Origin of the sequence: Vibrio sp. 661, assembly GCF_033339315.1 — a bacterium.
Classification (GTDB): Bacteria; Pseudomonadota; Gammaproteobacteria; order Enterobacterales; family Vibrionaceae; genus Vibrio; species Vibrio alginolyticus.
The window spans coordinates 1-57,671 of record NZ_JAWOUJ010000020.1 but is presented as its reverse complement, the minus strand read 5'-3'; the positions used below and the strand labels follow the sequence as shown (position 1 = coordinate 57,671).

The window sequence follows — 57,671 nt, the reverse complement described above, 5'->3', positions numbered from 1 at the left end:
AGTGACGAATAGCCACAGTGCTGACGTCACCGAATCAAATAAAATGCACAGAGCGTCTACCATCCGATGCAATGTGCATTTTTTATTTCTGACAAAAGTTCCTAGTTCCTAATCGCCAGAAGGCGTAAAATTTGACGATTAGGAACTAGATTCTACTAGTAGCAAGACAATTAGGCGGTAGCATGACACAAGCAAATACAAACAATGCTTACGGTAAAGACATCGCAATGACTGTGATTGGCGCAGGCTCATACGGCACCTCTTTGGCAATCTCACTCGCTCGTAACGGCGCGAACGTTGTCCTTTGGGGACACGAGCCAGAGCACATGGCTCGCCTAGAAGCAGACCGAGCTAACCATGCCTTCTTACCAGGTGTTGATTTCCCTGAAAGCTTGATCATTGAATCGGATTTAGAAAAAGCCGTTCAAGCAAGCCGAGATTTGTTGGTTGTGGTTCCAAGCCATGTCTTTGGCATCGTGCTAAACAGCTGTAAACCATTCTTGCGCGAAGACTCTCGCATCTGTTGGGCAACCAAAGGGCTTGAACCTGAAACGGGGCGCCTACTGAAAGACGTTGCTTATGACATTATCGGTGAAAACTACTCACTAGCAGTATTGTCTGGCCCAACGTTTGCGAAAGAGCTCGCAATGGGTATGCCGACTGCAATCTCTGTTGCGTCTCCAGATTCTGAATTTGTTGCGGATCTACAAGAAAAAATCCACTGTAGCAAAACCTTCCGCGTATACGCCAATAGTGACTTTATTGGTATGCAATTGGGCGGCGCTGTGAAAAACGTTATTGCGATTGGTGCGGGTATGTCTGATGGTATCGGTTTTGGCGCCAATGCTCGTACCGCATTAATTACTCGTGGCTTGGCTGAAATGAGTCGCCTTGGTGCTGCGCTGGGTGCACAGCCAGAAACCTTTATGGGCATGGCGGGTTTAGGCGATCTTGTCCTGACATGTACCGATAACCAATCACGTAACCGACGCTTTGGCTTGGCATTAGGCCAAGGTAAAGACGTTGATACGGCTCAAGAAGAAATTGGTCAAGTGGTTGAAGGTTACCGCAATACAAAAGAAGTATGGCTACTTTCTCAACGTATGGGTGTTGAGATGCCGATAGTTGATCAAATTTATCAAGTATTGTATCAAGGAAAAGATGCGCGCTTAGCAGCGCAAGATTTACTTGCTCGTGACAAAAAAGCCGAAGGAAAGTAGCAATCTACCGCCCTTTGCAGCTCATCTGAGAAAAATTGAAGTTGTCGGGTCACGGAAGAACCACTCTGGATATTGAGAATGAAACACTGCGAAAAACAAAAAGTCTGGAACAAAATTGTCTCAGAAGCCCGTGAAATGTCAGAACAAGAGCCTATGCTGGCAAGCTTCTATCATGCCACCATTATCAAGCATGAAAGTTTGTGTGCCGCTCTGAGTTATATTCTGGCTAACAAATTGAACACCGCTTCCATGCCAGCGATGGCTGTGCGTGAAGTGGTTGAAGAAGCCTTTGCGGCTGATCCAACCATCACTGACGGCGCGGCTTGTGATATTTGTGCCACGGTCAATCGCGACCCTGCTGTTTCAATGTACTCAATGCCATTGCTGTACCTAAAAGGCTATCACGCACTGCAAGGCTACCGAGTAGCAAACTGGCTGTGGAAGCAAGGTCGTCACGCTCTTGCGACTTACCTACAAAATCAGATTTCGGTAGCATGTCAGGTCGATATCCACCCTGCAGCGCGCATTGGTAGTGGTATCATGCTCGACCATGCAACAGGCATCGTGATTGGTGAAACTGCCGTGGTCGAAAACGACGTGTCTATACTGCAAGATGTCACCCTTGGTGGTACTGGTAAAGAATGCGGTGATCGTCACCCGAAAATTCGCGAGGGTGTGATGATCGGAGCTGGTGCAAAGATTCTTGGTAATATCGAAGTCGGTGAAGGCGCGAAAATCGGATCTTGCTCTGTGGTATTGCAAGCCGTGCCTCCTCACACAACGGTGGCTGGCGTGCCTGCAAAAATCGTCGGACGTCCAAAAACGGACAAACCCTCTCTCGATATGGATCAAGGCTTTAACGGCAAGTCGCAAAGCTTTATCCATGGAGATGGTATTTAATCGTCAACAAACCTTTTTGACAACAACGTGGTAGGTAACTCTCAAGTGCGAAAACAAAATCACCCTGTTCTACGCTCGGCTATTTTATTAACTTGTGCTTTATCTGCCACTTATCCCATTACCTCCTCTGCTGTGAGTCAGCAAGAGCTCAAAGGCGTATCCAGTGAGATAAGCCGTCAGCGCAAATCGCTCTCTTCCCAAGAAAAGCAGCTCAATGAGTTACAGAAATCACTAAAAGATCAAGAGCTTGGTATTTCTAAGCTTGAGCGTGAAATACGACAAACCAAGTCTAACCTCGCACAAGCAGACAAAAACATAGAAAACCTGGAAGAGAAAATTGCCTTGCAAGAAGCACAGCGTCAAGAGCAAGAAGAAGAACTCAAACAGCTGCTGCAAACGTATTACGTAACCGAGCGAGCGAAGGCCAATGGTCACTTGTTAAATCAAGGTGTGGAAGAAGACCGCATGAGCCAATACTTCCAGCATTTAGCTAAAGCACGTGCTGAAGTGATTGATGCGATCACCAAAATAACCCAAGAATTAGCGCACAACAAAAACCAGCTCGAGCTAGAAAAAGAGCAAATCGAGACTCTGCTCAAGCAGCAATCCGAAAAACGTACAGCGCTAGCGAGTACACAATCCAAGCGTAAGCAAACCCTGAATAAAATTCAGAGCAGTATCAAGAATGACAAACGCTACTTAGCCGAGCTGCAACGCAACGAAACCCGTTTAAAAGCAGAGATCGCCAAAGCAGCGAAGCGTAATGCGGTGCCAATGGACGGACTCGGCAAACAGCGCGGTAAGTTGCCTTGGCCACTCAAAGGCAGTGTGTTACACAACTTTGGTACGCGACAAACTGGGCAGGTAAACTGGAAGGGTATGGTGTTGTCTGCCAACTATGGTCAACAAGTGAAAGCCGTTTATCCTGGTACTGTCGTATTTGCTGAGTATCTGCGCGGATACGGTTTAGTGGTACTGCTCGACCACGGCAAAGGTGACATGACCCTCTATGGTTACAACCAAGCCTTAACTAAAAAAGAAGGCGACCGAGTCACCGCCGGCGAAGTGATTGCTCTCGCGGGTGATACAGGTGGTCAAGACAGACCATCGCTGTACTTTGAAATTCGTCGTAATAGTGAAGCGCAGAATCCGAAATCTTGGTTAAAACGCTGATTATCTGACTCATAGACTTATAATAAAAAAGGAGCCACTCGGCTCCTTTTTTGTATTCATATTTTGGAAAATGCTATGCGTAGTAGGTTTCTACCGCATCAATAAAAGCATTCACATCATCTTTGCTTAACGCGTTGATTCCTGCCGCCGCCTCTCGCCCCCCACCTGTCGGGAACTGACCACACACGGCAACGGCACCTTGTTTATTGTTTAATGGGGCGCGGAGTGAAACCGTATAAGTACCATCTGCATTTTCAGTAAGTACCGCATGCGCAGAGTCAGGGGTTTGGTTTGCTAGCCAGTTGCCATAAACACCACTGATTCGGCGTGATGCCGCCGTGTTTGGTAACTCAAACAACTTCAGCTTACCACTCTCATGCATGGCAGGCACTGCGAGAGCCGCCTCCATGTCTTGTTGGTAAGCCGATTGCAATTGGTAGTATGGCGAGGCCGTATCTTCAATAGCTTCAAATGGTGACGTGTACTTCAGCAAAGCTCGGTACAGCTCCGCAGGGTGAAAGTGTAAATCTTCGACCTTCGATCCGTAGCCGTTGTAGTTAATTAAAGTACCCAGCTCTTTTAGCTGCTCTTTCTGTTGCTGCAACAAGCCCGCGTTATTCGCTAACTCATCGGCTTTAGCAATCATGTTATCGCCATAAGCCGCCGTAATCGCCCAGTCATGAAAACGCCCATCAAGCAACTTATCGACAATCAACGCCGTGCACATGTTGGCATCGAGATCGATGTGCGCATCCAAATTACCATGCTGAGGAATGTCGCCCGCTTTGTGATGATCGGCGTAAAAGACGTGCGCGCCTTGAGCCAAAGCTTGCTCTAGACCTGCCATGTTCTTTTCCATCGAAATGTCTAACACAGTCAGCTCATCACCCGCTTGCACGTCTACTTTTTCCACCAGCTTGATGTCGCGCTTTACACCGGTTATTAACTGGGCATCGACAGGATCAGCCAAACGCAATTGTAGAAGAGCAATGATGCCATCAGCATCACCATTAAAAATGTCGTAATTCATGGGGCGATAGTTCCTTTATCGAGAATCTTATCCCTGCAAGGGTTTTTAGCGTATGGGACTATTGTGCGTGGCATATTTAACAAGTCAACTCGAGCCACGACTCGAAAATGAGAGTGACTCTCGAAATATTAAGCAGTTTGACGTTTAACTGTGTAGATTGCTAACCGCATCTTCTAATAACAGTAGCTGCTCTAAGCCCTGCTCAGTTGCTAATGGCTTAACGACATTAAGCATCTGCAACATCCCTTGCTTCACCATTTGCTCGGTAATGTTGGTTTTTGAAGCCATCGCGGATTGATACGCCAACCAACTACACGCAATCAAGTGCAATGTACATACCAATGACTTCAACTGTTGTTGATCGACATTCAACAGCTTCATCGTTACGAACTCTTGCATAATAGCAATGAGGTTCGCTTGCAGCTTCTCTTGCACATCGATGTACTGTTCGTGTAGCTGTTCATCTCGTGACAAGATTTCTGGTAAGTTTGCGTAGAAAAAGCGGTATTTCCACATCAAGGTAAAAATAGAGTCTAGGTAGCTCTTCAGCATAGTCAGGCTCTCTTGCGAACCTTGAATAGGGGTAAATCTTTCTAAAAGTTCTGCTGAATAAAGCGCAAAGATCTCACGAACGATTTCTTGCTTATTGCGGAAGTGGTAATACAGATTACCAGGGCTAATTTCGATGTGATCGGCAATGTGATTGGTGGTGATGTTGCGCTCACCATGTTGGTTGAACAACTCCAGTGCCGCGTAGACGATTTTGTCGCGCGTTTTCATTGTTATCGTGTTCCCTCTTCATTAACGAATCGAGTATAGCGACTTCACCAACCTAGGTCGATAGAGGCTCCAAATACGGTAACATAACAGACCAGTTAAGATGCCAGTTGAGTTGGCGACAAGGTCTAACCAAGAAGTTTGTCGCCCTACATACCCTTGCAACCACTCAATAACGGCGCTGAATAGCAAAATACTAATCGCCACCGCCCAACGTTGACGCCAACGCCACACACAAAAACAACCTAAAAACGCAAAGCCGCTATACGCCATAGCGTGCTGCATTTTGTCGAGATACGCGATATTGCCCCAGTCTTGCAGTTCACCTGAACTCAGAGATAAAAAAGCGATCAATATGGCGTAGCTAAAGATGACGAAACGTGCAGCCGTCAGGTTCATTGGACGTCCTTATGCAATTGGAAATGGAAAGGCCGTCACTTGATCAATGTGGTCACAGCCTAGCGCCAGCATGATCAAACGATCGATACCCAACGCGACCCCTGCACAATCTGGCAACCCTGCTTCCAGTGCAGAGATCAGATGATAATCGATCGGCTGTGGTTTTAAACCCATTTCGATACGCTTTGCGTTATCTTGTTCAAAGCGCGCTAATTGCTCTTTCGGGTTATCCAGTTCATGAAATCCGTTCGCCAGCTCTATCCCCTTAAAGTACACTTCAAAACGATCCGCGACGCGATGATCTTGAGGATTGATTTTCGCAAGCGCCGCCTGTGATGCAGGGAAGTCGTACACAAAAGCCGGCACGTCCTGACCAATTTTGTTTTCTACTCCCACGCTAAATAGTAGTTGCAGCAGCGTATCGCGATCTTCTTCTGGCTCAGCAATGTCACTCAAACCCAGCTTGCTTGCCGCCGCTTTCAGCTCAGTCATTGAGCCTTCCAGTGGACACGCACCCAACACATCAATGAAGGCTTGCTGATACGTCATGCGCTGCGCTGCGCCACACTTCAATACCAGCTGCAACAGGTCATCCATTTCATCCATCAATTTATGATGGTCAAAGCCAACGCGATACCACTCCAACATCGTGAATTCAGGGTTGTGGTAGCGACCATTCTCTTCATTACGAAATGCTTTGTTGATTTGATAAATACAACCGCTGCCCGCAGCCAAAAGGCGCTTCATATGGAATTCTGGGCTGGTCATAAAAAACAGCTTACTGCCATCGGCATAGCCTGGGCCAACAAACTCGGTTTGGAAAGTATGCAAATGGATGTCAGTCACGGTTGCGTGACTCATGGCTGGCGTATCGACTTCCATCACCTGTCGGTCAGCGAAGAATTGTCGAATCGACGCGATTAACGTCGCACGTTGACGAAGTTGGTCAATGGAAGCAGTAGGTTGCCAGTTGGTTTGCATAACAAGTCTCTCAAACTTTAATTCAGCGAGGAAAGCCTCATTCTACATTCTTTTTACTCTTCAAGAAGAGAGGAATATCCCTTCTTCTTTTTACTAATGTGCTCGCCAATTTGAGGCAAGCATTACTCGTGCCGCAGAACAAAAAACACTCAGTTAAAATCCTATTATCCATGCGGTTAATGTCGCGCAACACAGGTTTAACATCCCTAATGTTAATGCTTGAGGTCCAAAACCTCGATGCCGTGATAGCAGTCACATAACCTATAAATTCTATGCCCTTAAGTGCATTACCGAAGCAAAAACCCAATTACATCAATTTTTCTGCCATGTGGCTCATCTACACTAACCCTACTACTTTTGGGGAGTTCTTTTTAAAGAGCGCCTCGTAATGACAATAACAAGCGGATTTCCGCAATCACACACTGGAGGATAACTGTGCAAATTATCACCACAGATATCGCAGTCATCGGCGCAGGCGGCGCTGGTCTTCGTACTGCTATTGCAGCGGCTGAAGCAAACCCAGACTTAGAAGTCGCTCTGATTTCTAAAGTTTATCCAATGCGCTCCCACACGGTCGCTGCAGAGGGTGGCTCAGCAGCAGTTATCAAGGATGAAGATAGCTTAGACAACCACTTCAACGACACTGTTGGCGGTGGTGACTGGCTATGTGAACAGGATGTTGTTGAATACTTTGTAGAGAACGCGACTCGCGAAATGATCCAAATGGAGCAATGGGGTTGCCCATGGAGTCGTAAAGAGAACGGTGAAGTCAACGTACGCCGCTTTGGTGGTATGAAGGTTGAACGTACTTGGTTCGCTGCAGACAAAACTGGCTTCCACATGCTTCATACGCTATTCCAGACATCAATGAAGTACAGCAACATCAAACGTTTTGATGAGTACTTTGTGGTGGATCTGCTTGTTGATGAAGGCGAAGTTCAAGGTCTGATTGCTATTCACATGTCTGAAGGCGAGCTTGTTACTATCAAAGCAAAATCTGTTGTTCTAGCAACAGGTGGCGCGGGCCGTGTTTACCACTGTAACACCAACGGCGGTATCGTAACGGGCGATGGTATGGCAATGGCTTACCGTCACGGCGTTCCTCTACGTGATATGGAATTCGTTCAATACCACCCAACAGGTCTTCCTGGTACAGGTATCCTGATGACGGAAGGTTGTCGTGGTGAAGGCGGTATCATCGTTAACAAGAATGGCTACCGTTACCTACAAGATTACGGTATGGGCCCTGAAACTCCAGTTGGCCAACCGAAGAACAAATACATGGAACTGGGTCCTCGTGACAAAGTTTCTCAAGCTTTCTGGCACGAACAACAGAAAGGCAACACCATCAAACACCCACTGGGTGACGTGGTGCACCTAGACCTTCGCCATCTTGGTGAGGAGTACCTACAAGAGCGTCTACCGTTCATCTGTGAACTAGCAAAAGCTTACGTAAACGTGGACCCTGCAAAAGAGCCAATTCCAATTCGTCCAACCGTTCACTACACCATGGGTGGTATTGAAACGGACGGCGGTTGTGAAACTCGCATTAAAGGCCTATTCGCGGTGGGTGAATGTGCGTCTGTTGGTCTTCACGGTGCAAACCGTCTAGGTTCAAACTCACTGGCTGAATTCGTAGTATTTGGGCGCGTAGCGGGTGAAAACGCAGTGAAACGCGCGGCAGAATTCAAAGGTTGGAACGACGCGGCAATTGACGCGCAAGTCAAAGCCGTTGAAGAGCGCATCGTGAAACTGATGAACCAAGAAGGCGACGAAAACTGGGCAGAAATACGCACAGAAATGGGCCACACCATGGAAGCGGGCTGTGGTATCTACCGCCAAGAAGATTTGATGCAAGCGACTATCGACAAAATCACTGAGTTGAAAGAACGCTACAAACGCATCAGCATCAAAGACAAAGGTAAAGTGTTCAACACAGACCTTCTATACGCAATCGAAGTGGGTTACGGCCTAGAAGTCGCAGAAGCGATGGTTCACTCTGCGATTCTACGTAAAGAGTCGCGCGGCGCGCACCAACGTCTAGACGACGGTTGTACAGAACGTGATGACGTGAATTTCCTAAAACACTCACTTGCTTTCTACAAGCCAGAGTCAGCACCAAGTATCGATTACAGCAATGTGACCATCACTAAGTCACAGCCAAAAGCTCGTCTATACGGTGAAGCAGCAGAAAAAGCAGCGGCTGAAGAGAAGAACGCAGAGGAGCAAGCATAATGTCAGCAAATCGCATTCAAAAAGTAGACATCCTGCGTTACGACCCAGAGAAAGATGCAGAACCATACAAGCAAACATTCGAAGTCCCATTCGATGAAACCATGTCTGTACTTGACGCACTTGGTTACATCAAAGACCACCTAGACAAAGATCTGTCTTACCGTTGGTCTTGCCGTATGGCGATCTGTGGTTCTTGCGGCATCATGGTGAACAACGTACCGAAACTTGCTTGTAAGAGCTTCCTACGTGACTACCCAGACGGTGTGACTATCGAGCCTCTAGCGAACTTCCCAATCGAGAAAGACTTGATTGTTGATATGACGCCATTCATCGAGCGCCTAGAAGCAATCAAACCATACATCATTGGTAACGATCGTAAACCAGAAGACGGTACGAACTTGCAAACGCCAGAACAGATGGCGAAATACAAGCAGTTCGCTGGCTGTATCAACTGTGGTCTGTGCTATGCCGCATGTCCTCAGTTTGGTCTTAACCCAGAGTTCATCGGTCCTGCTGCACTAACGCTAGCCCACCGCTACAACCTAGACAGCCGTGACAACGGTAAAGATGAGCGCATGAAGCTTATCAACGGTGAAAACGGTGCTTGGGGTTGTACGTTTGTTGGTTACTGTTCTGAAGTTTGTCCGAAGAACGTTGACCCAGCAGCGGCAGTAAACCAAGGCAAAGTGGAGTCTTCGATGGACTTCGTGATTGCTATGTTGAAACCTGATGGTTCACCAAAGAAAGTGGAGGCATAAGGATGAGCAATCGTAAACCTTACGTTCGTGAAGTAAAACGCACTTGGTGGAAGAACCATCCTTTCTACCGCTTCTACATGCTACGTGAAGCGACGGTGCTTCCGTTAATCCTATTCACTCTGTTCCTAACTTTCGGTTTAGGTTGCTTGGTGAAAGGTCCTGAAGCATGGCAAGGTTGGTTAGCGTTCATGGCGAACCCAATCGTCGTCGCAATCAACATCGTTGCACTACTCGGTAGCCTATTCCACGCTCAAACTTTCTTCAGCATGATGCCACAAGTAATGCCAATTCGTTTGAAGGGCAAACCAGTGGACAAGAAGATCATCGTATTGACTCAGTGGGCCGCTGTTGCGTTTATCTCACTGATCGTTCTCATCGTGGTGTAAGGAGCTGAGCAATGAAACCGAATTATAGTGTAAACACATCACCAAAACGTTCTGATGAGCCAATCTGGTGGGGTCTGTTTGGCGCAGGCGGTACTTGGTTCGCGATGATCACGCCAATCACTGTTCTTGTGCTAGGTATCTTGGTACCACTAGGCGTGATTGACGCAGAAGCGATGAGCTACGAGCGTGTCTCTGCATTCGCAACCAGCATCATCGGTGCGCTATTCATCATTGGCACGCTAGCATTGCCAATGTGGCATGCAATGCACCGTGTACACCACGGCATGCACGACCTTAAGTTCCACACTGGTGTGATTGGTAAAATTGCATGCTATGCATTTGCAGGCCTCATCACTGCACTAGCAGTTATCTTTATCTTCATGATTTAAGAGACTGACCAAAAAAAGAAAAAGCTGGCTAAATGCCAGCTTTTTATTGCTTTGGGTTACCTATGATCTTTTTGCTTTTTAAGCTTTTGACCACCCATGATCTTATTGCTGTGCGACCTTCTTTGTCTGGTCCATAAGACCCAGAGCACCAAAGCCAGTAATCACATCTAGGTTTGTTTTCAAGCCCGTTTCGTCACTTCCACCAATGTAATTTTGTGGCATCTGAACTTGGAAGTTTTGCAAATTGTTGTACAGCGAGTTCGCTACGTCTCGATTCAATTCTGCCAAGTAAACTTCACGGTTTGCTCCTAACGCCGCATACTTACCTTTTAGGACTTCAGATTCTGCGCGACCTTTCGCTAATATCGCTTTCGCTTCAAACTCAGCAGAAAGTGCGTTCGCTTTTTGAATCGCTAAGTTAGCCTCTGCGATAGCTAGCTCTTTCTCCTTCTCGACCTCAGCAAGTCGTTTGGTTTTTTCCACTTCAACGATTTCACGCTCTGCAATCTGACGCGCCACTTCCACTTCTTTTTGTTGAGCAATAATTGCGAGTTCTTTACCACGCTGGGCGTCTTGCACCTCACGTGTTCGTTGAATCTCTTTGCGTAACTGCTCGGTCTCTGCCTGTGCTTTCGACGTTTCTTGTTCCTGAATCGCGCGAATACGATCCGCCACTAAACGCTTTTTATCTGCCAATAGCTGATCTAATTGCTTTTCTGGCTGCGGGTCACCAATGGTCACCTGCGTCACTTGAATACCGTATTGTTGTAACGGATTGTCTTGACGAATTGGTTGCCCGGTTTTGTCTACGACTGGCACAGTTTTCCATACCAGTTGATTGGTGCGCTGTAATTGGTTCGGATTAGCTTGATTCACCCCAACAGGCGCAAGATCCAACTCTTCCACTTCAACCTGACGTCGCTCTGTTAGATAAATCCCCTCTCGTAACTGATCGCCAAGTTTCGATTTGAACTGGTTCAAACCACCTTGGAAAAACTCTTCACCCGTGTATTGGGTTGCGGTAATCACCGTTACGTTACGTGCGTTCTTTACAAGCAGCGCATCGATCAAGTTACTGTTGTTGCGGAACTCTTTATGCATCTTCTTCACCGCTTCAGGGTCATTACTGAGCTTAAAGCGGAATGTTACGGGGATCTGACCAATATAGGTGTCGGCAAATCGAACCTGAATCGCATCAAGGCGTTGATAAAAATCTTCGCCCTTGCTGTTACCGAATGACACGGTGATCACTTGGTCATACTTGGTGATTTTGGACAGAAATGGCATGCGAAAATGAATGCCAGGTTCAGTAAACACATCCAACTCACCAGTAATATTATTCTGATGCACGTAGCTGTAACCCGCATCGGTCATCAGCACCGAGCTATTAATCGTTAAGCCTATTGCCAACAGCGGTACGCCAAATACGGCTGCTTTTAATCCTTTATGTAGTAACTGACGTCTTTCTTCCACCTTTAAACCCCTTCCTAAACCTCTGCTTTCCATTTTGTTCTCCTTTTTGGATTGTTACTGAGTTAAATCGATAAAAATCAGATTGCTATGCAACTCAGCGACAAGTACTAATGTATCAAAATGTTACATTAAGGAATAATCGACAGATTCATGGAATAAATAAGATTTTTACGAATAATACAAAATCATCAAAAATTTGCGGAGGATATCGATGTTTTACGCAGAGGGATTAAAAGAGAAGAATCACAGGCAATAAAAAAGGCCGCCGAAGCGACCTTTCTAACAATCATATAAAGTGCTTACTTCACACGACCTACGTATTCAGCAGTACGAGTATCTACACGAATCACTTCACCAATTGAGATGAACAGAGGAACACGAACAACAGCGCCAGTTGATAGCGTCGCTGGTTTACCGCCAGTACCTTGAGTATCACCTTTCAGGCCTGGATCTGTGTCTACAACTTCTAGCTCAACGAAGTTTGGTGGAGTAACAGTAATTGGGTTACCGTTCCAAAGAGTGATCATACAAGTGTTGTTTTCTACCAACCACTTAGCGTTTTCACCTACCGCTTTTGCATCCGCTGCGATCTGTTCAAACGTTTCACTGTTCATAAAGTGGTAGAATTCGCCGTCTGAATATAGATAATCTAGGTCGATATCCATTACGTCTGCCACTTCACAAGTGTCACCAGACTTGAATGTTTTCTCTAGCACTTTACCAGAAAGAAGTTTACGAATTTTAACACGGTTGAACGCTTGGCCTTTACCTGGTTTAACGTATTCGTTTTCCAGAATTACACAAGGCTCGTTATCAAGCATTAACTTAAGACCGCCTTTAAATTCATTGGTGCTAACTGTAGCCATTTTTTCCTCTTACATTCTTAGAGCTAAATTCAATGCCGCACATAATAACCCGAAAAGTCGAATCTGTTGAGCAAAACTGGCTCAAACAGTTGGCGAATGGGATCTCTGATCCTGCAAAATTGCTCGAAATACTGGAAATTGATCCTTCACCGTGGCAAGACGGGTTTGCCGCGCGCAAGCTGTTTGCACAGCGTGTACCGCAAAGTTTTGTCGATAGGATGGAGAAAGGCAACCCTAAAGACCCTCTTTTACGTCAGGTTTTACCACTGAGCGACGAATTTGAGGTGCATCCGGGTTACTCCAATGATCCATTGGAAGAGCAAGACAATGAAGTCCCTGGCCTGCTACACAAGTATCGCAACCGCGCCCTGATGATTGTCAAAGGTGGCTGCGCGGTAAATTGCCGTTACTGTTTTCGTCGTCACTTCCCTTATCAAGAGAACAAAAGCGGGAAACAAGCCTGGACCAAGTGCTTAGAGTACATGGCACAACAACCAGAGTTGAACGAAGTCATCTTCTCAGGTGGTGATCCATTAATGGCAAAAGACGATGAGATTCATTGGCTTTTAGAGCACATTGCTCATATTCCTCACATCAAACGTCTGCGTATTCATAGCCGTTTACCTGTGGTGATTCCAGCTCGAGTCACTGATGAACTATGCCAACTTCTGCAAGCATCAAGGTTACAAATCATCCTCGTCACTCACATCAACCATGCCAACGAAATCAATGACGAATTTGCTGAACAGATGTTCAAGCTCAAAAGAGCGGGCGTTACGCTTCTAAACCAAGGCGTTCTGCTGAAAGGCGTGAATGATTCGGTAGAAGCTCAAGTGACGTTAAGTGAGGCCTTATTTGACGCGGGTATCTTGCCTTATTACCTCCACGTTCTTGATAAGGTGCAAGGCGCAGCGCACTATTTTATTTCGGACGAAGAAGCGAAAGCTATTATGCGCGGACTCATCACGCGTGTATCGGGTTATCTGGTACCAAAACTCACACGAGAAATTGGTGGCAGGCCAAGTAAAACGCCGTTGGATTTGCATTTAGAGTAAGCTCTGACGCTCAATTAAATTTGTCGTCTAGATTGATTATTTTTGTTCGCTTTGCACGGTAAGTCTATGCATACTCCGCACTTTTGGAGGTCAAGATGCATACAGCATTCGAACAAATTTTCGATCTTGGCCCATTCAGTTGGCCTGCCCTACTATGCTGCGCCATTAATGGGCTCATGATCGGTATAGAGCGCCAAACTCGTGGTAAACCGGTTGGCATTCGCACAGCAATATTAATTATTTCAGGCACCTACCTGTTTATGTCGATGGCAGTGTCGTTATCGCCAAATACACTTGATCAAGCACGAGTGCTTGGTCAGATCATTACTGGCGTCGGCTTCTTAGGCGCTGGCGTTATGATGACACTTGATGGAAAAATCCATGGCGTAACATCCGCGGCTGTAATATGGGTACTAGCAGGTTTAGGTTTGATGATAGGTTTGGGTTATTTAACGCAGTCGGTGGTTATTACTCTCCTGACATTAACCGTGTTGTTAGGTGTGGATAAAGCAGAAAACCACATCAAAGCATTACGCCGCGGTGTTCATCAAAGAATTCAACAACGCAAAACTTCATCACGATTAATTAAATAGTTAACGCTCCGAGAAACTCACTTCATCTCATCAGTAATTAAAGAGCCCTCGACGAACATCGAGGGCTTTCTGTATATAAAGATTCTGACTTTCTCAGGGATTACTTAGCAAAGTTGATGAGTGGGAAACACTTGAAGAAACCGTTATCCGCACAGTTCAAAAGACCAATTTGCACGCCATCGATTTGATCGGTCATGTTGAAGAAACCAAACTGGAAATTAGACTTCTTAGAGATACTCGCTAAGCCCACATCCGCCATGGTGTAGCCTTCAGAATAGTTCACCGCGCTCCAGTTCAAGCCTTTTACGTTGTTCGTAATGTTAACAGCACCCAAGTTAACACCCGTCGTCTGACCTTGGTTCCAGTTAACTAAGCCTAAAGACGCGCCTTTCATTTCTTGATTTACTTTTGCTGCGCCAAAAAACAGACCGAAGTTCACACCTGTCGTACGATCCGTTTCTGACATACCAAGCAGTGAAAAGTCGACACCTTTAACCTCATTTACCTGCCCATGCAACACAGCTAAACGAACGCCACCTACTGAAGAATTAGAGGGTGCGTTTGTGTTATCGATAGTAGAGAACATCACAGGTGTACTGTCGGCAAAAGCAACAGGTGATGCGATAGCGGCTGCAACCGCCAATGACGTCATAAGCTTTTTCATTTTCATCTCCATGATGGGAAGCAACAATTTACAACATAGTGTAATGTTCAGATTTTGCTCTGTCCCCGTTCAAAAAGTGTTAGCAATAGGTCAGATTTAACCATCTGACTCAAAAGAAAAAATATTTCTCTTCGATTTTTTGCTTCTGAAATGGCGCTTTTTACGCTCAAAAATTTCATGATAAGCCACACCAGAACGTCATGTTTCTCAGGTGACACGCATAAAAAAGTCGAGGCATCTGCCTCGACTTTTAAGGGTTTGGTCGGTTATCTTTCCGCTATAAGGTTTCCCTAGAGCGATGAGATAAGCTGGCTTACATCATGCCGCCCATACCGCCCATGCCACCCATGCCGCCCATGTCAGGCATCGCTGGCGCGTCTTTTTGCGGTAGGTCAGTAACCATCGCTTCAGTTGTGATCATCAGACCTGCAACCGATGCTGCGAATTGTAGTGCAGAACGAGTAACTTTAGTTGGATCTAGGATACCCATTTCTAGCATGTCGCCGTATTCGCCTGTTGCCGCGTTGTAACCGTAGCTACCTTCACCCGCTTTCACGTTGTTCGCAACAACTGAGTCTTCCTCACCTGCGTTCTTCGTGATTTGACGGATTGGCGCTTCCATTGCACGTAGTGCAACGCGGATACCAACGTTTTGTTCTTCGTTGTCACCCGTTAGGTGAGCAATCTTAGATGCCGCGCGGATAAGTGCAACACCACCACCAGCAACAACACCTTCTTCAACCGCTGCGCGAGTTGCGGCTAGCGCATCTTCTACACGGTCTTTCTTCTCTTTCATTTCAACTTCAGTCGCAGCACCAACTTTGATTACTGCAACACCGCCAGCCAGTTTAGCTACGCGCTCTTGTAGTTTCTCTTTGTCGTAGTCTGAAGTTGCGTCTTCGATTTGTTGACGAATCTGAGCAACACGGCCAGAGATCATCTCTTCTTCACCGATACCATCGATGATAGTCGTGTTTTCTTTCGTGATAGAAACACGCTTCGCTTGACCTAGATCTTCTAGTGCAACTTTTTCTAGCTCTAGACCGATCTCTTCAGAAATCACAGTACCGCCAGTTAGGATAGCGATGTCTTGTAGCATTGCTTTACGACGGTCACCGAAGCCAGGTGCTTTCACAGCTGCAACTTTTACGATGCCACGCATGTTGTTCACAACCAATGTTGCTAGCGCTTCGCCTTCTACATCTTCTGCAATGATAAGCAGTGGACGAGATGCTTTCGCGACAGCTTCTAGCGTTGGAAGAAGCTCACGAATGTTTGAGATCTTCTTATCAACAAGAAGAATGAATGGGTTTTCTAGATCAACACTGCCTGACTCTTGGTTGTTGATGAAGTAAGGAGACAGGTAACCGCGGTCGAACTGCATACCTTCTACTACGTCTAACTCGTCTTGTAGCGCCTGACCTTCTTCAACCGTGATAACGCCATCACGACCCACACGCTCCATTGCTTCTGCAATGATATTACCTACGCTTGCGTCTGAGTTTGCAGAGATAGTACCAACCTGCGCGATCGCTTTTGTGTCGTTACATTCAACAGAAAGCTCTTTTAGTTGCTCAACTGCCGCGGCAACAGCTTTGTCGATACCACGCTTAAGATCCATTGGGTTCATGCCCGCTGCGACTGCTTTTAGACCTTCGTTAACGATAGATTGCGCTAGTACCGTTGCTGTTGTTGTACCGTCACCCGCTGCGTCGTTTGCTTTAGACGCAACTTCTTTAACCATTTGTGCGCCCATGTTCTGGAATTTATCTTCCAGCTCGATTTCACGCGCTACTGATACACCATCTTTAGTGATAGTTGGTGCACCAAAAGATTTGTCTAGAACGACATTACGTCCTTTAGGACCCAGTGTTACTTTTACTGCGTCAGCCAGAACGTTTACACCTTCCAGCATTTTAACTCGTGCGTCATTACCAAATTTAACGTCTTTAGCAGCCATCTTTGATTTCCTTTCTAAAATTCTTTGTGTGTAATTTCGTAATTGAATCTGAGCAAAAAATTACTCAATGATTGCTATTATTCAACGATCGCCATGATGTCGTTTTCAGACATGACAAGCACTTCTTTACCGTCGATTTTTTCAGTTTTTGTACCGTAACCTTCAGCGAAGATAACGGTATCACCGACTTTAACGTCTAGTGGCAGTACGGTGCCGTTTTCTAGGATGCGGCCTTTACCCACAGCTAGAACAACACCGCGAGTCGATTTTTCTGCAGCAGAACCAGTCAGAACGATGCCACCAGCAGACTTAGATTCAACTTCTTTACGTTCAACGATAACTCGGTCATGTAATGGACGAATGTTCATCGGTCGTCTCTCCTGAAAATTTCCATGTTTATTTGATAATTGTCCTTAGGGACTGTAGCCCCAGACACGTGATCCCTATATAAGGGGTCGAAGCAGCGATCCCAAGGGGGTGGCACAAAATTTTTGTGACTTAGTTAAAATAACGAACAACTAGGCAACGGTTTGCGTTAGAAATGCTCACTCGCTCGGCATCTCGCTTTCTTGTATCCTTGCAGTTTGCTCACCAGATAGTTGTCACACATGCAGGAAAATAACAAGCTGGAACCCCAAGCGAACGATAAGCATGGTTTGTTGACCGCACCCATTCCTGAAACGCTGCGGAAAATGACCGTACCCATGACCATGGGCATGATCGCAATTTTGATGTTTAACTTGGTGGACACGTTTTTTATCTCGTTGCTTGGCACTCAAGCGCTAGCAGCTATCAGCTATACCTTCCCTGTAACCTTTGCGGTTAACTGCATTACGATGGGGATTGGGATGGGACTATCGACCAATATTGGTCGCTTGCTTGGGCAAGGTCATGCACCACAAGCTGCTCGGTTCACCACCCACGGTTTGTTGTTAGCCGTGTTACTTGTGGCTATCGCGTCTTCTATTGGCTTTACCACCATTGCGCCATTGTTTCGTTTTCTTGGTGCGTCTGATGATCTCATCCCTCTTATTGAGCAATATATGCAGGTCTGGTATCTCACCATTCCTCTGCTAGTGATCCCAATGGCGGGCAACAGTGCTATCCGAGCTACTGGCGACACAAAAACACCAGCAAAAGTCATGATGTTGGCTGGTTTGATTAATGGCATGCTCGACCCATTGTTGATTTTCGGTTATGGCCCTTTTCCGGAACTTGGCATTCAAGGCGCAGCCATAGCAAGTGCCTTTAGCTGGTTAGGTGCTTTGTGTGGCTCATTCTATGTGCTAATTAAACGGGAAAAATTGCTTGCTCAACCCCAATGGGCTTTGCTGAAACAAGACTGGCAACAGACACTAAAAATTGGTACCCCTGCTGCGCTATCAAACGCGATGAATCCGTTGTCCGGTGCCATTCTGATGATGCTGTTATCCAACCATGGTACAGCGGCGGTTGCTGCTTACGGCGCAGCGCAGCGTATTGAGTCTATATTGATTTTAGTATTGATGTCGCTGACCTCTGCCCTCACACCGTTTATGGCACAAAATTTAGGAGCCAAACAACCGCAACGAGCCTTTTCCGGTTTATTTATTAGCATGCGTTTTGCAGTGGTATTCCAAGGGTTTATCTTCTTGATGATGGTACCGCTGAGCATTCCTCTGGCTGCGCTATTTTCTCAGGAAGATGCGGTGAAAAACCTGCTTTGGCATTATTTACTGGTGGTGCCATTTAGTTATGGCTTCCAAGGCATCGTAATGATGTTAGTCAGTGGTTTGAATGCGATGCACAAGCCATTGCGTGCATTCCAGTGGAGCTTTATGCGGCTGTTCATTTTTACCTTGCCATCGGCGTGGATCGGGAGCCAAATCTACAGCATTGAAGGCTTGTTTATCGGTATCGCGGTTGGAAATACGTTGGGTGGGCTACTGGGCTACTTGTTTGCGCTGCGCGAGCGAAAATTAACGCTCATAGAGCAGAGCAGCGTGTCTTAACACTCGTCTATCACTAGTTTCTTTTTGTTGATTCTCAAATACAAAAAAACCGCGGAAAGCCGCGGTTTTGTTTATCTATTTCAAGCTTGCTTAGAACAACTCTTCAGCAACTTTGTATAGATCGTTGCGTACTGGACGCTTCATGTTTTCGATTGCGTCGATGATATCGTGGTGAACAAGTTGCTCTTTCACGATACCTACACAACGACCACCATGACCTTCGATCAATAGGTGAACAGCGTAGTTACCCATACGAGATGCTAGTACGCGGTCAAATGCAGTTGGACGACCACCACGTTGGATGTGACCAAGTACTGTTGCACGAGTTTCACGACCTGTCGCGGCTTCGATGTCACGTGCTAGTTCATTAGCATCCATCATTAGCTCAGTAAGCGCGATGATCGCGTGTTTCTTACCTTTAGCGATACCATCTTGGATGTTGCTGATCAGCTTGTCTTTGTCTAGACCAGTTTCCGGAGTGATGATGTATTCACAACCGCCCGCAATTGCAGACATCAGAGTCAAATCACCACAGTGACGGCCCATGATTTCTACAATTGAAATGCGTTGGTGAGATGAAGAAGTATCACGTAGACGGTCGATTGCATCGATAACGGTGTTTAGTGCACTTAGGTAGCCCACAGTGTAATCCGTACCTGCGATATCGTTGTCGATTGTGCCCGGAAGACCGATACATGGGTAACCCATTTCAGTCAGTTTCTTCGCACCCATGTACGAACCATCACCACCGATTACCACTAGTGCATCGATACCATGTTTTTTCAGGTTCTCAATCGCTTTTTCACGAACTTCCACTTGTTTAAATTCAGGGAAACGTGCAGAACCTAGGAACGTACCACCTTTGTTGATCACATCTGAAACGCTAGAACGATCTAGCTTCTCGATGCGGCCTTCGTATAGGCCTAGGTAGCCGTCGTACACACCGAATACTTCCAATCCTTCGGATAGTGCTGTACGTACTACGCCGCGTATCGCAGCGTTCATACCAGGTGCGTCACCGCCACTTGTTAAAACACCGATCTTCTTAATCATGCTCACCCTCGATCTTTGGCAATCAATTATTTAATTTTCTTTTAGGCCCCTTGTTACCAAGCAACCTGCATAATCCAGAACTGTGCGTTATGTTACATTTCCTCTACAGGATTACCAATGAAAACGCACTTTTTTATGTAACTTTTCTACTTATGTAAGAGTATTACAGTTTCTCTATGAAACTTTGTTGATTCATATCAGGATCACGAATCTTAATAAGTATTGATGGAAAGATAGTCAATAAGTACCTGTTTGTCGTCGGGCACTGATGGATTTTTCAAGCCTACCAATGTTGCGCTTTTTGCTCTTTCTCTGGTCCGAAAACGACAGACAATGGATCTTGATGGATCAATACGTCCGCATCAGGAAAAAGAGCCAATAAATTATCTTCCACTTTATCAGCGATGTAATGCGCCTCAATTAATCGTAAGTTATCGTCTAGCTCTAAATGCAACTGTATAAAGCGCGTCGGTCCGGACATTCGCGTGCGTAACTGATGCACACCCAATACCCCTTTTACGCTCAAACAAGCTTGGTTAATTTGCTCAAGTTCTTCATCGGGCAACTTTCTATCAAGTAAGGTTTGAATCGCTTCGCTGACCATTTTGAAAGCGCTATAAAGAATGAAGACACCAATACCAATCGCAAACACAGCATCCGCTTGAGTCACTCCAAAATAACTGAGCCCCAGAGCAACCATGATCGCAGCATTCATATACAAGTCAGTCTGATAATGCAGAGAATCCGCCGCTATTGCTTGGCTCCCCGTCACGCGAACCACATGTTTTTGGAACATCACCAAGCCAAGTGTGACCACAATCGCAAACAGCGATACATACACACCTAACTCCGGTGCGTGTAAAGCATGTGGGCGGAAAAATCGGTCAATCCCGTTAAGAATCAAAAATACTGCCGAGCCCGAAATAAACATTGCTTGGGCTAGGGCCGCTAAGGACTCAGCTTTACCATGTCCAAACGTATGTTCGCGGTCTGCCGGTTGTAAGGCGTAACGAACCACCACAAGATTCACAACCGAAGCCGCGATATCTAACATGGAGTCAATCAATGACGCCAATAAGCTCACTGAGCCGGTTACCCACCACGTGATGACTTTTACTATCAGAAGAAGCGTCGCCACAATGGTTGCAGTCCAAGCGGCGGTCGTAACTAAACGTGCGTATTGCTGTTTCATAATCAAAGAGTTAACTAAAACCATACGTTGAGTATATTGAATGACCATGAAATAACCAGATCAAAAAGAGGCAACCAATGGCTGCCTCTTTATATAACATCAATTCATGACTTAATTATTGCGCGACTTTTCCATGCGCTTGTGCATTCTGTCGCCACACTCTTGCATACGTTCATTTTGTAGCTCAACAAATTTCGCTTTCTGCTCAGGTGTTAATACGCTAAGCATTTGGTGCTTTCTTTCTAGCATTTGCACGCGACGTTCCGTTTGGCGCTCAACCATCTCTTTTGCTAATTCGCTAGCTTGAGCTTCATCAAAGTTATCCGCCAGCAAAAGCGATTGTACTTTTGCGTGATGCGCTTGACGCTCAGCCATACGTGCTTCTTTGCCATCAGCGAATTTTGCTTTCATTTCTGCTTTGTTTGCTTCACGCATTTCTTTTAGCTGATCTTTTTGTGCATCAGTCAGGTCTAGTTGACGCATGACACCTCGGTCCATACCCATGCCGCATTCGTCACGAGGACCTTTATGATGGTTTTTACCACCGTAAGCGAATGCGCTTGCGGCGCCAAGAGTAAGAGGTAGAACAACAGCAGCTAACACAAGTTTTTTTGCAGACTTCATAATACGATTCCTTACACAGGTGAGTGGTTCTTCTGAGCTGTTCTCACAGCGCTTGAGTATAGAATACGACCCGCTAGGTAAAGCGACGTATAGGGAGCGTAAAGAATCGTAAAGAGTGATTTTTCTCCTCTTCGTTGCGCATCATTCCAATGTAATATTAGGCTATCGGTAACTTACTATAGGTGCCCCCATGGCAAACATTCTTTTAATCGATGACGATATCGAGCTAACCAGCTTATTAAAAGAAGTACTCAGTTTCGAAGGGTTTGACGTCAGCGAAGCAAATGACGGTGAAGCCGGCTTAGCCGCGATCAATGATAAGATTGATTTGATTTTGTTGGATGTCATGATGCCAAAACTCAATGGCATGGAAACGCTGAAACGCTTACGTGAAAATTGGGAAACTCCCGTCTTGATGCTGACCGCTAAAGGGGAAGAAATTGATCGCGTGATCGGCTTGGAACTGGGCGCGGACGACTATTTACCAAAACCTTTTAGTGACCGAGAGCTGTTAGCGCGTATCCGCGCGATTTTACGCCGCACTAGCAGCACACAAAAAAATACCAAAAACAGCGATTGCATTGAGTATCAAGAAATCCGCCTCTATCCCGGTAAGCAAGAAGCGTATTGTGAGCAACAGTTACTCGATCTCACAGCAACCGAGTTTGCGCTACTCACCCACTTCGTACAAAACCCAGGACAAGTGCTGACCAAAGAGACACTGAGCTTAGATGTGCTTGGTAAACGACTCGCTGCTTTTGATCGCGCTATCGATATGCATGTCTCGAACTTACGTAAAAAATTACCAGATCAAAGCAATGGCAAGCCGCGAATCAAAACCCTGCGTGGTCGTGGCTACATGCTGCTTGAGGAGGATTAATGCGCCTATCACGCATCAAACTGCCAAACATCAATAGCCTGTATGGACGCATCTTTGCCATTTTTTGGTTCACCATGTTATTAGTATTGATAGCCGTGCTATCACTGCCACATTTGGACCCACGCAAAGCTCGCGATATTCCAGAAGAACACTACAAACGTATGGTAGAAACGCGTGACTCAATCCAACAAAAATACAGCCAGCAAACAGATTTAGGCCGCATACTTTTTCGTATCGAGGGCAACCGTCACGGCAAGCACGACCCTCGCCCACGAGTCTTTTTTTCTGACTACAGCGGTAATGTTCTTACGACAGAAAAACGCAGCAATTTTCAATTGCGTGCCATGCAAAACTTTGTCACCAGTATCGAAGATTACAATAATCCAAAGCAGAAGCTGTATGGTCGATACATGATTGCGGGCCCAATTCCTATTACTTTGGCAGGTTCCGATATCTTGATGTACGTGGGCTTCAAATGGAATGAGCCACCACCTCTACTCCTGCGTCTGTTTGATCACCCATTCCAGCTCTTGCTTGCGGTCATGTTGGTTAGTACACCATTGCTGTTATGGCTTGCTTGGGCTTTGAGTCAGCCTGCACGTCGTCTTGAAGCCGCTGCTCAACGTGTAGCGAAAGGTGAATTTGTCACAGACCCAAATTTAGAAAAAGGTACGGCGGAATTTCGTCAAGCAGGCAGCAGCTTCAACCAGATGGTCGAAGCGGTTAATCAAATGATTTCAGGACAACAACGTTTGCTATCCGATATCTCTCACGAGCTGCGCTCACCTTTAACTCGTCTGCGCATGGCAAGCGCATTAGCGACGCGTAAACAAGGCGAAAGCCCAGAACTGACTCGTATCGATACCGAAGCGCAGCGCTTGGAACAGATGATCAGCGAACTATTAGAGCTTTCTCGCATGCAGGCGAACAGTCATATGACTCGCGAAACACAGCCACTAGAAAGTTTATGGGAAGAAATCATTAAAGATGCGCAGTTTGAAGCAGAGCAAATGGGCAAACAGCTACACTATTCAGAATTACCTAAGCGCAATATTTCCGGTAACCCTAAACTGCTGATGAGTGCGGTGGAAAATATCGTTCGTAACGCCATTTACTACGGAAAAGATGAGGTACAAATCGACATCAAAGCCGATGACGATACGCTTCGTATCACGGTTGACGATAATGGAGAAGGTGTACCAGAAGAGGAACTGGCCGCGATTTTTCGCCCGTTCTATCGCGTTTCCACGGCACGCGATCGCCACTCTGGCGGCACAGGTCTCGGCCTAACCATTACCGAAAGTGCCATTCGCCAGCACAGTGGCACGATCGCAGCCAGCCGAAGTCCTTTAGGCGGATTGCGTATGAGTATCACCTTACCGATCAATTGTTAGTCTCAATTTGATGAACTAACAATAATTCGCACCATATTTCTAGAGTGAGTGATTAACAGCCCCACCCTCACTTTAGAAATTGGTGAGGCTTCTTAGAATACCCTTACAAAGATCAAAGTTGATAATAATTATCGTTAGCATTAAAGTGAATTTTCCAATTAAGGAGGATTTACTATGTCACATACATTTCCCGCTCTGCCTTACCCGTACGATTCACTAGAGCCGTACATCGACGCGAAAACCATGGAAGTGCATTACAGCAAACACCACAAGACGTACTTTGATAAGTTTGTAAATGCCGTTGAAGGGAGCGAGCTCGAAACTCAGTCATTAGACGAGATCTTTGACAATATCTCTAAGCTCAGTCCAGCAGTACGTAATAATGGTGGCGGCTATTACAACCACATCATTTATTGGAATTGCATGTCACCAAACGGTGGCGGAGAGCCTCAAGGCGCGCTTGCTCAAGCAATTAACGATAAATTTGGTAGCTTTGCGCAATTTAAAGAGGCGTTTGCCCAAGCTGCCATCAATACCTTTGGGTCTGGCTTTGCATGGCTGATCGTAAAAGATGGTGAGATTCACATTACGTCCACCAGTAATCAAGACAACCCTCTGATGGATGTAGTGGATGTGCGCGGTGAACCAATCCTCGCATTAGACGTGTGGGAGCACGCGTATTACATCAGTTACCAAAACCGTCGCCCAGAATATATTGATGCGTGGTGGAACGTCGTCAACTGGCGAGCAGTTGAAGAAAACTATGCTCACGCTCTCTTATAAAGAGCATCACTACTTACGGTATTAACATCCGCGCTAATGCCTGCTTTCATACCCAGGTCAATCTTGCTGAATCTCGCATATCTCGGTGACTTGGGTATATACTGCCCCTCTCTTTGACCAACTCTATTTCAATACCATGTTTGATATCGCTTTATACGAACCAGAAATCGCGCCGAACACCGGCAACATCATTCGACTATGCGCCAACTGCGGTGCAAACCTTCACTTAATTGAACCTCTGGGTTTCGATCTTGAAGAGAAAAAAGTCCGCCGTGCTGGTTTGGATTACCATGATTTAGCTCGCGTAACACGCCATAAAAACTATCAAGCGTTCTTAGAGTATTTAGAGACAGAGAGGCACGGTAACTACCGATTGTTTGCCTGCACCACCAAAACCACAGGTCACCACGTTGATGCACAATACCAAACGGGTGATGTTTTGATGTTTGGTCCAGAAACTCGTGGTTTGCCTGCTGAAATCATCGATAGCTTGCCAATGGAGCAGCGTATTCGCATTCCAATGATGCCGGACGCACGCAGCCTAAACCTTTCGAATGCCGTTGCGATCATTGCTTTTGAAGCATGGCGTCAAATGGGCTTTGAAGGCGCATTGTAAGCAGCACGAATTCCAAATACAGAAAAGGGCGCTTGGTGCGCCCTTTTGTTTTCTTTACTGACTAACTCAATCAGTTGAGCTTGTTGCGATCATCATCGTCTTTACGCTCGTATTCCCCTTCGAAGGTCTTGCCATTATCTGACTGGGAATCAAATGGGTCACGACGGAACGGGTCTTGCTCAAATGGCCCCTGGTTAGAGAAACCACCTTGGAAGCCACCGCCATGCATGGTTTTCACCACCATTTTGCTCATCAAGTATTTAGCTATCGCGGCGCGTGGCGCAGGAAGCAACACCAACATACCAAGGGCATCGGTCATAAAGCCCGGGGTTAACAGTAGCACGCCAGCCACCGCTAGCATTACGCCTTCAAAAATTTGCTGGGCTGGAATTTCACCTTGTTCAAGACGCCCCTGTACTGACATCAGTGTTTGTATACCTTGGCTACGAACCAACGATGCACCAACAAATGCCGTGATTAAGACTAGTGCAATGGTCGGCCATAAACCTAAAAAACCGCCCACCTGAATAAATAAGCCGATTTCAATGATCGGAACAAAAATAAACGCTAATAATAAGATAGGAAACACACGCCCTCCTTTGTTTAATTCAGTGTAATGGTAAAAGCAGACTAAGCTCAAACGAATCGTTGTAAAAAAGCGTGTTCATACTGGTCTCCTTCTTTTTTAGACAAAGTAGCGGGAGCGCGTTTCATTCAATTGCATACCGATTTTTTCGTGCTTTAAAGTGCTAATTTCGAACTCTAAAAACTCATGTTTGTCGAGGAAAATCGAGTACCCATAAAGGGTTATTAATAACCCGTTCATACTTTGCAAATTATTGACTCATGAAAAACGAAAAAGGTGATCTAGTTACTATTTTTATGCGCTAGGTGCAGTATCATGTGCCACATAAGTCAGGACGGATTTTCCAGCCAAAAATTCTGATGAATGGATTCTAGATTGCAGAAATGGCTAATAAATAACTTTATTCTCAGAATTATCATCTAAGGATCCTGCTATGGCTACCCTATCTGATGCTCCAAAAACAGCAAACCCAGCCACTCGTATTGAAGAAGATCTATTAGGTCAACGTCATGTCCCTGCAGATGCGTACTACGGTATTCATACGCTACGTGCGATCGAGAACTTCAACATCTCTAATATGACCATCTCTGACGTACCAGAATTTGTACGCGGCATGGTAATGACCAAAAAAGCAGCAGCGTTAGCAAACAAAGAACTTGGCGCTATTCCAAAAGACGTTGCAAACTACATCATCGAAGCGTGTGATTTGATCCTAGAAACTGGCAAGTGTATGGATCAGTTCCCATCAGACGTATTCCAAGGCGGTGCAGGCACTTCAGTTAACATGAACACGAACGAAGTGATCGCAAACGTTGCGCTTGAGTTGATGGGTAAAGAGAAAGGCCAATACGAATTTGTTAACCCAAATGACCATGTAAACAAGAGCCAATCAACCAACTGTGCGTACCCAACAGGTTTCCGTATTGCGGTATACAACAGCGTACACAAGCTAATGGAAGCAATTGAGTACCTAAAAGGCGCATTCGAACTTAAAGCCGTTGAGTTTAAAGATGTACTGAAAATGGGCCGTACTCAGCTTCAAGACGCAGTACCAATGACAGTAGGTCAAGAGTTCCATGCATGGGCGGTAACACTAAACGAAGAGATTCGTGCTCTAGATTACACATCTAAACTCCTCCTAGAAATCAACCTAGGCGCAACCGCAATCGGTACTGGTCTAAATACACCAACTGGCTACCAAGCGCTTGCAGTAAAACACCTAGCGGAAGTAACAGGCCTTGACGTTGTTGCAGCAGAAGACCTTATCGAAGCAACGTCTGACTGTGGTGCATACGTAATGACTCACGGCGCACTAAAACGTCTAGCAGTGAAACTATCGAAGATCTGTAACGACCTTCGTCTACTTTCTTCTGGTCCTCGTGCGGGTCTAAATGAATTGAACCTACCTGAAATGCAAGCAGGCTCTTCAATCATGCCAGCTAAAGTAAACCCAGTTATCCCAGAAGTAGTAAACCAAGTTTGCTTCAAAGTTCTCGGTAACGACAACACGGTTTCTTTCGCAGCAGAAGGCGGTCAGCTACAGCTAAACGTAATGGAACCTGTGATCGCACAAAGCGTGTTTGAGTCTATCTCTCTACTACACAACGCGTGTGTGAACTTACGTGATAAATGTATCGACGGCATCACTGTGAACAAAGAAGTTTGCGAAAACTACGTTTACAACTCTATCGGTATCGTCACTTACCTAAACCCATACATCGGCCACCACGAAGGTGACATCGTAGGTAAGATTTGTGCAGAAACTGGTAAAAGTGTTCGTGAAGTCGTGCTAGAGCGCGGTCTGCTTACAGCAGAGGAGCTTGATGAAATCTTGTCAGTAGAAAACTTCATGCATCCTACTTACAAAGCAAAACGTTACGAGTAATAACGAATCCGAAGGGGGCCACTCAGGCCCCTTTTTTAGGCTCTCATACGGTTAACCACATTTTTTATATGCTTTTATTGCCGCTAAACCACTAGGTTCTCATTCTCTGAGCATTTACTCCTGTTCCTGAGTGTTCAAAAAATCAGAATCAAATAAAAAACTAAAGAGGTATCAATATGGTCATGGTCGAACTCTTCGTGGTTCTGCTCTTCATCTATTTGGGGGCAAGAATCGGTGGTATCGGCATTGGTTTTGCCGGTGGTGCTGGGGTCATTGCGTTGTCTTTGATCTTGGGCGTACCAACAAGCCAAGCTTACATTCCCGTTGACGTAATTTTGATCATCATGTCTGTAATCACCGCTATCGCAGCAATGCAAGTAGCTGGTGGTTTAGACTGGATGGTGCAAGTTGCTGAAAACTTTTTGCGCAAGCATCCTGAGCGCATCACCTTTTATGCGCCTATCGTAACTTACCTAATGACATTAATGGCGGGTACTGGCCACACGGCATTCTCTACTTTGCCAGTGATTGCAGAAGTAGCGAAAGGCCAAGGCGTGCGCCCTTCTCGTCCACTGTCTATCGCGGTCGTAGCATCGCAAATCGCTATCACCGCATCACCAATCTCAGCGGCTGTTGTAGCGTTCGCGGCAATGCTGCACCCATTTGGCGTTGACTACCTAACACTACTAGCAATCTGTATCCCAACGACGTTCATCGCGTGCATGATCGGTGCGTTCGTGGCGAACTTCATGGGCTGTGAGCTAAAAGACGATGCTGAATACCAAGAGCGTCTAGAAAAAGGCTTAATCAAGCTAAATACAGAAGCAAAACGCGAAATCCTACCAACAGCGAAGAAAGCGACATTCATCTTCCTAGGCGCAATCGCATTTGTCGTGTGTTACGCAGCAGCAATTTCTGGCTCTGTTGGCCTTATCGAGAACCCTGCTCTAGGCCGTAACGAAGCTATCATGACGGTAATGCTAGCAGCTGCGGCAGCTATCGTAATGAGCTGTAAAATCGATGCTGGCAAAATCCCAGCAGCAGCAACATTCCGCTCTGGTATGACAGCGTGTGTGTGTGTTCTTGGTGTGGCATGGCTAGGTTCTACGTTCGTTAACGCGCACGTTGACGGCATCAAAGAAGTTGCGGGTGCGCTACTAGCAGACTACCCATGGATGCTAGCACTTGTTCTATTCTTCGCTTCAATGCTGCTTTACTCTCAAGGTGCAACCACGGTTGCGCTAATGCCAGCAGCACTTGCTATCGGTGTGGCACCACTTACCGCAGTTGCATCTTTCGCAGCAGTAAGTGCGCTATTCGTACTGCCAACTTACCCAACGCTACTTGCCGCGGTTGAGATGGACGACACGGGTTCAACTCGTATCGGTAAGTACGTATTCAACCACCCATTCTTTGTACCTGGTGTGGTAACCATCGCTTCTGCGGTAGCACTTGGCTTCGCATTCGGTGGTCTACTGATCTAGTAGAAACAGAGTCTTACTCGGGGAGCTTCGGCTCCCTTTTTTATTGCCTGTTGTCTTGATTTATGCTCAATAAATCTTCATTTTCATGAAACTTATTGACTCGCCTCCGGGTCTGATTGAGTTACACTAACGGCAATTATCTAAGATGAATTGACTCTTTTATGCGCGCATTACTTTCCGTTTTACTCTTAGGGCTCATTACCTTTTCCACTCCGTCTTTAGCTTTATTTGGCAAAGACCAGTTTAACAGTAGCCAGAACAACAGTTTTGGTAGCAGCAGCGACAGCTTTGTTCCGGTTGATCAGGCGTTTCCATTTAACTTCTACCAGCAAGATGACAAATTGATGCTCGATTGGCAGGTACGTGACGGGTACTACCTATATCAAGAGCGCTTGTCTGTAGCTGGTGAGAAAGTATCGCTAGGCGAACTGCAAATGGAAGACGGCACACCGCATAAAGATGAATTCTTTGGTGACGTGCATATCTATACTCAACCTCTCTTCGTTAATGTACCAATGCATGATTGGCAAGACGGTGCGCGCGTGGTGGTGCAATACCAAGGTTGTGCGAAAGCAGGCTTCTGTTACCCGCCAGAAACTCGCGTGATTCCTATCAACGCGTTTACTTCGTCGAACTCAGATTCAACAACGGCGACAACTGCATCAAAAGCAGAACAGGCACCAACAGCAACGCCACCAGCGGCGCAATCATCTACGTCTGGTGACACACCATCAGCGCCAGTAACACAGCAAGATAGCCTTGCAGCCAACCTTGCTGATAACTGGTGGACACCACTTCTGTTCTTGGCGCTTGGTGTGGGCTTGGCGTTTACACCTTGTGTGCTACCGATGTACCCAATTCTGACCAGCATAGTGCTTGGCAGTGGCAAACTAAGCCAACGCCGCGCGCTAGGCTTGTCATTCGTCTACGTGCAAGGCATGGCGCTGACTTACACCCTACTCGGCCTTGTGGTCGCGTCTGCTGGCATGCAGTTCCAAGCGGCAATGCAACACCCTTATGTGCTGATTGGTTTGAGCGTACTGTTCATCGCACTCGCTTTGTCTATGTTTGGTGTTTATAACCTGCAACTGCCAAGTGGCGTGCAAACGTGGTTAAACAACCTCAGCAACAAACAACAAGGCGGCAGCAGTGCAGGCGTATTCGCTATGGGGGCGATTTCTGGACTGGTGTGCTCACCATGTACCACAGCGCCTCTGTCTGGTGCGCTACTTTACGTTGCACAAAGCGGCGATTTGCTTACCGGTGGTATCGCGTTATACGCGCTGGCGATGGGCATGGGTATTCCGCTGATTCTTGTTGCGGTCTTCGGCAACAAACTGCTACCAAAAGCAGGTGGTTGGATGGACCGAGTGAAAACACTCTTCGGCTTTATTCTGCTTGCCGCACCTATCTTCTTACTAGAACGCATCATGCCAGAAATGTGGTCAACGATTCTGTGGTCAGCACTGGGTATTGCTGCTTTTGGTTGGCTATACCACATCAAAAACAGTCTAGAGTTTGGTGGCTGGAAACAAAGTGCCGTGGGCATAATCACCGTCTTAGGTTTGCTAGCCTCAGCACAACCTATCTTAAATTACTGGTTTGGCAACAGCACAACACAAACTCAGCAAGCCACTGTTAGCTTTACTCGCATTGCTAACGTGGCGGAGCTTGAAGAACAACTGGCACTTGCGAAAGCGGCAAGTAAACCCGTCATGCTCGATTTCTACGCCGATTGGTGTGTAGCATGTAAAGAGTTTGAAAAGTACACCTTCCATGACCCAAGCGTCGAAGCCAAACTGCAAGACTTCGTTCTTCTGCAAGCGGACGTGACCAAAAACCAAGTGCAAGACATCGAACTACTGAAGCACATGAGTGTGCTTGGTTTACCAACAATTGAGTTTTGGGATGCCAGTGGTGAACACGTTTCAAACGCTCGTTTGACGGGCTTTATGCAAGCCGAGCCTTTCTTAGAGCATATCAAGCAGTTCTGATAACCAGATATTCAAACGCCAGTGATGTCCACTGGCGTTTTTTATTGCTCAGATTTGAATAAGAACATTGCGTTTATATGCAATTTTCCTAATAAAAGTCGATTTGGTTCAGACTTTTAGCGAATAAATATTGTCCACTCTCTCAAAGCTGGACAATAATAAATTTAACGAAATAGTCAAAAGTGTTTAACGTCATGGATTCGACCTACACCATCATTATTGCAGATGATCACCCACTCTTCCGGAATGCCTTGTTTCAATCTATCCACATGGCTATTAGTGGTGCAAATTTGCTGGAAGCGGACTCACTCGACGCACTTCTGGCTTTGTTGGAGCGAGAGGAAGAGCCAGATTTAGTGCTATTGGATCTCAAAATGCCAGGAGCAAATGGTATGTCTGGCTTGATTCATTTGCGAGCAGAGCATCCAGATTTACCTATCGTCGTCGTTTCAGCGAGTGAAGAGCCGGCGATCGTGACGCAGGTGAAAAGCCATGGTGCATTTGGTTTTATTCCCAAGTCCAGCGACATGCGCGAATTAGTGAACGCGCTCAATCAAGTGCTGAATGGCGACCCATACTTCCCTGAAGGGTTGATCACCAATAACGCGGCATGTAATGACTTAGCGGAAAAGATTGCTGCGCTAACACCGCAGCAATATAAAGTGTTGGGAATGTTGTCCGATGGCTTGCTGAACAAGCAAATCGCTTACGAATTGAATGTTTCAGAAGCCACCATAAAAGCGCACATGACAGCTATTTTCCGTAAGCTCGGTGTAAAGAACCGCACGCAAGCCGTGATTATGCTGACGGAAATGAGCGACTAGATTGACGTCTTATCGTCAGACTTACTTTTTTCGTTTGGCAATCGGATACCGACTTTCGTGACCTGCTGATCAACAACATCAGCGACGATCCAATGCAAACCTTGCCACTCGAAATGGTCTCCCAATACTGGCGTGCTACCTAATTGCTCTTCGACAAGGTTTCTCAAACTTTTATCCAGCGGTTCATCCCCCAGATTCAAACCATACATCACGGCAATATCGGCAAGCTTCACTTCAATATCGAGGAAGAAGTCACCGAAGAATCGCGCTAGCGACGCTTTCTCTGGGGCTTCACTAAACAGTAAGCTCAGTGCATCTAAATCCTTTTCTTGTGCTAATACACACAAGGTATCATCTTCCTCAAGACGCGTACTGCCGGATGGGTGCAATAGCTCTTTACTGCGAAATACAGCGGCGATACGCGTTCCTTCCGGCATCGAAAGACTACGTAATGGCTCACCAATGCACCATTTATCTGCTTTAAGTCTATAGATAAACAGCTCCCACTCACTGGTCGGGTAAATCTCTACACCCGTACGCGAAATTGGCTCAGGCTTAGAAGGTAGCTCGACCTTTGCAAGAGACATCGCCTTGGTCAACGTCCCCCCTTGCACTATCAAAGACACCATTACAACAAAGAATGCCAAATTGAAGTACAGTTGAGCATCTGGCAATCCTGCCATCATTGGAAATACCGCGAGGATGATAGGTACAGCGCCACGCAATCCTACCCAAGAGACAAACCACTTTTCACGTGGCGTGAAACTCTTGAATGGCAGTAAACCAATCCAAACTGAGATTGGTCGGGCAAACAAAATCATCCCGAAGGCAAGCGCAAGACCTGGCAACGCAATAGAGAGTAAATTAGATGGTGTAACCAACAAGCCAAGCACCAAAAACATACCAATTTGAGCTAGCCACGTCATACCATCTAAAACATGAAGAATAGAGTGTCGGCTGCGTGTTGGACGGTTACCTAATAAAAGACCAACGAGGTAAATCGACAAAATACCACTGCCACCCAAAGTGTTAGATAAAGCAAAAATAAGCAAGCCACCACTGACCGTTAAAATAGAATACAGCCCATCTGGTAATTGATTGCGATTGATAACTTTCCATAAGATCCAGCCACCAGCGAAGCCAAGTAACGCGCCGATACCAAACTGCTTAAGAAAACTGAACGCCAAAAAGCCCGCACTTAAATCTGCGCCAGGGTTCGCTAAAATAGCAATCAGAGTTACGGTCAGAAACACCGCCATAGGGTCATTGGTGCCGGATTCAATTTCCAGCGTTGAACCAACACGTTCGTTCAGGCTACGACCTTTGAGTAGAGAGAAGACCGCGGCAGCATCGGTGGAACCAACAATCGCACCAACCAATATGCCTTGCAATAAATCTAAGTCGAATAACCACGTTGCCATCAGCCCGGTTAAAATGGTGGTGATCGCAACGCCAAATGTCGCCAAAGAGACCGAGGGCCATAACGCAACCCTAAAGCTGGCGACCCGCGTTCTCATCCCACCATCAAGCAAAATGATGGCTAATGCGAGGTTACTAACCAAATAAGCGATCGAAAAGTTATCGAATAAAATGCCGCCTAAGCCGTCTTCCCCCGCTAGCATTCCAACGGCTAAAAATACCAAAAGAATTGGGATTCCCAACTTAGAAGACACTGGGCTTAAAAGAACGCTAAGTGCGATTAACAACGCACCTATTAGAAAAAAACTGTTAATGGTGTCTGCGTCCATTCTCACCCTCCCTTAATGAAAAACGATAATAATTGTGATGAGCAAGGCTACTTCGTTAATGAGGTAATGCCCTAATCTGCCTCCCCTTTACACCGTCTCAAAATGCGAGGTTGTACGAGAATGACTCAGTTATATTACTTTATTGTGCGTTAAAACGGTGATTTGATGCGAAAACTTTATGTAAATAAATTACTTGTGAGCTTTCTTATCTACGCCTTCTCTCTTTAAGAGCCACAAGATCACCACCAATACTTACACAGCATCTCCAAGTTCAATGAAGAAAAGATTAATGGCCCGTCTTAATCATGCCTGTTTATCCAATCAACCTTTAGACCTTTGGCTAACTTAACAGTTTATTAACATAACGTTTTACCCCTTTGTTCGCTGCAAAAGCCCATAATATGGGGGTTCTTCATTTTTAACACCCCGACTAAAGTTGAAAAGAGTTATTGCCAACACCTTGCTAATGTACATATTGAAACATTTCATTAACAACAATACCAATCGTAAGGAGACGGCAATGGCATTTGAAAGCGAAGAAAGAGCCAAAGCCTATTGGGACAAAAACGTGAAGCTCATGATCGGCCTAATGGTCATCTGGTTCGTCGTGTCTTTCGGCTGCGGCATTTTATTTGTCGACGTACTAAATCAATTTCAACTAGGCGGTTACAAACTCGGTTTCTGGTTTGCTCAACAAGGCTCCATCTATGCGTTCCTAGGAATTATTTTCTATTACGCATGGAAGATGCGCCAAATTGACCGTGAATTCGGCGTGGACGAATAAGGAGTCACTCAGATGGATTTGAAAACTATTACCTACCTGGTCGTTGGCGCCACGTTCATCCTGTACATCGGGATTGCTATTTGGGCTCGCGCCGGCTCAACCAAAGAGTTTTATGTTGCTGGTGGCGGTGTAAACCCGATTGCAAACGGTATGGCAACCGCAGCCGATTGGATGTCCGCAGCGTCGTTTATCTCAATGGCAGGCTTAATTGCCTTCATGGGCTATGGCGGCTCAGTATTTCTAATGGGTTGGACTGGTGGCTACGTTCTGCTTGCGCTGTTGCTAGCACCTTACCTACGCAAATTTGGTAAGTTTACGGTGCCAGAGTTTGTTGGTGAACGCTTTTACTCCAACACAGCACGTATCGTAGCGGTTGTTTGTCTTATCATCGCATCAGTGACTTATGTTATCGGTCAGATGAAAGGCGTGGGCGTTGCGTTTGGTCGCTTCTTAGAAGTGGATTACTCCACTGGCCTATTAATTGGTATGTGTATCGTTTTCATGTACGCGGTTCTTGGCGGCATGAAAGGCATCACTTACACGCAGATTGCTCAATATTGCGTACTCATTCTTGCTTACACTATCCCTGCAATCTTTATCTCTCTGCAACTCACTGGTAACCCAATCCCACAAATTGGTCTAGGGAGTACCATGGCTGGTACCGATGTCTATCTACTCGATCGGCTTGACCAAGTGGTGACCGAACTCGGATTCAGTGAATACACGACCCAAGTACGTGGCGACACACTTAATATGTTTGTCTACACCATGTCACTGATGATTGGTACTGCCGGTCTACCACACGTAATTATCCGTTTCTTTACCGTGCCGAAGGTTCGCGACGCACGTACATCAGCAGGCTGGGCTCTGATCTTCATCGCAATCCTTTACACTACTGCACCAGCGGTATCAGCGATGGCTCGTCTCAACCTAATGAATACGGTAAATCCAGCTCCGGGTCAGCACCTAGCGTATGACGAGCGTCCTGCGTGGTTCAAAAACTGGGAAACAACTGGACTACTCGGTTTTGACGATAAAAATGGCGATGGCAATATCCAATACACTTCAGATGCGTCCACCAACGAACTGCGCGTTGATAACGACATCATGGTATTGGCTAACCCAGAGATCGCTAAACTACCAAACTGGGTGATCGCACTTGTGGCAGCAGGTGGTCTTGCAGCTGCACTATCTACCGCAGCAGGTTTACTACTCGCCATTTCTTCAGCTATTTCCCATGACTTAATCAAAGGGGTTATCAATCCGAACATATCCGAGAAAAAAGAGCTACTTGCTAGTCGAATATCAATGGCAGTAGCGATAGCAGCCGCAGGCTATCTCGGTTTAAATCCGCCTGGATTTGCCGCAGGTACGGTAGCACTCGCCTTTGGTCTTGCCGCTTCATCCATCTTCCCTGCATTGATGATGGGCATCTTCAGCAAGAGCATCAACAAAGAAGGCGCAATCGCCGGTATGATTGCGGGTATCAGTATTACGCTGTTCTACGTATTCCAACACAAAGGCATCCTTTTCGTTGCTGATTGGAAATATCTAGAAAGCTGGGGAACAAACTGGTTCCTGGGTATTGAGCCAAACGCGTTTGGTGCTATTGGCGCACTATTTAACTTCATCGTCGCATTCGCTGTCTCCAAAGTAACAGCAGAAACGCCACAAGAAGTAAAAGACCTAGTCGAACACGTTCGCGTGCCAGTAGGTGCTGGTAGTGCAGTGGATCACTAAAAACTAATCAAAACCACAAAAGCCCCGTTTGGAACCAGCCGTCCGGGGCTTTTTTATTCTCACTTTTCAGTTACCATATTCGCAGTATGTCGTTGCAAGGAAGCCAAGATGTTCAAAAACAAGCACTTTATTCTCGCTCTACTGATTGCGCCAGTTCTCTCTTTGATCGCTTACTTCGGTACCGATATGGCCCTCAGCGAGAAGCCCCACGCGGCGCAAGAAGGGGAAACTTACAAACTCGCGAGTAAGTCTAATTGTCGTTACACCAGTGGTCTGTGTGATATGGAAAATGGCGATTTTAAAGTGAAATTTCGCTCGGAAAAACTCACTAAAAATAACTTAGAATTGTCACTCAACGCCGCTTACCCACTCGAAGGTGTTAAAGTTTCTATTGTGAGTGACAAAGAGAAAAACGCTCAACCGATTGATATGAAGCCCGCCGATCAAGCAGGCCAAAGCTGGTACATCACCTTACCAAAGCCTGCATCTGCAGAAAGCTGGTTAAGAGTCGTCATTCAATCAGGCGGCACACTGTATTATGGTGAAACGCAAACCGCATTTGTGAAGTACGAAACCTTATTTACTGAATAACGGCGACAAGCTAATTCACCGGTATTCAAACGACAGCGACTTAGTTTCACTCAGCATAAATGAATTCCTACTCAGCCGACGCCTTTGCGTCGGCTTTTGTTTCCGTAAGTCTTTCTTCAACAACCTCTTACTCTAAAAAGGGTTGCCAACCCACAACTTAATTGATAATAATTATCATTACATTTAATGAGAGGTGGTTATGGACAACAAACGGGACATCTTTAACGCATTTTTTAAAGCCCAAGATAGATTCCTTCTCGCCGCACCACATGGCTTTGAGCCAGACGTGATTCATGACTATATTCATTGGGGAATGGTGTTGTCTTCTTGTTATGAACACGATGCCGATGAAGAAAATCTATTGTTGTGTGAGCTGTTTTTACGTCAGGTTTATTTCCATTTACTAGACGCAATTCAAGACTCAACTCGCAGTCGTATCTTCCGTCGTGTCTGTCTCGATTCTATCCATACGCCATTATTTTGCCTCAAACGCTATTACTACCAGTTTGAACAAGGCGACGTGAAATTTCTCGCACTACAACAACAATTACGCCTGATTCAAATCTCACTCGATTAACCAAAAGGATCCCTACCATGAGCACCGAATTCCGCATAGAAACTGACAGTATGGGCGAAGTAACGGTCCCTGCAGATGCTCTCTACCAAGCCCAGACTCAACGCGCCGTCGATAACTTCTCATTCAGTCAACATAAAATGCCATCTGGTTTTATCAAAGCGTTAGCACACATCAAGCAGACTGCGGCACTCACCAACGCACAGCTAGGGCTGCTTGAGGGAGATATTGCCAACGCGATTGCTGACGCAGCTCAAGCAATTATCGAAGGCAATCATATTGAGCAATTCCCAATTGACGTGTTCCAAACGGGATCTGGCACTAGCTCAAATATGAATGCGAATGAAGTAATTGCAACACTGGCCTCCCAGCATCTAGGCGGCACTGTCAGCCCTAATGATCACGTCAACATAGGACAAAGCAGCAACGATGTGGTACCGACGGCCATTCAAGTTAGCGCAGCATTAGCCATTGAAAAACAGCTCTTCCCGGCCCTGTCACACCTAAGCCAAACACTAGAGTCTAAGCAACAAGCATTGAAAGATGTTGTAAAAACCGGTCGCACCCACTTAATGGATGCGATGCCAATTACCTTTGCTCAAGAACTTGGCGGTTGGCAGTTCCAAATCGAGCATGCAAAACAAGCGATTGAACAAGCTCTTCCTGCTGTAAAAGCCTTAGCCCAAGGTGGTACGGCAGTTGGAACGGGGATCAATGCCGATCCACGCTTTGCAGACTTATTCGCTAGCAACCTAACCCAGTCAACTCGTATTCAGTTCACGGCCAGTGATAACTTCTTTTTCAATTTAAGCAGTCAAGATGCGATCGTCGCTCTGTCGGGACAGCTCAAAACAGCAGCAGTTGCGATCATGAAGATCGCAAATGATCTTCGTTGGATGAATTCAGGCCCATTGGCTGGTTTAGGTGAGATTGAATTACAAGGCTTGCAACCGGGTTCTTCCATCATGCCTGGCAAAGTAAATCCTGTGATCCCAGAAGCCGCAGCTATGGCATCAGCGCAAGTCATTGGTAATGACACCACCATTACCGTCGCAGGCCAAGCGGGCAACTTCCAGCTTAACGTCATGCTGCCAGTTATTGCTCATAACGTATTGGAGAGCATCGAGTTACTCTCTAACAGCGCAACCGCTTTAGCTGACAAAGCCATTGCGACGTTTGAAGTTCGCCAAGATAACTTGGATGTAGCACTCGCCAAAAACCCTATTTTGGTCACGGCTCTCAACCCGGTCATTGGTTACCTAAAAGCGGCAGAAGTCGCGAAAAAAGCCTACAAACAGGGACGCGCGATTATTGATGTCGCGGAAGAAGAAACTGATTTGGATAGAGCCACACTAGAGCGATTGCTTAATCCAGCCAAACTGACTCAAGGCGGCGTCGCAGAATAAGCGGCAAACTCAGCCTATCAACTAAGATTACAAACATCGAGACCTCCATTCGGAGGTCTCTTTTTATAGCGATTTTTCAAACACTCCAATCCTAAGCGACTCGATTGAGCACCGAACGCAGCTTAAGCGGCTTAACTGGCTTAGCAATAAAGCTGAACCCATTTGCTTTGATGCCATCAAGCATATCATCGGTACGATCTGCACTGATGATGACGCCTTCAAAGCTGTGGCCTAATCTCAGGCGGCATTGCTGTAGCACTTCTAAACCAGTACGACCATCATCAAGTCGGTAATCGGAGAAAATTACATCCGGAATCCAACCATCCTCAAGCGCTTGTAGACTTTCAACTAAATCAATCGCAACTCGTGTATCGCAGCCCCATCGGGAAAGTAAGTTTTCCATGCCGACTAGAATGTCAGGCTCATTATCGACACATAGGATTCTCAGATGACCAAGTTCAGATTGCTTACTCATTGCCACGTGAACTGGATGAGGCTGAACATGATCAGCTTTATCTAGGGTGATGGAAAAAACACTGCCTTTTCCAACCCAAGAGCGCATCGAAATTTCATGCCCAAGTACCTGAGCAATTCCTTTCGAAATCGCCAAACCAAGTCCGAGACCTTGGTCGGAACGAACTTGAGTTCCGCGATTAAACTCTTCAAAAATCTCTTGCTGCTTCTCTTCTTCAATCCCCACTCCATTATCCCATACATCAATACGCACTCGCCCTTTCACGCGGCGAACACCGAGTGCGACTTTGCCATTCGGGTTATAACGAAACGCATTGGTCAGGAAGTTTTGCACCACACGGCGCAGCAGTTTGGGATCCGACTTAACCATGAGTGAGGACGGAATCATGGTGAACTCTATACCTTGCTGTTTGGCTAACGCACTAAACTCAGCATTCAAATTCGATAACACATCATTTAACGCAAAGCCATGCACGTTGACTTCCAACTTGCCCGATTCCAAACGCGAGATATCCAGCAAATCTCCAATTAAGTCTTCGGCAGCCTCTAAAGCACTTTCAATGTGTGCTGACAGCTTTTTGGCTTCGCTGTCTTTGGCGACTTCCGATAGTGAAGATGCGAATAGACGCGCCGCGTTGAGCGGTTGCATCAAGTCATGGCTTACTGCCGCCAAGAACCGTGATTTGGACTTCGATTCCAAATCAGAGCGCTGCGTCGCTTCCACCAGCTGCTTGTTGAGTTGTTCTAATTCTCGAGTCCGCAGACGTACCCTTTCTTCCAATGTCTCGTTGGCGTCTTTCAGTGCTTGCTCTGCATCACGGAATACGGTGATGTCGGTAAAGCTCATCACAAAGCCACCACCTGGCATTGGGTTACCTTGCACCTCTATCACGCGACCATCGGGACGAACCCGAGAAGAGGTGTGCCGAGTCCCTTGCTCAAGGTGATAAACACGGCGACGGACGTGGTCATCAGGGTCACCAGGGCCACACAACCCCTGCTCTGCATTGTGCCGAATCACATCCGCAATCGGTCGACCTACTTGAATCAGGCCTGGCGGAAATTCAAAGAGTTCTAAATAGCGTTGGTTCCACGCTACCAAGCGTAGTTGCTTATCGACGACCGCAATACCTTGTCCAATATGCTCAATCGCGCCTTGGAGTAAACCCCGACTAAAATCGTACAGTTCAGAGGCTTCATCGACGATAGTCGCCACCTCTTCAAGCTGCATGTTTCTTCCTTGCAGAGCGGAAGTAAGCACTAACTTAGCAGAAGATGCACCAAATACCCCTGCCAGCACACGCTCCGTATGCCGAATCAGAGAAGATGGCGCTTGCTGATTCGGCATTAACTCTTCTCGTTGTTGGCTCCAGTAGGCTTGAAACGCCGCTTTAACTCGCGTTCGTCCTACAAATCTGGACGCTAGCATTTCCAGTTCTGCAACCGTAACGCGGCTCTGGTACAGACTCATATTTTCGCTTTCAGGCAACGGTGTACCAACGAATGATGCCGATTGTAAGCGCTCACTTAGGCTTGGTCGGGTAGCCATAGAAACCACAACAAAACACACTGCATTAGCGACCACGCTGAGGATCATCCCCCAATCTGAAATCGCGATATCAAAGCTAGCCAATACCTCTGGTGGCGTAATCAACCAGATCAGGAAGTTATTACTGGCGTCTCCGGCAAGCATGTCTGTTTGGCTCATTAACGTAATCAACCAGGTAGCAAAACCCACCGCGAGGCCAACATACACACCTTTCTTATTCCCTTGACGCCAATACATACCGCCAACCAGCGCAGGAGCGAATTGCGTGATAGCCGCGAACGAGAGAAAGCCGATAGCAGAAAGTGAATGAATAGTGTCCAACGCTTGATAGAAACACCACGCGCCAATCAACAAAACTAATATCAAACCACGGCGGATCCGCAGTAATAATTCAGAAAAATGGTGATGGTTACGCTGCGTCAGTCGCATGCGACGCAATAGCAATGGCATAACCAAGTCATTCGAGACCATGATCGCTAAGGCAATCGTCGATACGATAACCATGCCACTTGCCGCTGAAGTACCGCCTAAAAACGCAAGCAAGGCGATTTCACTCGCCCCTACCGACATCGGCACACTGATGACATAAGTATCAGGCGAAGCGCCACTCAAGAGACCTTGCCCTACCCACGCAATAGGTAAGACAAAAATCCCCATTAAGATCAGATAAATGGGGAACAACCAACGAGCCACATGCAAATCTTGAGCACGTTCATTTTCTACCACCATCGTATGGAATTGTCGCGGAAGGCAAACTATCGCCAGCATGGTCAGTACAGTATGAATCAATATAGTCGGGATATTTGGTGACTGATACGTCTGCGCGGCAACATCAATTAAGCTCAAATTCTCGGTGTTCATCGCCAACCAAACAATGAAAACACCAACCACTAAAAAAGCCAGCAGTTTGATAATGGATTCGAAGGCAATTGCCATCATCATCCCACGATGGTGTTCCGTGTTATCAATGTGGCGGGTACCGAATAGCATCGTAAAAATCGCCAATGCGACCACAACAAACCACGACACGCTATCGTTTTGATAACCAAAATCAGTAGCTAGCTCCGGAGCAATGATTTCAAGCCCCATAGTGATACCACGCAGCTGTAAAGCGATGTACGGCAAAATTCCCGCAACCGCTATGAGCGTAACAACCACGGCCAAACCTTGGGATTTACCGTAGCGTGCTCCGATAAAGTCAGCAATCGACGTGATGTGTTCCCGTTTAGCAATCAAAATAAGCCGAGCTAAAACGCGCCATCCGATGGTAAACACTAAAATGGGAGCAATATAAATGGGCAAGAAAGACCAAGGATTACTGCTGGCCTGCCCGACCGTGCCGTAGAAGGTCCACGATGTACAGTACACCGCAATGGAAAGGCTATAAATCCAAGGCCGCCAGCGCGCTAGCCACCTTTTCTGAATGTCGCCGTACCACGCGATGATAAATAAAGCTCCCAAATACGCTAAAGAAACGGGAACCACCAGCCATCCTTGCATCCGATATCCTTTCTTGCCTTTCTTGCTACTTTTAAAGCAAGAGAATAAAAAAACCTCTCCATGAGGGAGAGGTTTCATTTAACACTGCTTTGATAACGGAGACAAAGCTTAGTTTTTAACCTTTGTTACATAAGTCTAATTCTGAGTTTCAAGTGGCTTGTCTGATACATCAACCACCTGATGTGGGTCTTGCGAATCAAGCTTGATGAACAGAGCCAATAACCCCATCGCGGCCATGCCCCAGAACACAAGCGGTCCCCAGTGCTCATAACCCCAGCCACTCAATACGGTCATTAACGCGATAAATGCGCCCAACGGAATCGCGTTATACAACGCTTGCAACGCTACGATCTTATTTTCTTCGGAGTTTTGGATATATTGGATCGCGGCAATGTGTGCGGTAGCAAAAGTCACACCATGCAATAGTTGAACAACCACCAAAGCAATAATTGATGTTGTCGACGCCGTAATACCCCAACGCATCATTACACCAACGGCAGCAGCAATAAACAGCGCGCGTATTGACCAACCTACGAATAAGCGCTTACTCAATGCAAACACTGCCACTTCTGCGGCCACTCCTAAGCTCCACAAGTAGCCAATGACATCTTCCGAGTGACCAGCGGCCTTCCAGTGAATCGCACTAAAGCCGTAGTAAGCCGCATGACTGCCCTGAATTAGTGACACCAACACTAAGAATTTTAGTATCGGTTTGTCAGTCAAAAGAGCGGTCAGCTTTGGACGTTCTGCGCTTTGCCCACCATGCGTTACAGGCATTGGGTTAGTCGGTCGCATAGCAAACAGCAACGAGATAAACACGCCGAACATCGCAGTGTACAAGATCATATCGGAGCCAAATTCAGCCACCAGGTAGCCCACTGCCGTCGAGCCTGCGATAAAGGCGATCGAACCCCATAGCCGCGTGCGGCCATAATCGAGCATTTTCAGGCGAGCGTAGTAATTTGCCATCGCGTCCGACAACGGAATAATCGGTCCACAACAAAGATTGAACAACACTGTCGCTAGTGCCATTAACCAAAAGCTACCACCCGTAAAAAAGTGAAATCCAACAAAAAGGAGGGCAGCGAAACTCAACCAACGTAAAGCAGGCATAAGATGTTCGACTTTGTGTACTCGTGGGGTGATCACGATATTGGCAACACAACGTGTCGCAAGGCCTAACCCGACCAGCAAACCGATATCTGTCGAAGATACGCCCTGATCCTTAAACCAAAGTGACCAAAATGGCAGATACACGCCATACGCAAAGAAGAATCCGAGAAAGTACTGGGAAATCCAGCCATACGGAGAAGGTTTCAACATTACTAATATCCTAAAACGGGAACACCAACGTTCGAGCCGGGAATTATGGATCGCCATGCGTATTATAAAAAGGGAAGAATAAGAAACTTATCGTTTCCTCGATGGAATACTAACTTTGCGACATTTGGCATCTTCAAGCGAAAACATCGTAATTTAGACCAAAGTCGTCTGGCTTCCGGTAAGAAATTTGTCAGACTTAGAGAGTGTTCCTTCCATCATTATTGGGTGTTCTCATGCCTGACAAATTTAACATGCAATCTCCACCGTTCGATCGCTTAACTGAAGCACAACAAACGCGACTGCGATCGTCTCTGGACGTCGCCTACTATCGAGCTCGAGATGTTATTTTATCCTGCGGACAGAAGAACCCCCACTTACATATTCTGATCAAAGGCGCGGTAGAAGAGCGCTCCAACGATCAACAGGAAGTGTTCGCACATTATGCCAACGACGATATGTTCGATGTACGCTCGTTACTTGAAGACAAGGTACGTCATCACTACATCGCGCTTGAGGACACGCTCTCTTACCTACTGCCGAAAGAAATTTTCCTTGCCCTTTACAACGAAAATGGCCAGTTTGCAGCCTATTTCGATAACAATTTATCGAAACGGCAAGAGCTCATCGAAGCGGCCCATCAACAGCAAAACTTAGCGGAGTTTATTCTCACTAAAGTTGACCGCAGCATTTATCACCCACCGATGATCCTTGAACCAAATACACCAATTAACGAGGTAACACGTTCCTTAAAAGAAAATGGGATTGACGCTGCATTGGTTCAACTCCATGGCGATAATCCACGATTGGAAAAATGGCCATCAGCCCACCCGTACGCAATAGTGACTCGTACTAATATGCTGCATTCTGTGATGTTGGATGGTTGCGCGCTCGACACACCTGTGGGTGAGATCGCGAGCTTTCCTGTTTATCACGTTGATGATGGTGACTTTCTATTCAACGCCATGATCACAATGACCAGAAACAGAATGAAACGCCTCATGGTATGTGAAGGCAACAGAGCCGTCGGCATGCTGGATATGACCCAAATTCTTAGCGCGTTCTCAACCCACTCTCACGTGTTAACGCTCAGTATTGCTCGAGCAAGCAGCGTGGAAGAGCTCGCTTTGGCCTCAAACCGCCAACGTCAATTGGTCGAGAGCTTATTGAAAAACGGCATCCGCACTCGCTTCATCATGGAGCTGATCTCAGCCGTAAACGAGCAAATTATCGAGAAAGCGTTCGAGTTAGTAATACCACCAGCCTTGCACGACCATTGTTGCTTGATCGTACTCGGCTCTGAAGGCCGAGGAGAGCAAATTCTCAAAACCGATCAAGACAATGCCCTGATTATTCAAGATGGTCTGGAATGGCCTCATTGCGAACAAGTGATGCAATCCTTCACACACACCCTACAACAGCTCGGTTATCCACTTTGCCCTGGTAAAGTGATGGTTAACAACCCGAAATGGGTCAAAACACAGCAAGAATGGATAAGCACCCTAAACCACTGGATAGCTAAAGCCGAACCACAACAAATCATGGACTTAGCCATTTTCAGTGACGCCCATGCTGTTGCTGGGAATTGCGAGCTGCTGGCTCCAATTGCGGCGCATCTTCGTGACACAATGAAAGATCGCATGTTGATATTGTCTGACTTTACTCGCCCTGCCTTGCAGTTTTCTGTGCCCCTAACTCTGTTTGGCAACGTAAAAAGTGCTAAAGACGGATTGGACATTAAACGCGGCGGTATTTTCCCAATTGTACACGGCATTCGCACCTTGTCTTTGGAATATGCCATTGAAGAGAAGAACACGTTTGAGCGCATTGAAGCTCTGAGAAATAAGCGCATCTTAGAATCCGAAACGGCAGATAATCTCAACGAAGCACTGAAATTGTTTTTTAAACTTCGCCTTAATCAGCAACTCAAAAAGCAAGAAGCGTTGAATAACATTGATATTAAACAACTGGATAGAACTGAGCGTGATTTGCTTCGCCACAGCTTACATGTGGTGAAGAAATTTAAGCAATTTTTAGGCTTCCATTATCAAATTCGTGATTAACCCTGATTTTCATAAATCACAGAGGCGTAAGCAATGAACTGGTTACAACGCAAATACTGGTACTACAAATTGAAAGGCTCGCCTTATCAGTCGCTGTTTTGCACGCCAGATAAAACAGAATACGTCTCTCTTGACTGCGAAACCACCAGCCTTGACCCAAATCGTGCCGAGCTAGTGACTATTGCAGCCACCAAGATCATCGACAACCGCATCATCACCAGTCAACCATTTGAAGTCCGCTTACGCGCGCCACAATCGCTCGACTCTGGCTCGGTCAAGATCCATCGAATTCGCCACCAAGACTTAGTCGATGGCATCAGTGAAAAAGAGGCGCTGCTCGAGCTGCTCGACTTTATCGGCAACCGACCACTTGTGGGCTATCACATTCGTTACGATAAAAAGATCTTAGACCTTGCTTGTCTGCGGCAACTTGGCTTCCCACTTCCTAACCCACTTATCGAGGTCAGTCAGATTTATCACGATAAGTTGGAACGACATTTGCCGAATGCCTACTTCGACTTAAGTCTGGATGCCATTTGTAAACACCTCGAACTTCCTATCCAAGACAAACACGACGCCTTGCAAGACACGATTTCTGCCGCTTTGGTCTTTGTCCGCTTAACGAAAGGCGATTTACCCAACCTAACCGCACCGTATACATAAAAATCAGTTGACCTAGCTCCCAGAAATACTTTTGTTTCAGCGATTTCCCGGCGCTTCTATCACTCTCATCCTAAAGTCTAATTGTGGAAATACGCGCGGTGACTGACAGTTATAAGCACAACGTCGTCATTACCACGACCACGTTATTTAGAACCAAAAAACAGCCCTACAAAAATATATTCAAAATCTTATCTAGATTGGTGTAAGGCCGAGAAATAAGGCACAAGGAGAGAAGCCATGAGCGAAGCCCACGTTTATCCGGTAAAAGAAAATATTAAAACTCATACACACGCGGATAATGATACTTACTTAGCCATGTATCAGCAGTCGGTAACCGATCCAGAGGGCTTCTGGAACGAACACGGCAAAATCGTTGATTGGATCAAACCTTTCACCAAAGTAAAAAGCACTTCTTTCGACACTGGCCATGTTGATATTCGCTGGTTTGAAGATGGCACACTGAACGTCTCGGCTAACTGTATTGACCGTCATCTTGCAGAACACGGGGATAACGTCGCCATCATTTGGGAAGGCGATGATCCAGCCGACGACAAAACACTCACTTTCAACGAACTGCACAAAGAAGTGTGTAAATTCTCCAACGCATTGAAAGAGCAAGGCGTACGCAAGGGCGACGTGGTGTGTCTATACATGCCAATGGTGCCAGAAGCTGCAGTGGCTATGCTCGCTTGTACCCGTATTGGTGCGGTTCACACCGTAGTATTTGGCGGTTTCTCACCAGAAGCGCTATCCGGCCGTATCATCGACTCTGACGCTAAAGTCGTGATCACCGCAGACGAAGGCGTACGTGGCGGACGCGCTGTTCCACTGAAAAAGAACGTGGATGAAGCACTAACCAACCCAGACGTAAAAACCATCAATAAAGTCGTCGTGCTTAAACGTACAGGTGGTGATGTTGAATGGCATGAACACCGTGATGTTTGGTGGCACGAAGCAACAGCCAACGTTTCTGACGTTTGCCCACCAGAAGAGATGAAAGCCGAAGACCCGCTGTTCATCCTCTACACATCTGGCTCGACAGGTAAACCTAAAGGCGTACTACATACTACAGGCGGTTACCTCGTCTACGCGGCAATGACCTTTAAATATGTCTTCGATTATCAACCAGGTGAAACCTTCTGGTGTACCGCGGATGTGGGCTGGATTACAGGCCATACTTACCTAATTTATGGTCCACTAGCGAACGGGGCCAAAACCATTCTGTTTGAAGGTGTTCCAAACTACCCAAGCACGGCTCGTATGAGTGAAGTGGTTGATAAGCACCAAGTGAACATTCTCTACACTGCGCCAACCGCTATTCGTGCACTAATGGCAAAAGGTAACGAAGCGGTAGCAGGGACATCTCGTTCAAGCTTACGTGTGATGGGTTCAGTAGGTGAGCCTATCAACCCTGAAGCGTGGGAGTGGTACTACAAAACGATTGGTAACGAGAGCTCGCCTATCGTTGATACTTGGTGGCAAACAGAGACCGGCGGTATCTTAATTGCACCACTACCAGGCGCAACAGACTTAAAACCAGGTTCAGCAACTCGACCATTCTTCGGAGTCCAACCTGCACTGGTTGATAACATGGGCAACATCATTGAAGAAACCGCAGCAGAAGGTAACTTGGTGATCCTTGATTCATGGCCAGGTCAGATGCGTACTGTTTATGGCGACCACGAGCGCTTTGAACAGACCTACTTCTCAACCTTCAAGGGAATGTACTTTACTAGTGATGGTGCTCGTCGTGACGAAGACGGTTACTACTGGATCACAGGCCGTGTTGATGACGTACTAAACGTGTCGGGTCACCGCATGGGTACCGCTGAAATAGAATCGGCTCTTGTCGCACATCATAAAATTGCTGAGGCCGCTATTGTGGGCATTCCGCATGATATCAAAGGCCAAGCTATCTACGCTTACATTACCTTGAACGATGGTGAATTCCCGTCAGCAGAGCTACACAAAGAAGTGAAAGATTGGGTGCGTAAAGAAATTGGTCCAATTGCAACACCAGATGTACTGCACTGGACGGATTCCTTACCGAAGACTCGTTCTGGTAAGATCATGCGTCGAATCCTGCGTAAAATTGCAACGGGTGATACCAGCAACCTCGGAGACACATCAACGCTTGCCGATCCGAGCGTTGTAGATAAACTTATCGCAGAGAAAGCAGAATTGGCATAAATTCAACCAACTGTTTTAAAAGCACTTTAAAAACCGCCATCACTCATGGCGGTTTTTTGCTTTAGTGCACAAATTGGCCACACAAAAAATATGGCAATTATGTTGTTTTTGTTAACTTGGTTACAGAAACGAGAGTGGCTATTAGGAGATTAGACCAGTAAATTGCTGCTAATTGCTATGAATTAGCTATAATCTTGGTCGATTTTTTAAAATTTGCTCGGTTTTAACAAAAAAATCGTGCTGAACTATCGTATATTTGGGAATATAAACGTTCCACTCACGATAAGGGAAGATAGCAACACAATGTCTGCAAAGTCACGGATTCTTGTTCTAAACGGACCAAATCTTAATCTATTGGGTCTGCGCGAACCGACACACTATGGTCACAGTACCTTAGCTCAAGTTGTGGATACTCTTACAGAGCAAGCCCATAACGCTGGGGTAGAACTGGAACACCTACAATCAAATCGTGAGTACGAACTGATTGAAGCCATTCACGCTGCCTATGGCAAGATTGACTTCATCATCATCAATCCAGCGGCTTTCACTCATACTAGTGTGGCGCTGCGAGATGCATTACTTGGCGTCGCCATCCCATTTATTGAGGTGCACTTATCAAATGTGCACGCACGTGAACCATTCCGTCATCACTCTTATCTGTCAGATAAAGCAGAGGGTGTGATTTGCGGTTTAGGCGCACAAGGTTATGAATTTGCTCTGTCTGCAGCGATCAATAAGCTACAGGCAAAGTAACCCTAACACTCTGCAACCCTACGAGGGTTGTCTTAATCACAAGATAAAAGAGAAAGAAAAGATGGATATTCGTAAAATCAAGAAGCTAATTGAGTTAGTTGAAGAGTCTGGCATTGCTGAGCTAGAGATCTCTGAAGGTGAAGAGTCAGTGCGCATCAGCCGTCATGGCACTGCAGCCCCTCAAGCACCAATTCACTACGCAGCAGCTCCAGCGGCGGCACCTGCTCCAGTAGCAGCGGCACCAGTAGCGGAAGCGCCAGCAGCAGAAGCTCCAGCAGCAACACCTGCAGGTCACCAAGTTCTTTCTCCAATGGTTGGTACTTTCTACCGCTCTCCAAGCCCAGACTCTAAAGCATTCGTAGAAGTGGGTCAGAAAGTAAATGCTGGCGATACTCTATGTATTGTTGAAGCAATGAAAATGATGAACCAAATCGAAGCGGACAAATCTGGCGTTGTTACAGCAATCCTAGCTGAAGACGGCCAACCAGTTGAATTCGACCAACCTCTTGTTGTAATCGAATAAGCGGGGCTTGCCTTATGCTAGACAAAGTAGTCATCGCGAACCGAGGTGAAATTGCACTTCGTATTCTTCGCGCTTGTAAAGAATTAGGTATTAAGACCGTCGCTGTTCACTCAACAGCGGACCGCGATCTTAAGCACGTACTACTCGCAGACGAAACCGTATGTATCGGCCCTGCTCGTGGTATCGACAGCTACCTAAACATTCCACGCATCATTTCTGCAGCAGAAGTGACTGGTGCTGTGGCTATCCACCCAGGTTACGGCTTCCTGTCTGAGAACGCAGACTTCGCAGAGCAAGTTGAGCGCAGTGGTTTCATCTTCGTTGGTCCAAAGGCAGACACTATCCGCCTAATGGGCGATAAAGTATCTGCTATCAATGCAATGAAGAAAGCAGGCGTTCCTTGTGTACCGGGTTCTGACGGCCCTCTAGACAATGACGAAGAGAAAAACAAAGCATTTGCTAAGCGCATTGGTTACCCAGTAATCATCAAAGCATCTGGCGGCGGCGGCGGTCGTGGTATGCGTGTTGTTCGCGCAGAGAAAGACCTTATCCAAGCCATTGCAATGACACGTGCTGAAGCAAAAGCGGCGTTCAACAATGACATGGTTTACATGGAGAAATTCCTAGAAAACCCTCGTCACGTTGAAGTTCAGGTTATTGCTGACGGTCAAGGCGGCGCAATCCACCTTGGTGAGCGTGACTGTTCAATGCAACGTCGTCACCAAAAAGTAGTGGAAGAAGCTCCAGCACCTGGTATCACCGAAGAAATGCGTAAGTACATCGGTGAACGCTGTACTCGTGCATGTATCGAGATCGGTTACCGCGGCGCAGGTACGTTTGAATTCCTATACGAGAACGGTGAGTTCTACTTCATCGAAATGAACACTCGTATTCAGGTAGAGCACCCAGTAACAGAGATGGTTACTGGCATCGACCTAATCAAAGAACAGCTTCGTGTTGCAGCGGGTCAGCCTCTGTCATTCACTCAAGATGATATTAAGATCCGTGGCCATGCGATTGAGTGTCGTATCAACGCAGAAGACCCTGAGCGCTTCCTACCATCTCCGGGTAAGATCGAGCGTTTCCACGCTCCTGGCGGTATGGGTGTACGTTGGGAATCTCATATCTACACAGGCTACACAGTACCACCTCATTACGATTCAATGATTGGTAAACTGATCACTTACGGTGAGAACCGTGATGTAGCGATTGCACGTATGAAAAACGCACTGGGTGAGATGATCATCGAAGGCATCAAAACTAACGTGCCACTGCAATTCTCCATTATGAATGACGAAAACTTCCAACACGGTGGTGCAAACATCCACTACCTAGAGAAGAAGCTTGGCTTACAATAAACCTAAGCAAACGTCTTAAAAAATGCCCACTCCCGTGGGCATTTTTGTTTTATATGTACGCGAAGGGCTCAACATATAAATAGGCTTATTTGGGTATATACTCAAACAAATCGTAGAGTTCTGGTAAACTCTGCGCCACTTCATTCACTTTAAGAGCAAAAACCAATGCCTTGGATTCAAATCAAACTCAACGCGACCAATGAAAACGCTGAGCAAATCGGCGATATGCTAATGGAAGAGACTGGCGCGCTGTCTGTTACATTCTTAGACGCGCAGGATACACCTGTATTCGAACCTCTACCTGGCGAAACTCGCTTATGGGGCGATACTGATATTCTGGCACTGTATGATGCAGAAGCAGACACTAACTTCATCATCGACCAAATTAAAGCGAGCAATATGCTGGCTGACAATTTTGCTTACAAAGTAGAACAGCTTGAAGATAAAGACTGGGAACGCGAATGGATGGAAAACTTCCACCCAATGAAATTTGGTGAACGCCTATGGATTTGTCCAAGCTGGCGCGACATTCCAGATCCTGACGCTGTTAATGTTATGTTGGATCCAGGCCTTGCATTCGGTACGGGTACTCACCCTACAACAGCACTTTGTCTTGAGTGGCTAGAAAGCATGGACTTAAGCGGTAAGACCGTTATCGACTTCGGTTGTGGCTCAGGTATTCTTGCGATCGCAGCGATCAAACTGGGCGCTGAAAAAGTGATAGGGATCGACATTGATCCTCAAGCCCTGCTTGCTTCAAAAGACAATGCTGAGCGTAATGGCGTTGCAGACAAACTAGAAGTTTACTTACCGCAAAATCAACCAGAAGGTCTCGTCGCTGACGTCGTTGTGGCCAACATCCTTGCGGGACCTTTACGTGAACTTGCACCTATCATCAAAGGGCTAGTTAAGCCAAATGGCGACCTCGCTATGTCCGGCGTATTAGACACTCAAGCTGAAGATGTTGCGAACTATTACCGTGACGAGCTTCACATTGACCCAATTGTTGAGCAAAGTGAATGGTGTCGCATCTCTGGTCGTAAGCAAGGCTAGACAAGGTTTTCAGAGCTAATTGTTTGAAATTCATACAATTTACAAAAACAATTTGTAAATGCTCAAATATTAGTCTTTTCACGCAGTGAAAAAATGCGTAAAATGCGCGCCCTTGCTGGTACAGAACTGTGATGACGTTTTGAAAATCGGAAACTATCAACTTAAGAACAATCTAATCGTAGCCCCTATGGCTGGTGTAACGGATAGACCGTTTCGCGAGTTGTGTCTTCGCTATGGTGCGGGAATGGCCGTCAGTGAAATGATGTCTGCTAACCCAAAACTATGGGGAACGTCAAAGTCGAAACAGCGCATGGTACACGAGGGCGAATCGGGCATTCGCTCTGTACAGATTGCGGGTTCCGATCCACAGCTTATGGCGGACGCAGCTCAATTCAGTGTTGAGAACGGTGCACAAATCATCGACATCAACATGGGCTGCCCGGCAAAAAAAGTGAATAAGAAGCTAGCGGGCTCTGCTCTGCTTCAATACCCAAACATTATCGAAGAGATTTTGAAAGCGGTCGTGAATGCAGTGGACGTTCCTATAACGTTAAAGACTCGAACTGGCTGGGATACAGACAACAAGAACTGTGTCCAGATCGCTAAATTAGCCGAAAACTGCGGCATACAAGCTCTTGCTCTGCATGGCAGAACGAAAGCATGTATGTACAAAGGTGAGGCCGAATATGACAGCATTAAAGCGGTAAAAGAGGCGATTTCAATTCCGGTTATCGCGAACGGTGATATCGATAGCCCGGAGAAAGCCAAATTTGTACTGGAGTACACCGGTGCGGACGCTTTAATGATTGGACGCCCTGCCCAGGGTCGTCCTTGGATTTTCCAGGAAATCCATCACTATTTGGAAAACGGCACCACAATGGAGGAACTTCCAACTGAGGAAGTGAAAACCATTATGCTTGGTCATGTAAATGCTCTGCATGAGTTTTATGGGGAGTTCTTAGGTCCACGTATCGCGCGCAAGCACGTTGGGTGGTACCTGAAAGAGCATGAACAGGCAAGTGAGTTTCGCCGTACCTTCAACGCTATCGACGCAGCTCCGCTGCAAATTGAGGCGTTAGAAGGTTATTTTGATAACGTTGCATCATAATTAAGAGAAGAGCTAGACCGAATATGTTCGAACAAAATCTGACTTCAGAAGCATTAACAGTAACTACAGTAACGTCACAAGACCAGATTACTCAGAAGCCTTTACGTGACTCTGTTAAAGCGTCTCTTAAAAACTACCTTGCTCAACTAAACGGCCAGGAAGTAACAGAACTATACGAATTAGTTCTAGCTGAAGTTGAACAGCCACTATTAGATACTATCATGCAGTACACTCGCGGTAACCAAACTCGCGCAGCAACTATGATGGGTATCAACCGCGGTACTCTTCGCAAGAAACTTAAGAAATACGGCATGAACTAAGACCGGCTTTCAAAAAGTATTTGGAACAAGCCGTTACCTTTTTAGATAACGGCTTTTCTTTATCTACTAAAACACTACGAATAACGCTCACTTTGTTCAGCATTACCAACTGGCTTTAATATAACTACCGCTGAGTCAAACAATAACAAAGCCACGACAGCGACCCATTCACTACCTACAGAATAAGCAAAGCCCGCCAAGGCAGACCAAATCGCGACACCAAAGTGCATCATACTCATTCCAGAAGACATCAGCACACCTCGATGTTCATCAGATAAGCTTGCTATATGTGCTTGTAACGCCGGAGAGCCTACCCCTCCAGCAAGAGACCAGAGCACTAGAGCTGGAAGATAAGCGGTTACCGTACTCATCTCATTTGAGAACACCCATGCACTGCAAGGTATGCACACCATTAAAGCCACTCGCATAACGGCTCGAGAGCTACCAAGCCAGCGAGAAGCTCTCGCCACGCACATATTTCCAACCACACTCACGATCCCTAGAGCTGCATAAATAGCGCCCACCCAACCGAGCGCCAAATCACTGGTATCTCGAATATGAAGGCCTATCAGGTTAAATACACCAATACCTCCCCCTAGGCCTAAACACATCGCTAGAATCGCCCTCAACGCGCCTGGAAGATGAATGACGTCTGTGATAGGTGGCAGAGTATCTGACTTCTTGGACTCATTATGCTTGTTGTTCATGGACACTACGCTCATGGCACCGACAAAAAGAGCCGCAACGCCCAAAATAATAAAAGCGGCACGCCATGATAAAAGCTGGGTCAACAATGCTCCGATCGCCGGGCTAGTTATCATACCTAGCGTTAATCCCGCCTGAACCATCACAATTTGACGCATCGCTCTATTACCCTTCGCGTCTCCCGCTAACGCGAATGCAATTGGTAACATGCCTGCACTTGCAATACCAGTGATCACTCGAGTTGCAATAGCAAGTTCAAAATCATGAACTATGCCCGTCGTAATAGACGCAACCCCAAATACAAAGCAAGCAGGCACCATGATACGAATACGCCCAACTCGGTCTGATAAACGGCCCAAGTAAGGAGCGCAAATTGCTATGGCTAAACTATATGCTGTAATAAATAAGGTCACCTGACTCGGTTGAACACTTAAATCATTTCCGATAGGTTCAAGAATAGATCCAAGCATCAACTCATCAGCACCAACAAGAAAAGCAACGAGAAATAGGATCATGGACTGCATCATAGCTCCACCTCCTGTTCTGTTTCCGATTCAGCACAAGTGAGCAACGAAATATCTAAAACTCTATCAGGCCAAGATTGCAAAAATGCCTTCTCATGAGATACTACAATCACGCTACCGGAAAAGCGCTGGAGAGCCTCTTTAAGCGCATTTTTACTGCTGCTATCCAAATGTGTTGTTGGTTCGTCCAACAGCAAAACATTGCATTTCTGAACCGATAAACAACACAGTTTCACCCGAGTTTGCTCACCACCGCTCAATGTATCTAAGTGGCGCTGCGTCTTATCCCCCGTGATCCCAAAGCGAGCTAATAGCTTGCGTGACTCTTTGCTTGAGATTGTTGGCGCACAAGAGCACAGCTCCTGTTCAGGCGTGTTCTGAGGATGGCGCCAAGACAAATCTTGAGAAAAATAACCAATCATTGCACCTTTTGCCAATACCACCTCACCAGAGAGTGGCTCGATCTTCCCCATCAGGGTTTTAAGTAAGGTCGACTTACCCACGCCGTTAAAGCCAGCAACAACCAACTTTTCCCCGCGCGCTAACGTGATATCAAATACTGGAAGCAGAGGCTGCTGATAACCGATCATCAACGCTTTTGCCTCAACCACATTCGGTTGCTCAATGGGCTGGTAAGCAAAGTCAAACGTCGATACTTTCTCTACATGATTCAGTTGAATACGTTCGATTTTATCCAGTCTCTTCTTACGCCCTTTAGCAAGACTGGCGTTAACTCCTGCACCATTTTGGGCAATAAATTTCTCTAACTTTCGAATTTCACTTTGCTGAGCCTTATATTGCTTTTCTAATAAAGCACCGTCGTGCTGCTTTTGCTGCATTGCTTTGACATAAGTACCGCTGTATTTTCGAACCGTTTGATAATCAATATCACAAATACTGGTCGCTACTTGATTAAGAAAATCAACATCATGAGAAACCAGTAAAACGGTACCAATGTAATCATTGAGAAACGTGACTAGCCATTCAATGTGCGGAGCATCAAGATAGTTTGTCGGCTCATCAAGAATTAACACATCGGGGTTGCGAAGTAACAACCTGCCTAAAAGGACTTTGTGCCTTTGACCGCCACTTAGCGAGATAAGCGGTGTATCTAAGCCAAATTGATAAATACCAAGACCTACAGCAACTCGTTCAATTTTGGTATTAATTGCATAGAAGTCTTCATCTTCTAAATATGCCTGTAGCCGAGCGACTTGGCTTAAAAAAGATGTAGAGTGAGACTCGGTCATCGCATGATACAAAGTCCAAAGCTTTTGCTCTGCAGCGTATAAACTCTCAAAAGAGCCCTTTAAACACTCATGAACTGTCAGCACATTATCGATCTTAAAATGTTGTTCTAAATACCCCACCTCAAGGTTTGGTAACCATTCAATGCAGCCCTTATCTGCAGATAATTCACCGAAAAGCAGTTTCAATAAGGTGCTTTTTCCAACACCATTCGCTCCGGTGATACCTATTTTCTCTCCCACGTTAATACGAAAGGTCACGTTGTTGTATAACGTCTTATCAGCTATCTGATAAGACAAATTTTTAACTTGTAAAATACTCATGTTTTCAACCAAATAAAAAAGGGCCGGCGATCAATACCGGCCCTTATTTCAATACTGGGTAATGCTTTGTAGCTGCTTAACAGATACAAAAAGGCCGATGATGAAATATCACCGGCCATCTCTTCTCTTTTATCAGGTGTACAAGCTCCTGCGTATAACTTCAGCGAAGCTACCCACACATAAAACACCTGATGAAGATTAATTTAAGACTCCGAGCAACACTTCATCGCGTTTTTTGCATGGAGTTCAGCCTTCTTACAAAGCTTTTAAACAAGAGATATAACATGATTTACTGTCGAAAAAATATTCGATGTGAAGCGTACACCTTTAGAATAAAAAGTACCAGATAATTATTAAAACTATCGTGACTTACACGAAGGTCCACAGAAAGAAGACTTTTCCTCAGTCAATGTGCCAGGTGAACTGCTTACTCAGCAAACACAGCTATGAAAGCACCTATACCGCTCACGTTATACGTACGTAGTGGTGGCTTTGAAGGTTGGAGAGGGTTAGAGGGAAGAAGTAGCGAATATACTTTAAGACACTGGCTTAAATAGGTCGACAAAACAAAATCCATGTTTGGAAAGTTTTAAATGCGCTGAGTTTATATTAATAAGCGCCTATGGCTAAATCAAAACATCTAAAGCAGAGAAATCTCCCCCGAAAATAACATAACCTAGTGAATAAATTTTCCAGGTAATAATAAAGGAAGCTTTGGTAAGTAAGCACAAGGGCTGAGAACTAGCGCTCGATACTAGGACCCGGTTCAGTAGAAACCACACAAAACTGCGTTCCACTTCACTCATAACAGGGCTTAGAAAGCATAGCCAGAGGGAAGCCTGCCTCTCGATGCAAGGTTTCAATATGAAAGTGGATTTAAGGTAAGTCGGTTAACCAAAACAAAAAAAGCCTCAGTCTTTCGACTGAGGCTTAATATAAGTGGCGGAGTGGACGGGACTCGAACCCGCGACCCCCGGCGTGACAGGCCG

50 protein-coding genes are annotated in these 57,671 nt (G+C 46.2%); 32 read left to right on the top strand and 18 right to left on the bottom strand.

Annotated features, from left to right (window positions below):
- The first annotated feature begins 182 nt into the window (after window positions 1-182).
- The 3 genes from gpsA (at window position 183) to R7P69_RS21860 (ending at window position 3,293) form a co-directional block, all read left to right on the top strand.
- A complete protein-coding gene (gpsA, locus tag R7P69_RS21870) occupies window positions 183-1,220 on the top strand; it encodes an NAD(P)H-dependent glycerol-3-phosphate dehydrogenase (protein WP_005381474.1) in 1,038 nt (345 codons plus the stop codon).
- Window positions 1,221-1,298: 78 nt separating this feature from the next.
- Window positions 1,299-2,120 carry a serine O-acetyltransferase gene (gene cysE / locus R7P69_RS21865; protein ID WP_005381475.1) on the top strand — a complete coding sequence of 274 codons (822 nt, stop codon included), beginning with the start codon at window positions 1,299-1,301 and terminating at the stop codon, window positions 2,118-2,120.
- A 27-nt stretch (window positions 2,121-2,147) separates the two neighbouring features.
- Window positions 2,148-3,293: a murein hydrolase activator EnvC family protein gene (locus R7P69_RS21860; RefSeq protein ID WP_005381476.1), complete on the top strand. Its 1,146-nt coding sequence runs from the start codon at window positions 2,148-2,150 to the stop codon at window positions 3,291-3,293.
- A 73-nt stretch (window positions 3,294-3,366) separates the two neighbouring features.
- Here the strand turns inward: R7P69_RS21860 and R7P69_RS21855 are convergent, their stop codons facing one another.
- The 4 genes from R7P69_RS21855 to epmA all read right to left on the bottom strand — a co-directional run bounded on the left by R7P69_RS21855 (window position 3,367) and on the right by epmA (window position 6,480).
- On the bottom strand, window positions 3,367-4,323 hold the full coding sequence (locus tag R7P69_RS21855; RefSeq protein ID WP_017821834.1) for an acetyltransferase: 957 nt from the start codon (window positions 4,321-4,323) through the stop codon (window positions 3,367-3,369).
- Window positions 4,324-4,467: 144 nt separating this feature from the next.
- Window positions 4,468-5,103, bottom strand: coding sequence for a TetR/AcrR family transcriptional regulator (locus R7P69_RS21850; protein WP_005381480.1), 636 nt, complete (start codon window positions 5,101-5,103; stop codon window positions 4,468-4,470).
- Window positions 5,104-5,124: 21 nt separating this feature from the next.
- Entirely contained in the window at window positions 5,125-5,499 is a 375-nt protein-coding gene (locus R7P69_RS21845) for a VanZ family protein (protein WP_017635567.1), read from the bottom strand.
- Window positions 5,500-5,508: 9 nt separating this feature from the next.
- Window positions 5,509-6,480, bottom strand: a complete 972-nt coding sequence (epmA, locus tag R7P69_RS21840) for an elongation factor P--(R)-beta-lysine ligase (protein ID WP_132937287.1) — start codon at window positions 6,478-6,480, stop codon at window positions 5,509-5,511.
- A 435-nt stretch (window positions 6,481-6,915) separates the two neighbouring features.
- Here epmA and frdA point away from each other — a divergent pair, with 435 nt between their 5' ends.
- Genes frdA through frdD form a run of 4 tightly spaced genes read left to right on the top strand, consistent with a single transcriptional unit; the run spans window position 6,916 to window position 10,248 of the window.
- A complete protein-coding gene (frdA, locus tag R7P69_RS21835; protein ID WP_238952139.1) occupies window positions 6,916-8,715 on the top strand; it encodes a fumarate reductase (quinol) flavoprotein subunit in 1,800 nt (599 codons plus the stop codon).
- Window positions 8,715-9,473, top strand: coding sequence for a succinate dehydrogenase/fumarate reductase iron-sulfur subunit (locus R7P69_RS21830; RefSeq protein WP_005381489.1), 759 nt, complete (start codon window positions 8,715-8,717; stop codon window positions 9,471-9,473). The genes frdA and R7P69_RS21830 overlap by 1 nt, the downstream gene beginning before the upstream one ends.
- A gap of 2 nt (window positions 9,474-9,475) precedes the next feature.
- Entirely contained in the window at window positions 9,476-9,859 is a 384-nt protein-coding gene (gene frdC, locus R7P69_RS21825; RefSeq protein WP_005381491.1) for a fumarate reductase subunit FrdC, read from the top strand.
- An 11-nt stretch (window positions 9,860-9,870) separates the two neighbouring features.
- Window positions 9,871-10,248: a fumarate reductase subunit FrdD gene (gene frdD / locus R7P69_RS21820; protein ID WP_005381493.1), complete on the top strand. Its 378-nt coding sequence runs from the start codon at window positions 9,871-9,873 to the stop codon at window positions 10,246-10,248.
- A 102-nt stretch (window positions 10,249-10,350) separates the two neighbouring features.
- Here the strand turns inward: frdD and R7P69_RS21815 are convergent, their stop codons facing one another.
- The gene (locus R7P69_RS21815; RefSeq protein WP_042523712.1) at window positions 10,351-11,754 is read right to left on the bottom strand and encodes an SPFH domain-containing protein; all 1,404 of its coding nucleotides are present in this window, start codon (window positions 11,752-11,754) and stop codon (window positions 10,351-10,353) included.
- Window positions 11,755-12,020: 266 nt separating this feature from the next.
- Window positions 12,021-12,587, bottom strand: a complete 567-nt coding sequence (gene efp, locus R7P69_RS21810) for an elongation factor P (RefSeq protein ID WP_005381500.1) — start codon at window positions 12,585-12,587, stop codon at window positions 12,021-12,023.
- A 32-nt stretch (window positions 12,588-12,619) separates the two neighbouring features.
- Here efp and epmB point away from each other — a divergent pair, with 32 nt between their 5' ends.
- Both epmB and R7P69_RS21800 read left to right on the top strand, forming a co-directional pair.
- Entirely contained in the window at window positions 12,620-13,642 is a 1,023-nt protein-coding gene (gene epmB, locus R7P69_RS21805; RefSeq protein ID WP_033907283.1) for an EF-P beta-lysylation protein EpmB, read from the top strand.
- Window positions 13,643-13,737: 95 nt separating this feature from the next.
- A complete protein-coding gene (locus tag R7P69_RS21800; RefSeq protein ID WP_005381504.1) occupies window positions 13,738-14,235 on the top strand; it encodes an MgtC/SapB family protein in 498 nt (165 codons plus the stop codon).
- A 100-nt stretch (window positions 14,236-14,335) separates the two neighbouring features.
- Here R7P69_RS21800 and R7P69_RS21795 read toward each other — a convergent pair whose 3' ends face one another.
- The 3 genes from R7P69_RS21795 to R7P69_RS21785 all read right to left on the bottom strand — a co-directional run bounded on the left by R7P69_RS21795 (window position 14,336) and on the right by R7P69_RS21785 (window position 17,227).
- Entirely contained in the window at window positions 14,336-14,899 is a 564-nt protein-coding gene (locus R7P69_RS21795; protein WP_005381507.1) for a VC2662 family protein, read from the bottom strand.
- A gap of 313 nt (window positions 14,900-15,212) precedes the next feature.
- Window positions 15,213-16,859: a chaperonin GroEL gene (gene groL / locus R7P69_RS21790; protein WP_005381509.1), complete on the bottom strand. Its 1,647-nt coding sequence runs from the start codon at window positions 16,857-16,859 to the stop codon at window positions 15,213-15,215.
- A gap of 77 nt (window positions 16,860-16,936) precedes the next feature.
- Window positions 16,937-17,227, bottom strand: coding sequence for a co-chaperone GroES (locus R7P69_RS21785; protein ID WP_005381516.1), 291 nt, complete (start codon window positions 17,225-17,227; stop codon window positions 16,937-16,939).
- Window positions 17,228-17,467: 240 nt separating this feature from the next.
- Here R7P69_RS21785 and R7P69_RS21780 point away from each other — a divergent pair, with 240 nt between their 5' ends.
- On the top strand, window positions 17,468-18,850 hold the full coding sequence (locus R7P69_RS21780; protein ID WP_213968949.1) for an MATE family efflux transporter: 1,383 nt from the start codon (window positions 17,468-17,470) through the stop codon (window positions 18,848-18,850).
- Window positions 18,851-18,940: 90 nt separating this feature from the next.
- Here the strand turns inward: R7P69_RS21780 and pfkA are convergent, their stop codons facing one another.
- The 3 genes from pfkA to R7P69_RS21765 all read right to left on the bottom strand — a co-directional run bounded on the left by pfkA (window position 18,941) and on the right by R7P69_RS21765 (window position 21,719).
- The gene (gene pfkA / locus R7P69_RS21775) at window positions 18,941-19,903 is read right to left on the bottom strand and encodes a 6-phosphofructokinase (protein WP_005381521.1); all 963 of its coding nucleotides are present in this window, start codon (window positions 19,901-19,903) and stop codon (window positions 18,941-18,943) included.
- Between the two features lie 283 nt (window positions 19,904-20,186).
- Window positions 20,187-21,095, bottom strand: coding sequence for a CDF family cation-efflux transporter FieF (gene fieF, locus R7P69_RS21770; RefSeq protein WP_031781038.1), 909 nt, complete (start codon window positions 21,093-21,095; stop codon window positions 20,187-20,189).
- A gap of 111 nt (window positions 21,096-21,206) precedes the next feature.
- The gene (locus R7P69_RS21765; RefSeq protein WP_005386388.1) at window positions 21,207-21,719 is read right to left on the bottom strand and encodes a CpxP family protein; all 513 of its coding nucleotides are present in this window, start codon (window positions 21,717-21,719) and stop codon (window positions 21,207-21,209) included.
- Between the two features lie 190 nt (window positions 21,720-21,909).
- Between R7P69_RS21765 and R7P69_RS21760 the strand changes: the two genes are divergently transcribed.
- From R7P69_RS21760 to trmL, 4 genes are all read left to right on the top strand, one after another.
- Window positions 21,910-22,599, top strand: coding sequence for a response regulator (locus R7P69_RS21760; protein ID WP_005382384.1), 690 nt, complete (start codon window positions 21,910-21,912; stop codon window positions 22,597-22,599).
- Window positions 22,599-23,993: an envelope stress sensor histidine kinase CpxA gene (gene cpxA, locus R7P69_RS21755; protein WP_005382383.1), complete on the top strand. Its 1,395-nt coding sequence runs from the start codon at window positions 22,599-22,601 to the stop codon at window positions 23,991-23,993. Before R7P69_RS21760 ends, cpxA begins: the two co-directional genes overlap by 1 nt.
- 174 nt (window positions 23,994-24,167) lie before the next feature.
- A complete protein-coding gene (locus tag R7P69_RS21750) occupies window positions 24,168-24,776 on the top strand; it encodes a superoxide dismutase (RefSeq protein ID WP_005382382.1) in 609 nt (202 codons plus the stop codon).
- Window positions 24,777-24,912: 136 nt separating this feature from the next.
- A complete protein-coding gene (trmL, locus tag R7P69_RS21745) occupies window positions 24,913-25,392 on the top strand; it encodes a tRNA (uridine(34)/cytosine(34)/5-carboxymethylaminomethyluridine(34)-2'-O)-methyltransferase TrmL (RefSeq protein ID WP_318121690.1) in 480 nt (159 codons plus the stop codon).
- Window positions 25,393-25,462: 70 nt separating this feature from the next.
- Here trmL and R7P69_RS21740 read toward each other — a convergent pair whose 3' ends face one another.
- Window positions 25,463-25,981 (bottom strand): FxsA family protein, encoded by a 519-nt coding sequence (locus R7P69_RS21740; protein ID WP_005386383.1) that lies wholly within the window; start codon window positions 25,979-25,981, stop codon window positions 25,463-25,465.
- A gap of 430 nt (window positions 25,982-26,411) precedes the next feature.
- Here R7P69_RS21740 and aspA point away from each other — a divergent pair, with 430 nt between their 5' ends.
- The 4 genes from aspA to R7P69_RS21720 all read left to right on the top strand — a co-directional run bounded on the left by aspA (window position 26,412) and on the right by R7P69_RS21720 (window position 32,165).
- Window positions 26,412-27,863, top strand: coding sequence for an aspartate ammonia-lyase (gene aspA, locus R7P69_RS21735; protein ID WP_005382379.1), 1,452 nt, complete (start codon window positions 26,412-26,414; stop codon window positions 27,861-27,863).
- A 176-nt stretch (window positions 27,864-28,039) separates the two neighbouring features.
- On the top strand, window positions 28,040-29,347 hold the full coding sequence (locus R7P69_RS21730; protein WP_005382378.1) for an anaerobic C4-dicarboxylate transporter: 1,308 nt from the start codon (window positions 28,040-28,042) through the stop codon (window positions 29,345-29,347).
- A 161-nt stretch (window positions 29,348-29,508) separates the two neighbouring features.
- Window positions 29,509-31,341, top strand: a complete 1,833-nt coding sequence (locus tag R7P69_RS21725) for a protein-disulfide reductase DsbD (RefSeq protein ID WP_149192318.1) — start codon at window positions 29,509-29,511, stop codon at window positions 31,339-31,341.
- Window positions 31,342-31,535: 194 nt separating this feature from the next.
- Window positions 31,536-32,165, top strand: coding sequence for a response regulator (locus tag R7P69_RS21720; RefSeq protein ID WP_005382375.1), 630 nt, complete (start codon window positions 31,536-31,538; stop codon window positions 32,163-32,165).
- Here the strand turns inward: R7P69_RS21720 and R7P69_RS21715 are convergent.
- On the bottom strand, window positions 32,162-33,913 hold the full coding sequence (locus R7P69_RS21715; RefSeq protein WP_005382374.1) for a potassium/proton antiporter: 1,752 nt from the start codon (window positions 33,911-33,913) through the stop codon (window positions 32,162-32,164). The two genes, R7P69_RS21720 and R7P69_RS21715, sit on opposite strands and share 4 nt — an antisense overlap.
- Window positions 33,914-34,433: 520 nt before the next feature.
- Here R7P69_RS21715 and R7P69_RS21710 point away from each other — a divergent pair.
- The 5 genes from R7P69_RS21710 to R7P69_RS21690 all read left to right on the top strand — a co-directional run bounded on the left by R7P69_RS21710 (window position 34,434) and on the right by R7P69_RS21690 (window position 39,008).
- Window positions 34,434-34,697 carry a DUF4212 domain-containing protein gene (locus R7P69_RS21710; protein WP_005382373.1) on the top strand — a complete coding sequence of 88 codons (264 nt, stop codon included), beginning with the start codon at window positions 34,434-34,436 and terminating at the stop codon, window positions 34,695-34,697.
- Between the two features lie 12 nt (window positions 34,698-34,709).
- Window positions 34,710-36,437: a sodium:solute symporter family protein gene (locus R7P69_RS21705; RefSeq protein WP_005382372.1), complete on the top strand. Its 1,728-nt coding sequence runs from the start codon at window positions 34,710-34,712 to the stop codon at window positions 36,435-36,437.
- A 108-nt stretch (window positions 36,438-36,545) separates the two neighbouring features.
- Window positions 36,546-37,028: a hypothetical protein gene (locus R7P69_RS21700; protein WP_005382371.1), complete on the top strand. Its 483-nt coding sequence runs from the start codon at window positions 36,546-36,548 to the stop codon at window positions 37,026-37,028.
- Between the two features lie 199 nt (window positions 37,029-37,227).
- Complete coding sequence (locus tag R7P69_RS21695) at window positions 37,228-37,605, top strand: hypothetical protein (RefSeq protein WP_005382370.1); 378 nt, start codon at window positions 37,228-37,230, stop codon at window positions 37,603-37,605.
- Between the two features lie 17 nt (window positions 37,606-37,622).
- Window positions 37,623-39,008, top strand: a complete 1,386-nt coding sequence (locus tag R7P69_RS21690; protein WP_238952141.1) for a class II fumarate hydratase — start codon at window positions 37,623-37,625, stop codon at window positions 39,006-39,008.
- Window positions 39,009-39,099: 91 nt separating this feature from the next.
- Here the strand turns inward: R7P69_RS21690 and R7P69_RS21685 are convergent, their stop codons facing one another.
- Both R7P69_RS21685 and R7P69_RS21680 read right to left on the bottom strand, forming a co-directional pair.
- Window positions 39,100-42,531, bottom strand: a complete 3,432-nt coding sequence (locus R7P69_RS21685; RefSeq protein ID WP_054577283.1) for a PAS-domain containing protein — start codon at window positions 42,529-42,531, stop codon at window positions 39,100-39,102.
- Window positions 42,532-42,666: 135 nt separating this feature from the next.
- Window positions 42,667-43,854 (bottom strand): 3-phenylpropionate MFS transporter, encoded by a 1,188-nt coding sequence (locus R7P69_RS21680; protein ID WP_053307400.1) that lies wholly within the window; start codon window positions 43,852-43,854, stop codon window positions 42,667-42,669.
- A gap of 233 nt (window positions 43,855-44,087) precedes the next feature.
- On the opposite strand from R7P69_RS21680, the gene R7P69_RS21675 reads away from it, so the two are divergent.
- The 9 genes from R7P69_RS21675 to fis all read left to right on the top strand — a co-directional run bounded on the left by R7P69_RS21675 (window position 44,088) and on the right by fis (window position 53,882).
- The gene (locus R7P69_RS21675) at window positions 44,088-45,914 is read left to right on the top strand and encodes a DUF294 nucleotidyltransferase-like domain-containing protein (RefSeq protein WP_238952142.1); all 1,827 of its coding nucleotides are present in this window, start codon (window positions 44,088-44,090) and stop codon (window positions 45,912-45,914) included.
- 33 nt (window positions 45,915-45,947) lie between these two features.
- A complete protein-coding gene (locus tag R7P69_RS21670; RefSeq protein WP_213916778.1) occupies window positions 45,948-46,577 on the top strand; it encodes a 3'-5' exonuclease in 630 nt (209 codons plus the stop codon).
- A 237-nt stretch (window positions 46,578-46,814) separates the two neighbouring features.
- Window positions 46,815-48,767 (top strand): acetate--CoA ligase, encoded by a 1,953-nt coding sequence (acs, locus tag R7P69_RS21665; protein ID WP_213916777.1) that lies wholly within the window; start codon window positions 46,815-46,817, stop codon window positions 48,765-48,767.
- 303 nt (window positions 48,768-49,070) lie between these two features.
- Window positions 49,071-49,520, top strand: a complete 450-nt coding sequence (gene aroQ, locus R7P69_RS21660; RefSeq protein WP_005382360.1) for a type II 3-dehydroquinate dehydratase — start codon at window positions 49,071-49,073, stop codon at window positions 49,518-49,520.
- A 61-nt stretch (window positions 49,521-49,581) separates the two neighbouring features.
- On the top strand, window positions 49,582-50,043 hold the full coding sequence (gene accB / locus R7P69_RS21655; RefSeq protein ID WP_005386355.1) for an acetyl-CoA carboxylase biotin carboxyl carrier protein: 462 nt from the start codon (window positions 49,582-49,584) through the stop codon (window positions 50,041-50,043).
- A gap of 14 nt (window positions 50,044-50,057) precedes the next feature.
- A complete protein-coding gene (accC, locus tag R7P69_RS21650; RefSeq protein WP_005382509.1) occupies window positions 50,058-51,401 on the top strand; it encodes an acetyl-CoA carboxylase biotin carboxylase subunit in 1,344 nt (447 codons plus the stop codon).
- Window positions 51,402-51,566: 165 nt separating this feature from the next.
- Complete coding sequence (prmA, locus tag R7P69_RS21645; protein ID WP_005382507.1) at window positions 51,567-52,454, top strand: 50S ribosomal protein L11 methyltransferase; 888 nt, start codon at window positions 51,567-51,569, stop codon at window positions 52,452-52,454.
- Between the two features lie 139 nt (window positions 52,455-52,593).
- Window positions 52,594-53,562 (top strand): tRNA dihydrouridine synthase DusB, encoded by a 969-nt coding sequence (gene dusB, locus R7P69_RS21640; protein WP_053303048.1) that lies wholly within the window; start codon window positions 52,594-52,596, stop codon window positions 53,560-53,562.
- Window positions 53,563-53,585: 23 nt separating this feature from the next.
- Window positions 53,586-53,882, top strand: a complete 297-nt coding sequence (fis, locus tag R7P69_RS21635) for a DNA-binding transcriptional regulator Fis (protein WP_000462885.1) — start codon at window positions 53,586-53,588, stop codon at window positions 53,880-53,882.
- Window positions 53,883-53,956: 74 nt separating this feature from the next.
- On the opposite strand, the gene R7P69_RS21630 is transcribed toward fis, so the two are convergent.
- Window positions 53,957-55,114: an MFS transporter gene (locus R7P69_RS21630; RefSeq protein ID WP_238952143.1), complete on the bottom strand. Its 1,158-nt coding sequence runs from the start codon at window positions 55,112-55,114 to the stop codon at window positions 53,957-53,959.
- A complete protein-coding gene (locus R7P69_RS21625) occupies window positions 55,111-56,682 on the bottom strand; it encodes an ABC-F family ATP-binding cassette domain-containing protein (RefSeq protein WP_017635554.1) in 1,572 nt (523 codons plus the stop codon). Before R7P69_RS21625 ends, R7P69_RS21630 begins: the two co-directional genes overlap by 4 nt.
- Between the last annotated feature and the right edge of the window lie 989 nt (window positions 56,683-57,671).

Coding starts and splice junctions, on each gene's coding strand:
- cysE (WP_005381475.1), top strand. CDS start 1,299: ATGAAACACTGCGAAAAACAAAAAGTCTGGAACAAAATTGTCTCAGAA.
- R7P69_RS21700 (WP_005382371.1), top strand. CDS start 36,546: ATGTTCAAAAACAAGCACTTTATTCTCGCTCTACTGATTGCGCCAGTT.
- epmA (WP_132937287.1), bottom strand. CDS start 6,480: ATGCAAACCAACTGGCAACCTACTGCTTCCATTGACCAACTTCGTCAA.
- R7P69_RS21690 (WP_238952141.1), top strand. CDS start 37,623: ATGAGCACCGAATTCCGCATAGAAACTGACAGTATGGGCGAAGTAACG.
- trmL (WP_318121690.1), top strand. CDS start 24,913: ATGTTTGATATCGCTTTATACGAACCAGAAATCGCGCCGAACACCGGC.
- R7P69_RS21855 (WP_017821834.1), bottom strand. CDS start 4,323: ATGAATTACGACATTTTTAATGGTGATGCTGATGGCATCATTGCTCTT.
- accC (WP_005382509.1), top strand. CDS start 50,058: ATGCTAGACAAAGTAGTCATCGCGAACCGAGGTGAAATTGCACTTCGT.
- R7P69_RS21685 (WP_054577283.1), bottom strand. CDS start 42,531: ATGCAAGGATGGCTGGTGGTTCCCGTTTCTTTAGCGTATTTGGGAGCT.
- R7P69_RS21760 (WP_005382384.1), top strand. CDS start 21,910: ATGGCAAACATTCTTTTAATCGATGACGATATCGAGCTAACCAGCTTA.
- aroQ (WP_005382360.1), top strand. CDS start 49,071: ATGTCTGCAAAGTCACGGATTCTTGTTCTAAACGGACCAAATCTTAAT.
- R7P69_RS21750 (WP_005382382.1), top strand. CDS start 24,168: ATGTCACATACATTTCCCGCTCTGCCTTACCCGTACGATTCACTAGAG.
- R7P69_RS21695 (WP_005382370.1), top strand. CDS start 37,228: ATGGACAACAAACGGGACATCTTTAACGCATTTTTTAAAGCCCAAGAT.
- fis (WP_000462885.1), top strand. CDS start 53,586: ATGTTCGAACAAAATCTGACTTCAGAAGCATTAACAGTAACTACAGTA.
- R7P69_RS21715 (WP_005382374.1), bottom strand. CDS start 33,913: ATGGACGCAGACACCATTAACAGTTTTTTTCTAATAGGTGCGTTGTTA.
- R7P69_RS21795 (WP_005381507.1), bottom strand. CDS start 14,899: ATGAAAAAGCTTATGACGTCATTGGCGGTTGCAGCCGCTATCGCATCA.
- gpsA (WP_005381474.1), top strand. CDS start 183: ATGACACAAGCAAATACAAACAATGCTTACGGTAAAGACATCGCAATG.
- R7P69_RS21765 (WP_005386388.1), bottom strand. CDS start 21,719: ATGAAGTCTGCAAAAAAACTTGTGTTAGCTGCTGTTGTTCTACCTCTT.
- R7P69_RS21830 (WP_005381489.1), top strand. CDS start 8,715: ATGTCAGCAAATCGCATTCAAAAAGTAGACATCCTGCGTTACGACCCA.
- pfkA (WP_005381521.1), bottom strand. CDS start 19,903: ATGATTAAGAAGATCGGTGTTTTAACAAGTGGCGGTGACGCACCTGGT.
- R7P69_RS21815 (WP_042523712.1), bottom strand. CDS start 11,754: ATGGAAAGCAGAGGTTTAGGAAGGGGTTTAAAGGTGGAAGAAAGACGT.
- R7P69_RS21630 (WP_238952143.1), bottom strand. CDS start 55,114: ATGATGCAGTCCATGATCCTATTTCTCGTTGCTTTTCTTGTTGGTGCT.
- R7P69_RS21725 (WP_149192318.1), top strand. CDS start 29,509: ATGCGCGCATTACTTTCCGTTTTACTCTTAGGGCTCATTACCTTTTCC.
- R7P69_RS21785 (WP_005381516.1), bottom strand. CDS start 17,227: ATGAACATTCGTCCATTACATGACCGAGTTATCGTTGAACGTAAAGAA.
- R7P69_RS21680 (WP_053307400.1), bottom strand. CDS start 43,854: ATGTTGAAACCTTCTCCGTATGGCTGGATTTCCCAGTACTTTCTCGGA.
- R7P69_RS21850 (WP_005381480.1), bottom strand. CDS start 5,103: ATGAAAACGCGCGACAAAATCGTCTACGCGGCACTGGAGTTGTTCAAC.
- aspA (WP_005382379.1), top strand. CDS start 26,412: ATGGCTACCCTATCTGATGCTCCAAAAACAGCAAACCCAGCCACTCGT.
- R7P69_RS21705 (WP_005382372.1), top strand. CDS start 34,710: ATGGATTTGAAAACTATTACCTACCTGGTCGTTGGCGCCACGTTCATC.
- groL (WP_005381509.1), bottom strand. CDS start 16,859: ATGGCTGCTAAAGACGTTAAATTTGGTAATGACGCACGAGTTAAAATG.
- R7P69_RS21845 (WP_017635567.1), bottom strand. CDS start 5,499: ATGAACCTGACGGCTGCACGTTTCGTCATCTTTAGCTACGCCATATTG.
- acs (WP_213916777.1), top strand. CDS start 46,815: ATGAGCGAAGCCCACGTTTATCCGGTAAAAGAAAATATTAAAACTCAT.
- accB (WP_005386355.1), top strand. CDS start 49,582: ATGGATATTCGTAAAATCAAGAAGCTAATTGAGTTAGTTGAAGAGTCT.
- R7P69_RS21710 (WP_005382373.1), top strand. CDS start 34,434: ATGGCATTTGAAAGCGAAGAAAGAGCCAAAGCCTATTGGGACAAAAAC.
- R7P69_RS21730 (WP_005382378.1), top strand. CDS start 28,040: ATGGTCATGGTCGAACTCTTCGTGGTTCTGCTCTTCATCTATTTGGGG.
- fieF (WP_031781038.1), bottom strand. CDS start 21,095: ATGAAACAGCAATACGCACGTTTAGTTACGACCGCCGCTTGGACTGCA.
- epmB (WP_033907283.1), top strand. CDS start 12,620: ATGCCGCACATAATAACCCGAAAAGTCGAATCTGTTGAGCAAAACTGG.
- efp (WP_005381500.1), bottom strand. CDS start 12,587: ATGGCTACAGTTAGCACCAATGAATTTAAAGGCGGTCTTAAGTTAATG.
- frdD (WP_005381493.1), top strand. CDS start 9,871: ATGAAACCGAATTATAGTGTAAACACATCACCAAAACGTTCTGATGAG.
- frdC (WP_005381491.1), top strand. CDS start 9,476: ATGAGCAATCGTAAACCTTACGTTCGTGAAGTAAAACGCACTTGGTGG.
- prmA (WP_005382507.1), top strand. CDS start 51,567: ATGCCTTGGATTCAAATCAAACTCAACGCGACCAATGAAAACGCTGAG.
- cpxA (WP_005382383.1), top strand. CDS start 22,599: ATGCGCCTATCACGCATCAAACTGCCAAACATCAATAGCCTGTATGGA.
- R7P69_RS21780 (WP_213968949.1), top strand. CDS start 17,468: ATGCAGGAAAATAACAAGCTGGAACCCCAAGCGAACGATAAGCATGGT.
- R7P69_RS21800 (WP_005381504.1), top strand. CDS start 13,738: ATGCATACAGCATTCGAACAAATTTTCGATCTTGGCCCATTCAGTTGG.
- R7P69_RS21670 (WP_213916778.1), top strand. CDS start 45,948: ATGAACTGGTTACAACGCAAATACTGGTACTACAAATTGAAAGGCTCG.
- R7P69_RS21720 (WP_005382375.1), top strand. CDS start 31,536: ATGGATTCGACCTACACCATCATTATTGCAGATGATCACCCACTCTTC.
- R7P69_RS21625 (WP_017635554.1), bottom strand. CDS start 56,682: ATGAGTATTTTACAAGTTAAAAATTTGTCTTATCAGATAGCTGATAAG.
- R7P69_RS21675 (WP_238952142.1), top strand. CDS start 44,088: ATGCCTGACAAATTTAACATGCAATCTCCACCGTTCGATCGCTTAACT.